Origin of the sequence: Pseudomonas sp. Irchel s3h17, assembly GCF_900187505.1 — a bacterium.
GTDB lineage: Bacteria > Pseudomonadota > Gammaproteobacteria > Pseudomonadales > Pseudomonadaceae > Aquipseudomonas.
Window position 1 is genome coordinate 203,693 of sequence record NZ_FYDL01000009.1, and the last position, 54,042, is coordinate 257,734.

The following is a 54,042-nucleotide window of genomic DNA, read 5'->3' on the forward strand; positions in this document are numbered from 1 at the left end:
CTCGGCCAGCGTTTGTGGGGCTGCTGCGCAGCCCAGCGGGAGCAAGCTCCCTCGCCACGGGTTCTGCGGTGTCCAGAGATGATCGAAGGCCCGCGGTATCCGCTGACCTCGCGCGGGCTGGAAGAAGGGATGCGGTTTCTCTCCAAATGAACCCCTCCAAGCGAGTACCCCGTCGGTGGCGAGGGAGCTTGCTCCCGCTGGGGTGAAAAGCGCCCCCAACAAGGCTGTTGCGGTCTTTCAGAAAGACCTCGGCCAGCGTTTGTGGGGCTGCTGCGCAGCCCAGCGGGAGCAAGCTCCCTCGCCACGGGTTCTGCGGTGTCCAGAGATGATCGAAGGCCCGCGGTATCCGCTGACCTCGCGCGGGCTGGAAGAAGGTGCGGTGTCTAGATGAACCGCTGCAAATACTCGACATGCTGCCGGTGCGCCGTTTCCTGCACCACCGGTGCCAAGCGCACCTGCTGCCCCGGCAAACACTGCGCCAGCCGCGCCAATGACAGCGGCGTCAATGCCCCCAGGCGTGGATACCCGCCAATGGTCTGCCGATCATTGAGCAGCACAATTGGCTGCCCATCCGGCGGGACCTGGACCGCCCCCAGCGGAATGCCTTCGGAAATCATCGGCAGGCCCTGATACTGCAACGCAGGTCCCAGCAAACGGATCCCCATGCGATCGGCACGACTGTCCAGGGTCCAGCCACTGTTGAAGGCATCGAACAGGCTCTGGCCACTGAACTGGCCATGTTGCGCACCGAGCACCAGGTCCAGCGGTTGTTGCTGGGTGAAGTCGGGACGCTGGTCACGCGGGACCTCGCGCAAGGTCTGCCCCTGCCCCGAGTAAGTCAGCTCTGCGCCCTTGGCCAGGGGATGGCCAAAACCATCCAGGCCACCCAGTTCCTCACGCACCACTGTTGCACAACTGCCCAGCACCGCCGGGGCGTTGAAACCGCCAGGCGCCGCCAGGTAAGCACGGGCACCGAGCAACGGTGAAGTGAACTGCAAGCGCTGGCCTTTGCGCAGGTGGAAACTGCGCCATGGCGCCAGCGACTGGCCCTCCAGCAGCGCCCCAAGGTCAGCCCCCGCCAGCGCCAGGCAGCAATCCTCCTGCGCTTCGAGTGTCAGCCCGCCGAGGGTGATTTCAATCACCGCGGCGTCCATGGCATTGCCGAGCAAGTTGTTGGCCCAGGACATCGACAGCCAGTCCGCTGCCCCGCCCTGGGTAACGCCCAGGTGCCGCACGCCGAAACGGCCAGCATCCTGCAACAGGCACAGCGGGGTGCTGGCCTCAACGGTCAAGCGGCTCATGCCGACACCTCCAGCGGCGTATCGTCGCCGCCCAGATTGACGAACTCGGTATGGCCGATCGCTTCGAAACGCACCCGATCTCCCGGTTGCATCAGGCTGTAGCCTTCACGCCCACGGTCGAACAGTTTGGCCGGGGTGCGACCGATCAGGTTCCAGCCTCCGGGGGACTCCACCGGATAGGCGGCGGTCTGCCGCTCGGCGATCCCCACACTGCCGGCCGCCACACGCTTGCGCGGCGTATTCAGACGCGGCGCGGCCAATGCCTCTTCCACCAGCCCCATAAAGGCAAAGCCTGGGGCAAACCCCAAGGCGAACACCTGATACTCACGCCCGCTGTGGCGGCGAATCACTTCCTCCACCGCCAGGCCGCTGCGTTGCGCCAGCAAGCTCAACTCAGGCCCGACGCTGGGGTCATACCAGACCGGCAGCACATGACACTGGCCACCCGCCTGCGTATCGGGCTTGAGTTCGATCAACGCTTGGGCGATGAGCTCGCGCGCCCGGGCCGGGCTCAACGCCAACAGATCGTAATGCACCATCAGCGTCGTGTAGGACGGCACCAGGTCGATCAAATGAGTACCGAAACCTTCGCGCAATCGCACACAGGCCGCGAGCATCCAGGGCATGTTGGTTTCGGCAATTTCATCGAACAAACGCACCATCAGACAATCGATCGCTACCACTTCAACCCGTGGCTTCATAGTGTGTCCTGCTGATCCAGGGCCTCGCGGATACACTGCACAGCCGCCACGGAACTGGCGTTGTCACCGTGCACGCACAAGGTATTGGCCTGCAACCGCAGGGCGCTACCGTCGCTGGCGACAAGGTTGCCACCGCGGGCGATGGTCAGTGCCTGCTCGATGATGACCGCAGGGTCGTGATGCACCGCGCCTGGCTGTTGCCGCGACACCAGGCGGCCGGCGCTGTCATAGGCCCGATCGGCGAACGCCTCGAACCACAGCGTCACGCCATACTCGTCACCGATCAACTGCGCCGCGCTGTTGTCGCGGGTCGCCATCAACATCAACGGCAGTTGCCGGTCATAGGCGGCGACCGCCTGAATCACCGCCCGCAACTGCGCGGGGTTGGCCATCATGTCGTTGTACATCGCACCGTGGGGTTTGACGTAGCTGACGCGAGCGCCCTGGGCACGGCAAATGCCGTCCAGTGCGCCGATCTGGTAATGCAGCAGGTCCTGCAGCTCTTGCGCGCTGTACGCCATCGAGCGCCGGCCGAACCCCACCAGGTCCTGATAGGCCGGATGGGCACCGATTTGTACGCCATGGCTCAATGCCAGGCTGACGGTCTTGCGCATGATGCTCGGGTCACCGGCGTGGAAACCGCAGGCAATGTTGGCGCAATCAATGAACGGCATCACCTCGGCATCCAGACCCATGGTCCAGCTGCCAAAGCTTTCGCCGATGTCGCAGTTCAATAACAGGCGGCTCACGGTGAGTGCTCCTGTGGAATTTTGTCATTTTAACCGAGGGGGCTGTCCAGCAGCCCCCGTCGATTGACCGTTACTGCGCCTCGAGTTGCTTGCCGCGGGTCTCCGGCAGGCTCAACGCCGCCAGGATCACCACGCCGTAAGACACCGCCGCGAACGCACCGATACCGACACTCAGTGGCACGGTCTGGCTGAGCAAGCCGATCAGTAGCGGAAACAGTGCCGCCAAGGCACGCCCTACGTTGTAGCAAAAGCCCTGGCCTGAACCACGAATCCGGGTGGGGAACAGCTCGGTCAGGAATGCGCCCATGCCGCTGAAAATCCCGGAAGCAAAGAACCCCAGCGGAAAGCCCAGCCAGAGCATGACACCGTTGCTGACCGGCAGCTGGGTGTAGAGCAGGACAATGGTGAACGAGCCCACGGCGAACAGAATGAAGTTCTTTTTGCGCCCGAGAATGTCGGTCAGGTAGGCGCTGATCACATAGCCGACGTAAGACCCGACAATCACCATCGCCAGATAGCCGCCTGTACCCAGCACGCTCAGTCCGCGTTCGTTTTTCAGGAAGGTCGGCAACCAGGAGGTAATCGCGTAGTACCCGCCCAGGGCACCGGTGGTCAGCATGGACGCACGCAAGGTGGTGCTGAGCATGCCGGGAGCAAAGATCTCGTAGAACTTCGACGGGTTGCTCGGCTCCTGCCTGGCCTTGGCTTCGCGGTAGATTTCCGGGTCCTTGACCAGGCGGCGAACGAAAATCACGAACACCGCCGGCACGATGCCGAGCAGGAACAGCGCGCGCCAGGCATCTTCCGGCGGCAGGATCGAAAACAGTATCGCGTAGAGAATCGCCGTCAGGCCCCAGCCCAGGGCCCAGCCTGACTGCACCATGCCCACCGCCTTGCCGCGATCCTTGGCACGGATCACTTCGCCGATCAGCACCGCGCCCGCTGTCCACTCACCTCCAAAGCCGAAGCCCATCAGGGTCCGGGCGATCAGCAGTTGTTCGTAGTTTTGCGCAAAGCCGCAGAGGAAGGTGAAGAAGGCAAACCACAGTACGGTCAGTTGCAGGGTACGTACGCGACCGATACGGTCCGACAGAATCCCCGCCACCCAGCCGCCAATGGCCGAGGCGATCAGCGTGCTGGTGTGGATCAGCCCGGCTTCGCCCGTGGTGATCCCCCACATGGCGATCAGCGTCGGGACCACGAAGCTGAGCATCTGGGTGTCCATGCCATCCAGGCCGTAACCGATCTTGCAGCTCCAGAACGTACGCCGCTCCTGCTGGTTGATATTGCGGTACCAGTCAAAGGGACCGGGGCGGCTCAAGGCCTTCTCCTGGGCGACAGAGGTCGTGTCGGGCGCACTCATGGCGAATCTCCAGCTGATTTTTATTGGTATTGTGATGAACGCCAACGACGCATATCGTGGGTCTGGCGCATTTTTCGACGACAGCCCCCTGCCCGTCCAACTAATAAAACCCCCGCCAAGGCATAAGAAAAAGTTGATCCCATGAACCTCAAATTCCTTGAAACTTTTGTCTGGGTCGCCCGGCTGAAAAGTTTTCGCCTGACCGCCGACAAACTCTTCACCACCCAGGCCTCGATTTCCAGCCGCATCGCGGTGCTGGAAAGCGAGCTGGGGGTGAAGCTGTTTCTGCGCGACTCACGGGGCGTGAAGCTGACGCCCGAAGGCTTGAAGGTGCTCGACTACGCCGAGCAGATGATGGACACCATGCAAGCGCTCAAGCAGTCCCTGGAAACCCGTTCCAGCAAGGCCGGACGGGTACGCATCGGCGTGATGGACACGGTGATTCATACCTGGCTCAGCCCGCTGGTGGCGCAGATCACCGACCACTACCCGCAACTGGAAATCGAACTGGTCGCCGATACGTCACTGAACCTCTGCGATCAGCTGCAAAAAGGCTTCCTGGACCTGATCCTGCAAACCGACCTGTTGCGCCAGGAAAGCGTGCGCAGCCTGGAGCTGGCCAGCCACCCGATGGGCTGGATTGTCGCCAGCCACTCGATCTACAACCGCGACTACACCAGCGTGGCGGAACTGGGCCACGAGCGCATCATCACCTACTCGAAAAACTCCCACCCCCATCAGGACGTGCTCAGCCTGATGCAAGCCAACGGCGTGCCCAGTCCACGGCTCAGTTGTGTGAATTCGGTGTCGGCGATTACCCGATTGCTGCGGGACGGCTTCGGTATCGGCGCGCTGCCGCCGGTGCTGGTGAGCGAGGAACTGGCCCGGAGCGAAATGACCTTGCTGGCCATCGAGCAGCGGCCGCCCAATCTGCAGGTGGTGGTGTCATGGCGGGTCGGCGCGGAATGGGTCGAGGACATCGTGACCTTGTGCCAGCACGTGGTGGAGCGCTTTGCGCAGGAAGTAGGCGAGCAGTACATGGTGTTGAGCAAGCCTTTGGACAGAGGCTGAGCGAATCGTCCTACATACAAGTAGGAATCGATATCATTTGCATTAATTTTTTAATTCGGTATTCTCAGCGCGCTTTCAGTCAACCACAGCCTCAAGGAACAGGGCCTGATGCGCGCCTATACGCAAAAACAACAGCAGTTGCTCTCTCGCTGGAGCGAAGCCCTCGGCACCGAGGCGTTCCAGTCCCACCGCATCACACTCGATCATTTGTGCAATGCCCTGGATCCTGCGGCCCAACGCAGCTTTCAACGCCTGATCCAGGCGCTGTTTCGCGAAGGCCTGATCAACCCTGATGTTTGCCGGTTCGACGACAATAACCGCTGCTGGCTGCCGCTTGGCGACGGTTCGCAACTCTGCTTCGATCACCTGTCCGGCACACGGATGAACAGCTGGGACGTGCGTGGCAACATCGTCCTGCACACCCCCGGCCGCCAACCGCACAAGATCCAGTTGCCCAGCGAACTGCTCGCCCTCCTCGGCACGCTGCTCACCCCATCCGCCTCCCCGCAGGTCCTGGAACGCCTGGCCCTGGAGCTGGATGACAGCTTCAGCAACGACACACTGTGCCTGGCGTTCCACCATGGCTGGACCGAACGCCTGAGGGAGCAGATCGACACCGGGTACGCCAACAATCTGCTGGCTTGGCTCCACGCCAGCCCTGGGCACCCGAACCCGACGTCGCTGCTCGAACAGTGGGGCACGCTCGGCCATCCATGGCACCCGAACTACAAGACCAAACTGGGCTTGAGCGCCGCTCAGGTCATCGCGTTCTCGCCCGAGTTCGAAGCGAGCTTTCCGATCGTGTTATGCGCCCTGCACCGCCAGTACGCCCACGTCGAGGCGCTGGCTGGCACCGCCGACTACTGGGACTGGTGGCAAGGCCACTTCCCCCTGGCCGCCGAACAATTGCAGCGCCACTTGCGACTACGGGGCCTGGACGTAGCCGACTACCTCCCGCTGCCGTCGCATCCCTGGCAAGCCCATGAGGAACTGCCGCACTCGTTCGCCAACGAGATCGCGGACAACCTGCTGATCGTCACGGACATCGTCGCCTTCACCGGCCACCCGACCATGTCCTTCCGCACGGTGGTACCCGAGGCCAGCCGCGTTGCGCCGATGGTCAAGCTGCCCGTGGCGTTGCGCCTGACCAGCGTGCAACGCACCGTGTCGCCACGCTCGGCCCGGATGGGGCCGCGCATCAGCCAGTTGATGCTGCAGATTCTCGACCAGGAGCCACGGATTCAGCGCCTGCTGAACATCGTGCCGGAGCGCATCGGCGTGCACTACGCTGCACAGCCGGTAGACGAGGAACGTTCCCGGCATGCCGGCGTACTGTACCGCGACAACCCTCTGACGCTTCTGCAAGCAGGCGAGTTGGCGGTACCGGTCGGCAGCCTGTTCGCCGTCAACGAATTCGAACAACCGCTGCTGCGCGATTGGGTCCAACTGGCTCAGGGCCGCGATGACAGCGAGGCCATGCTGGCGTTCTTCGATGATTACCTGTCGATTGCCGTGCCGGCGCTGCTGGGCATCTACCTGATGTATGGCGTGGCGTTCGAAGCCCACCAGCAAAACAGCTTCATGGTGATGGGGGCTGACGGTCAGTTGAATCGTCTGTTGTTGCGTGATTTCGGTGACATTCGCATCGATCGCAAGACCCTGCACGCCCAGGGCCTGGATATCCAGTTGCACGATCCGAAAATGACCCTGTACGACGATGCCGGTTTTGTCCGCGACAAGCTCCTGCACACCACGTTCATGTGCCACTTGGGTGAACTGACATTGCTCTGTGCCCGCCACTGGAATGTGTCGGAAAACATCCTTTGGGATCGCCTGGCAACGCAGGTTGCACAGTGTTTCGACAGCGTGCGCGAGCGCGTCGAACCGGCACGCTGGGAAAGCGAACGCCAGGCCCTGCTGGAGCAGGACTGGCCGGCAAAGTCGTTCATGCGCATGCGCTTGCTCGACAGTCATGCCGACATTGTCGGACGCCTCAGCAACCCACTGCGAGAAAGCGCCGATGCTCGCTGACGGGCGCGCATTGCGACTGCTGATCGTCATCCAGTTTGTCTCCATGGGCGCCATGGAAATGAGCGGCCCGTTCTGGCCCTTGCAGATCCAGCATCTGCTCGGGCCAGAGGGTGCCGGCTACACCGCGCTGCTATCGGCACTGGTGTATGCCGGCCCGATGCTCGCGGCCATGCTCCTGACGCCCGCGTGGGGTCGCCTGGGCGACCGCACCGGGCACAAGCCGATGATCATTCGTGCGTTGCTGGCGCTGGCGCTCTGCCAAGGGCTCGCAGCCATCACCGACGATCCCTGGCTGCTGGTGGCCATTCGCGTGATGCAAGGCGCGCTGGCCGGCTTCCTCGCAGCGGCTCAAGCCTATGCCCTGGCCTGCTGCGACAGTTCCCGGCGGGGCCATACCCTGGCACGCCTGCAATCGGCGACCGCCGTCGGCTCGTTGATCGGCCCGGTGCTGGGCGGCTGGCTGATGGACGTCTCGGGGTTCGCCTTGCTCTGTTACGGCGCAACGGCGATTTGCCTGTTGTGCGCGCTGGGCAGTTTTTTCCTGCCGGCGGACAAGGCACGGGCCTCGCAGAAAAAAACCGTTACGCCGGTGGCCCTGCCCAAAGGCTGGCTGAGTGCAATCCTGTTGGTGATCGTGTTGATCCAGGCCGCGAAGATGATCCCGCAGCCGTTCTACGCCCTGTACGTCGCCAACATCCTGCACGCCCCGGGCTGGCTGATCGGCGCCACCTACGCCGCGAGTGCCGCCACCCTGGCGATTTCCGCACCGCTGTGGGGGCGTTTGTTCGACCGCTGGCAACCGGCCTACACCTTGCGCGTCATCGAGGGTGTGGCCTGGTTGTGTGCCCTGACGCTGGCCGCCACGGCACTGGCCAACGAATGGCTGGGATTTCTCGCCAGCCGGCTGGTCTGGGGCATCTGGCAAGGCGCCCTGCTTCCAGTCGCCTATGCACTGATCGCCAATACCGTGTGCGCCAGCCAGCAGGGTTTTGCCCTCGGCCTGGGCAACAGCGCGGCCAAGGCCGGTGCCTTGCTCGGAACCGTGCTCGGCGGAATCGGCATGGGGGTGATCGGCCTGGCCCACAGCTTCTGGCTGGTGGCCCTGACCTACGCACTGGCCGCCCTCGGAATCCGTTGGGTGCGGGCATTCACCGTGACACCCGCTCCCACAACCTTATCTACCCACGCTCATCACAACTAGAAAAAGACGACCTCATGACCCGAACCAAACTCTCATTGCTGATTCCGCTGCTCGGTAGCTTCAGCGCCTACAGTTGGGCCGATGACACCGAACAGCAGTCCGGCGCCCTGAACATGCAAGCCACTGTCGTTTCCGCGACCCGCAGTGAAGCGAGCATTGCCTCGATCCCGGGCTCGGTCCAGGTCATCGACGAACAGCAAATCCGTGAGCAGAGCGGCGCGGGTCGCCGGGTCTCCGACATTCTTGGGCAATTGGTTCCCGGCCTTGCACCGTCCACCGGCGGGATGAGCAATTACGGCCAGACCTTGCGCGGGCGTAACGTGCTGGTATTGATCGACGGTGTATCGCAGAACTCCACGCGCGACAATGCCCGTCAGCTCAACAGCATCTCCCCGGCCAGCATCGAACGCATCGAAGTAGTCTCCGGTGCCAGCAGCGTCTACGGCGCCGGCGCTTCAGGCGGCACCATCAACATCATCACCAAGCGCAACCAGGGCCAGGACGCTGCCTACAGCAGCAAGCTGGGGATGACCACTGGCAACAACTTCAACCGCAAAGGTTTCGCCTACGAAGCCTTCCAGAGTGCGACCGGGCGCAAGGATGCCCTGGACTGGTATGTGTCCGCCAACCTGACTCAACGCAACGATCAGTTCGACGGCAACGGTGACCGCATCCCCCAGGACACCTCCCAGGGCAGCAACATGGACACCGAGACCTATGACCTGCAAGGTCGTTTCGGTTACGAGCTGGACGAGAACAAGAAAGTCAGCCTGTCACTGCAGGACTACAAGGACGAACAGGACACCGGCTACACCAAGGACCCGAAAAACAAGGAGGAAGCCGTCGCGATCAAAGGGCTGCACCTCGACGACCAGCCCTATACCCATAACCAGGCCGCCAATCTCAACTACACCGACAAGGACTTCTACGGTCAGGGCCTGCAACTGGAAAGCTACTGGCGCCGGGCTGACGCGCTGTTTTTCCCTGACGTGTCGAGGGGCTACGCCGGGGTCTCCGACAACAACAGCGTGCAGGATGTCCACGGCCTGCGCGCGGCCATCGATACGCCGCTACCGGCCATCGGCAGTGCCACGGGCAACCTGGTCTGGGGTACCGACTACAATAACGAGCGCTCCACCCAGCGGGGCGACCAGTACAGCGTCAAGGGCCTGGACTACACCAAGACCGGCACCACCTATGAACTGGGCCCGGATACCGAGACCACCACCAAGGCCATCTACGGGCAAATGTCCTGGGACATCGCTGACTGGACCTTGCGCGGCGGCATTCGCCGTGAATGGATCGAAAGCGAGGTCTCCGACAGCATCGCCTATGGAGAAATCGTGCAGACCGGCAATTATGCGACGCTGCCCGGCGAAACCCTCAAATACGACGCCACCCTGTACAACCTGGGGGCGGTCTATCACCTGAGTGACAACCAGGACGTGTTCGTCAACTATAGCCAGGGTTTTTCGCTGCCGGATATCCAGCGTTTCCTGCGTGACGTGGACAGCACCTTCGACATCAAGACCCTCGACGCCCAGGCCATCAAGGTCGACAGCTACGAGCTGGGCTGGCGTGGCGACTGGGACCAGTGGCAAGCCGACGTCACCGTGTATGAAAACACCTCGGACGTGACCCAGTTCTACGATGCCAATGAGCGCGTATTGCGCCTGATCGATCAGAAGGAACGGATTCGCGGCATCGAAAACAGCCTGACCTACCGCGCGACCGATCGCTGGTCGGTGGGTGGCACTTATGCCTGGACCAAGGGCGAGACCCAGCAGAACGGCAAATGGATCGACCTGCCAGCCACGCGCATCTCACCCGCCAAGACCACCCTGTTCGTCGGTTACACCGAGGACGATTACAACCTGCGCCTGCAAGGCATGCAGCTGGCCAGCTACGACGCGGCCCTCAAGGATGACAACGGACGCGACATCGATGGCTACACCCTGGTGGACCTGCTCGGTTCCGTGGAACTGCCGGTCGGCCGTCTGGAAGGTGGGGTATTCAACCTGACCGATCGCAACTACCAGAACCTGTACGCCCAGTCCAACGCCAAGGCCCCCTATGCCAACGCCGAAGGCCGTACGTTCAGCATGAGCTACTCGCTCGACTGGTAAACCTTCGCCTGCGCAGGAACCGCTTCCTGCGCAGGCGACTGGCTGTTCTTCGGCATTACAAGCCGCGTAAGTCCCGCTCTTCGATCGGCCGGCTCTGGCGCAGGCGCTTGCCGCCCAGCACCACCCAGTCGATCAGGCGGAACAGGCATTCCAGGCCGAACGACAAGAGCATCGCCCCACCCAACCCCCAGCCCATGGCTTCGGGGGTCAGCAGGATCTGGTAGCTGTAGCCGTTCCAGGTTTCCTTGCGAATCTCCGGGTCGGCGGCCAGGACCACCTGCAGGAAGCGGATGTACCACGGGCCCTGCATGGCCTGGAACTGTTTATCCAGCGCCAGTTGCCGGGTCAACAGGGTGTTCAGGCTGTCGGCATCGCTGCGAAATACCGGGTCTTCACTGGCGCGATAATGGGCCACCAATGCTTGCAGGTCACCCTTGAAAAACTGCTCGGCCGTGCCCTGGAAACCCCGCAGGCCGGTCTGCGCTTCGATCAGGTGCGCCTCGACCCGCTTGGCATAATCATTGATGAACCCCGGTACCTGCACCCCCACCAACAGGCCGACGGCAAACAACACCAGGCGCACATAACTGAGCAACATATCGGCTGTTCCTTATTCGGTCTTGCCCTGGCTGACGCATTCACCGCGTCGCCACAGGCTCCATTGGCCCGGTTCGTAGCGGGTCCAGGTTTCGTTTTCGGTCAAGGGTTCGGTGGCGATCACCGTCACCACGTCGTTGGGCGTGGTTTCGGCCTGGAAGTCGACGATCACGTCCACGTCCTTCAAGCGTGCCGGACCGAAGGGCGCGCGCCGGGTGATCTGGGCCAGCTTGGTCGAGCAATAGCAGAACAGCCAGTCGCCGTCGCTCAACAGGCAATTGAACACGCCTTGGCTGCGGTACTCGGCGCAGGCCGCCACCAGGCTCGCCAGCAACTGTTCGACCTCCACGGGCTCCGGGAAGGCTTCGCGCACTCGGTTGAGCAGGTCGCAGAACGCCGATTCGCTGTCGGTGTCGCCAATCGGCCGGTAGAAACTCGCCACTGGCTGGAAATCGGCGAGCTGGCCGTTATGCGCAAAACACCAGTTGCGCCCCCAGAGCTCGCGCACGAACGGGTGGGTGTTGGACAGGCAGACCTTGCCGACGTTGGCCTGGCGGATATGCCCGATCACCACTTCGCTCTTGATCGGATAGCGTTGCACCAACTGCGCCACTTCCGAGTCGCAACTGGCGGCCGGGTCCTGGAACACCCGCAGGCCGCGACCTTCATAGAACCCGATACCCCAACCGTCCCGGTGCGGGCCGGTCCGACCGCCGCGCTGCATCAGCCCGGTGAAGCTGAACACGATATCGGTCGGTACATTGGCGCTCATGCCCAATAATTCACACATGCCGGGACTCTCGCTTCAATGCCGGGGCCATCAAAGGCGGGGTTCGACTCGCGAACGCTGGGGGGAGCTCGGCACAGGGGGACGACCGTAACGATCATCGCCGGCACCGCCGAAAGGTTGGTCATCGTCGGGGTCAGCAGCCCGAGCGGCGGCGGCCTGTTCCTTGCGCGCATTGGCGGCACGCTCGATGGGGAAACGGATGAACACGAATATCAGGTAGATACCCAGGGCGATCATGCCGTACATGAACAGGTCGGAAATGGCCCGCCAGGCGTTGTTCCCCACCTTGAACAACAAGTCCAGGGCGGTGATGGCAATGGCCGGGGCGAACTTTTCCTTCACCGGGTCAATGATGGTCGGGCTGAACAACAGCACCACCATGACCAGGCGCAGCGGCTGGCGCAGCCAGCGCCACATCCAGCGGGTCATGCGCATCCACACCAACAGGCAGCCCAAAGCGGCAAAGGCGTAAAGGCCCCAAGCGATCAGATAGTCGTTCTCGGTCATGGTGTCCATGGCATGGCAGGCAAAGAGGCGCTTATGATAACGGCTTTTCGCGGATCAAGCTGCCCCGCTGTCCGTGAAGCCCCTTTTGCACACCGTCCGAGAGCCCCACATGCCCCGATCCGCCCACGTTTGCAGCGCCCCGATTGCCCGCAAGGCCGACGGTGATGATCCGTACGCCTGGCTGCAGGAACGGGACACCGCCCCCGTGCTGGACTACCTCAAGGCCGAAAACGACTACCAGGAAGCCCAACTGGCCGATCAGGCCGGGCTGCGCGAAACCCTGTTCAATGAAATCAAGGGCCGGATTCTCGAAACCGATCTGTCGCTGCCGTCCCCATGGGGGCCGTACCTGTACTACACCCGGACCATCGCCGGCGACGAGTATGCCCGCCACTACCGCTGCCCGCGCCCGGCCGACGATAGCCTGCAGGTCGATGAAAGCCGGGAGCAGTTGCTGCTCGACCCCAACGAGCTGGCCAATGGCGGCTTCTTCTCGCTGGGCGCCTTCAGCATCAGCCCGGACCACCAGCGCCTGGCTTATAGCCTGGACACCATCGGCGACGAGACCTACACCTTGTTCATCAAGGAGCTGTCCAACGGCAAGATCAGCGAACTGGCGTTCGAGGACTGCGATGGCAGCATGACCTGGGCCAACGACAGCCTGACACTGTTCTTCGCCGAACTGGACGAGACCCATCGCCCGCACAAACTGTTTCGCTATCGACTCGACGGCACGGCCGCCGAAGAAGTCTTCCATGAACCGGACGGGCGGTTTTTCCTGCACTGTTATCGCTCAAGCTCCGAGCGCCAGTTGCTGCTGTCCCTGGGCAGCAAGACCACCAGTGAAGTCTGGGCCCTGGATGCCATGCAGCCGCAGCAGGCTTTCACATGCCTGGCGCCACGGATCGAGGACCACGAGTACGACGTCGACCACGGCAAGCTCGACGACCAGTGGACCTGGCTGATTCGCAGCAATCGCGACGGCATCAACTTTGCCCTGTACCAGGCCATCGACACCGGCGTGGCGCCGACCCAGGATGACTGGCAAAACCTGATCCCCCATAGCGACACGGTGATGCTCGACGGCATGAGCCTGAACGCCACGGCCATGACCCTGAGCCTGCGTGAAGGGGGGCTGCCGATCATCGAGGTTCACCCTCAGGGCCTGCCGGCCTACCGGGTGCGGCTACCGGACGCCGCCTACAGCCTGCACGTGCAGAACAGCCTGGAGTTTGTCAGCGAGCGGATCCGCCTGCGCTACGAGGCGTTGAATCGCCCGGCGCAGGTGCGTCAGCTGGAACTGGCCAGCGGCGAGCAGAAAGTCCTCAAGGAAACACCCGTACTCGGCCCCTTCGATGCCGATGCCTACATCAGCCAGCGCCTGTGGGCGACCGCACCCGACGGCACCCAGGTACCCATCAGCCTGGTGGTCAAGCGCGACCGGCTCGGCCAGCCGACGCCCCTCTACCTCTACGGTTATGGCGCCTACGGCGAAAGCCTCGACCCCTGGTTCTCCCATGCGCGCCTGAGCCTGCTCGATCGCGGCATGGCCTTTGCCATTGCCCACGTGCGTGGCGGTGGTGAGCTGGGCGAAGCCTGGTACCGCGCCGGCAAGCAGGAGCACAAGCAGAATACCTTCAGCGACTTTATCGCCTGTGCCGAACACTTGATTGCCAATGGCTACACCACCTCGTCACAGCTGGCGATCAGCGGCGGCAGTGCCGGCGGGCTGTTGATCGGCGCGGTGCTCAACCAACGCCCGGAGCTGTTCGCGGCGGCCATTGCCGAAGTGCCCTTCGTCGATACCCTCAACACCATGCTCGACCCGGACCTGCCACTGACCGTCACCGAGTACGACGAGTGGGGCAACCCCCAGGAGCCACACGTGCATGAGCGGATCAAGGCCTATGCGCCCTACGAAAACGTCAGCGCTCAGGCCTACCCGGCCACGCTGGTGATCGCCGGCTACAACGACAGCCGCGTACAGTACTGGGAAGCCGCCAAGTGGGTGGCCAAATTGCGCGCCCGCAAAACCGACGACAACCTGCTCCTGCTCAAGACCGAACTGGGTGCCGGCCACGGCGGGATGAGCGGGCGCTATCAAGGATTACGTGATGTAGCCCTCGAATACGCATTTGTCTTCAAGGTACTGGGGATCGCCTGAGGAACTCCGCCCGCTGGCGCTGATCCGAGACATTTGCCCATGTGGAGCGGGCCGGGAAGGCCCGCGCCCACAAGCGATAGAGAATTATCTCCCGATCAAGACCCGCAACAGACACAAGAAAAGACATTGACGACATGCCAGAACCACGCTCACTGAACACCGAAATTCGCGACTGGCTGATGGACTGCGGCCTGTTCGATCAACTGCAACTGGCCGACTTCACGGCCGCTGCCGGCTACTTCAGCATCAGCACCATTGCCCAGGGCGAAGAAATCTTCCACGAGGGCGATGCCGGCAGCTTCATGTGCATCATTCACTCCGGCCAGGTGGCCGTGCAGAAGACCGGTCATGACGGCCAACAGGTCACCATCGCGACCCTGCGCAGCGGCCGGGCATTTGGCGAGATGGCCGTGCTCGACGGCGAGCGGCGCTCGGCCAGTTGCGTGGCGGCGAGTCATTGCCAGTTGCTCAACCTGGGCAAGGACTCCCTGGAAAAGATGCTCAACGACGCGCCGAAGATTGCCGCCAAGATCATCCGCGCCATTGCCGTGTCATTGTCCAGGCGCTTGCGCATGGCCGACGGCCAGCTGCTTTCCCAGCAGATTTAGACGCCTGGGGTTTTGGGTTTGGGCGCAACCTGCTCAAGCCCCGGCAGGGGTTGATCCTTGGGCGGGCCGGGGTTCTTGATCGGCGGCAAAAAGGGAGCTCCACCACTGCCGCCACCGGCCTTGGGCGCTGCGGTCGGGGTAATTTGCGGGTAGGGGGTGGGTGTTGCGGTTCCCGGTGAACCGGGCGCTGCCGAGGGTGTTATCGGGACGGCTTGCAACGCTTGCGCCTGTACCGCACTTATCGAGAGCGCGGCCAACACAATGACCGTTAGAATGGTGCGCTTCATCAATGGCTCCGTTGCCCTGGCTTGTGGCCTCAAGGCTACTCCCAAGCGCGCAGGATTGCCCTGATCAATGACAGTTTTTCCCTTCTCAATGAGAGTCCCATGAAACGTTTCGTTCTGCTCGACACCACCCCGATCCCCGAAAACGGCGGTGCCTTGTGCCTGTTCGAGTACGGCGAAGATTTCGTCATCAAGATCCAGGGCGGCGATGGCGGGCAGTTGATGAACACCCGCATGCACGGTTCCGAAGACGCCCTGGCCGAAATCCCCTGCCGCAAAGTGGCCGGACGGCCGAACTCGCGGGTGCTGATTGGCGGGCTGGGCATGGGCTTTACCCTGGCCTCGGCCCTCAAGCACCTGGGCAAGAGCGCCGAAGTGGTGGTCGCCGAACTGGTACCGGGCGTAGTGGAGTGGAATCGCGGGCCACTGGGAGAAAAGTCCGGGCGCCCGCTGCTCGACCCACGCACCGTGATCCGCATGGAGGACGTGGCCAAGGTGCTGCAAGCCGAGCCGCAGGGATTCGACGCGATCATGCTCGACGTCGACAACGGCCCCGAAGGCCTGACCCAGAAAGCCAACAGCTGGCTGTACTCGGCCGGTGGCCTGAGCGCCTGCGCCAAAGCCCTGCGCCCCAAAGGGGTACTGGCGGTCTGGTCGGCCAGCGCCGACCGGCAGTTTTCCGACAAATTGAAAAAGGCCGGTTTCAAGGCCGAAGAAGTGCAGGTGTTCGCCCACGGCAACAAGGGCACCCGTCACACCATCTGGATTGCCGAGAAGCTCAAGGGCTGAGCTAAACTTGGGTCATAACCGTCATTAGTCTTTTACAAAGGTGAACCCATGAGTTCGTCAACACCTCCGTCCAATACCGCCAAGCTGGACCGTATCCTCGCCGACGCCCAGCGCGACCGGGAAATGGGTTACCGCGACAAGGCCCTGAAGATGTACCCCCACGTCTGTGGACGCTGCGCCCGCGAATTCTCCGGCAAACGCCTGAGCGAGCTGACCGTGCACCACCGTGACCACAACCACGACAACAACCCGCAGGACGGCTCCAACTGGGAGCTGCTGTGCCTGTACTGCCACGACAACGAACACTCGCGCTACACCGACCAGCAATACTTCGGCGACGGCTCCCTGAGCACCCCGAAAATCGCCAAGGCGACCCACAACCCGTTTGCCGCGCTGGCCGGGCTGATGAAAAAAGACGACGAGTAACGTTGATTTGATCGCTCCCACGCTCCCGCGTGGGAATGCATCCCGTGACGCTCTGCGTCACATCCAAAGCGCAACGCGGAGTGTCCCTGGCAGCATTCCCACGCAGAGTGCGGGAACGATCATCTGACCGCCCTCCCCCAATCCCCGTATAATCGCGTTTTTTTCCCGAAGGCACCCCGCTCGTGGCAGACAAACGGTACAGCTGCATTGGTTTGTATAACCCTAAATCACCGGAAAACGTTGGCTCGGTGATGCGCGCCGCAGGCTGTTATGGCGTGGCCTCGGTGTTCTACACCGGTAAACGTTATGAGCGCGCCGCCGATTTCGTCACCGACACCAAGAAGGTCCACTACGACATTCCGCTGATCGGCATCGACGACCTGAAAAAGATCCTGCCCCTGGGCTGCGTCCCGGTCGCGGTCGAACTGGTCGAAGGTGCCCGCTCCCTGCCGGAATACACCCACCCGGATCGCGCACTGTACATCTTCGGCCCGGAAGATGGCTCTCTCGACAAAGAGATCCGCGAGTGGTGCGAAGACGTGGTCTACATCCCGACCACCGGCTGCATGAACCTGGCCGCCACCGTCAATGTGGTGCTCTACGACCGCCTGGCCAAGGGCAACAACACCCGCTCCGGTCCGAAATTTCGCTGACCGGTTGCACCGCCAACGGAACGAGTCGACTGCCTGCACAGTCAGTTCTCTATCCAGTGCCCCCTGAGGAGACAGATCATGAGCGAGTTCAAACGCGTGGAACCTATCGACTCCACCCCCTTCAAGGCGCCAGCCACGCAGAATGTCCAGGGCTGGGAGCGCATCGGCTCGCTGGCCGGTGGCGTGGTGATGGTGGGCAGGGGCCTGCGCCGTGGTGGGCTGTTCGGCCTGGTCCAGGTCGCACTCGGCGGCGTGGCGCTGGCACGGGGCATCACCGGCCACAGTTCGGCGAAAAGTTTCCTGGAACAAGGCCGTCGGGACCTGGACAAGGCGCGGGCGAAAATCGAGCGCACCGGTGAGGAGTTGAAATCCCTGAAGACCAATGCAGAAGCGGCCACCCACACCGCAACGGTCACCGGCAACGACTCATTGAAATCGCCTGAAGCCGGGGTTTGAGCAACACCGCATCCCCCTGCGGCGAGGGCGCTTGTTTCCGCTGGGTTGCGAAGCGGCCCTGAACCTCTTGCGAGCGCTACGCGCTCGAGCGGGAGCAAGCTCCCTCGCCACAGGTGTTGGGTTCAGGTTATCTGAGCAGTTCGGTATCGAGCACCTTCGACGGCTCGCCGATCACACTTTCGGCGAGCGCCACGAACGGGCAGGAGCAAGCTCCCTCGCCACAGGTGTTGGGTTCAGGCTATCTGAGCAGCTCGGTATCGAGCACCTTCGACGGCTCGCCGATCACACTTTCGGCGAGCGCCACGAACGGGCGGGAGCAAGCTCCCTCGCCATAGGTGTTTGGCTCAGGCTATCTGAGCAGTTCGGTATCGAGCACCTTCGACGGCTCGCCGATCACACTTTCGGCGAGCGCCACGAACGCCTGGGTACTCACCTGCTCCAGCTGCATGGCACCTCGGAGCATGTCGTCCAGCGAACGCTTGTTACGGGTTTTCAGGCGAATCTCGCGATCCAGTTCCTGCAGCAGCAACACCGCCCTGGCGACCTGCGCCGGACTGGCCTGCTCCCCGCGCAAAGTGCCGGCCTTCTGCCCCAGCGTGTGCATCGAGTTTTCCAGCACCTGGTACCGTTCATCGCTCATGCCGCCGGCACGGCGCAACAACTCGATGGCGTAGTACTCGGCAAACCCTTCGCTGATCCAGTCACTGCGGTCCTGGTCGTTGATCCGCCCGAATGTCTGGGTCAACTCGCGGATCAGCGGGCTGCTGCCACTTTCGCTGATCACCGGCAGGCGGCTGTGCAGGTAGATCGACTCATACCCGGCCATGCTGCCGCGCCACATCGGGTCCGAGGCGCCAACGATCAACAGCTTGCCGGGATGGCGAGGGTAGAGTGTCTGCACTTGCGGCCAGACAAAGGTCAGCATCGTCAGTACGTCCATCCGGCGCATGCCCTGCCCGCGCGGCGAAGCCACCGTCACCTCGGTCTCGCCCAGGCGCGTTCGGCGGCTGCCCAGGTTGCCGGCGAGCATCCAGCCGGTGGGCCGGTCAAACAGTCGTGAAACATTGTCGATGCGAAAGCGGTTCTTGCCGATGCGCGGCCAGGCAGTCTCGACGCTCTTCCAGCCGGTCGGCAATTCGAACGCCAGGCGCGCCACCAATTCGATGCCGTCGCGCTGATCCAGGCGCGCAGCCGGCACCAGCTCGTCACCGCGCATCAACGCCCAAGCCGGCGTCATGCGGGTCTCGAAGGCAGCATTCTTGCGTGTATGGCTGATGCGTACGCGGTAGGTCAGGCTGGCCTTGTCGGCCGCCGGGCGCCAGACGCCGCGCACAGCTTTGCCGGGCGTGAGCTGCCACTGGCCATCGGCCTTGAAGTCGCTGTAATGGCTGCCGTCACCCAAGTCGAAATCCAGGCTGCGCACGGCCGAGCCCTGGGCCAGCGTCAAGCGCACTTCGGCCTGATCGCTTTGCGGCAGCAAGCGCACGTGGTAATCCAGATCGACCTTCTCGACCGCCCACGCTGGCGACCCCAGCACCAACAGCGACAATGCCGTCGGCAATCGCACTCCTACCGCCATACACACTCCCTCGTGATTCATTCGAACAACGCGCCGGTCTCAACCTGCGCGAAAAATCAGATGATCTTCCCAATCTTCTTCCGCCACGCTGCCCTCGGCGAGCATGCGCCCGGACTGCGAGATTCGCTCATGGTGCACTGCGTCGCGATCACCACACACCAGGTGGTGCCAGAGCGGCAGGTCCTTGCCCTCGCTGACCAGACGGTAGCCGCAGGTCGGCGGCAACCACTTGAATTGATCGGCCTTGCCCGGCGTGAGCTGGATGCAGTCGGGCACCGAATCGCGACGATTCGGGTAGTCGGTGCACTGACAGGTTTTCAGGTCCAGCAGTTTGCAGGCGATACGCGTGTAGTAGACGCTGTTGTCGTCTTCATCTTCGAGTTTCTGCAGGCAGCACAGGCCACAGCCATCGCACAACGACTCCCATTCCTCCTGATCGAGTTGTTCGAGGGTTTTGCGTATCCAGAAAGGTTCGACTTTGGCGGCCATGGTTCAAGCATCTACATCAGGTGGAGAAAAGGCCGCCAGTCTAGTGCCCGCAGCCCCTTGGGCCAAGCGCTGGCGACTGCCGGTACGAGAGCACTTGTCAGTTTTCAGCCGGCGCAGTAGCTTGGCGGGTCGCTACGACCCATGCCCGGGTGCAATTAACGCGCTAGCGCGTTGCATCACGGTGAATCGCCAAGGGGCCGAAAACCTCACTGCCCCGCTCAACCGCGCGCACCGGTTCTACCCAACTGCCCATTCATAAACGTTGCCAGGAAAGTCTTTGATGAGCGCCAATCCCCGCGTTGCCGAATACGCCATTGCCCCACAGTTCACCGACCGCTGGTCACCGCGCGCCTTTACCGGCGAAACCATCCCTGAAGAAACCCTGTTGAGCTTCTTCGAAGCCGCGCGCTGGGCACCGTCGGCCTACAATTCGCAACCGTGGCGTTTTCTATACGCGCGCCGCGACACACCGAACTGGGAGCGTTACCTGGGTTTGCTGAACGAATTCAACCGCAGCTGGGCGCAACACGCCTCGGCCCTGGTGATCGTGATCTCGAAAACCACCTTCACCGCCCCGGGCGCCGAGGAAGAGACCCCAGCCCTGTGGCACACCTTCGACACGGGCTCGGCCTGGGGCCACCTGGCCCTGCAAGCCACCCTCAGTGGCTGGCACACCCACGGCATGGCCGGTTTCGACCAGGAGCTGACCCGCAAGGAGCTGAACATTCCGCAAGGCTACGCGCTGCACGCCGCCGTCGCGATCGGCAAGCTGGGTGACAAGGCCACCCTGGCCGAGTACCTGCAGGCCCGTGAAGTGCCAAGCCCGCGCGTGCCGCTGAGCGAGCTGGCGGCTGAAGGCTACTTCACCCTGTAAGTCGCGCCCGCCCCTTGTGGCGAGGGAGCTTGCTCCCGCTGGGTTGCGTAGCAACCCCAAGACTGGCCACCGCGTGTCATCAGACAAGTACAGGTGCCGGCTTGCGACCGCTTCGCCCGAGCGCGGACCGGCCGGCGGGAGCAAGCTCCCTCGCCACAGAGCAGTGCCGTGGAGCTAGTAACCCCGCGCGAAATCCACTTCCCCGCGCAGCGCTTCACCCGCCTGATACGCCCGCAGATTCTCGACGAACAACTGCACCATCATCGACGGCGACGTCGGCGCCGAACTGTGGCCGGTCAGCAAAAGCCCCCAGGCGGTCCAGAACGGATGACGCTGCGGCAGCGGCTCCTGACGGCAGACGTCGATCACCGCGCCCGCCAGATGCCCTTCTTTCAAGGCTTCCACCAGATCCGCATCGACCACCGCCACACCGCGCCCGACGTTGATGAACAAGCCAGTCGGCTTGAATTGCTTGAACAGCGCGGCGTCATAGAGGTCGTGGGTATTCGGGGTGTTGGGCAACAGGTTGACCACGTAGTCGACTTCACCCACCAGGCGCCCCAGGTCTTCCAGCCCCGCCACTTCGATGAACGGTGCCTGCTCGCGCGGGGCACTGGCGATACCGTACAGCTTGACGCCAAACGGCAACAGGAACTGCGCCACGCTCTGGCCGATGTCACCGGTCCCGACAATCAGCACCTTGCGCCCGGCCAGGCTCTGGCCCAGGCGGTCATCCCACTTGCGTTCCACCTGGCTGACCAGCCGCGCCAGCACTTCACGCTCGTGGCCGAGCATGTAGGTCAGTACGTATTCGGCCATGACCTGACCGAAAATGCCCACGGCACGGGTCAGCCGGTAGTGACGTGGCAAACCCTCCGCCAGCAGCGGCGTGATCCCGGCCCAGGTCGACTGCAGCCACTGCGGCTGGTGGCCCTGGCGCAACAGGGTCGCCAGCAGGTCCGGTTGACCGAGCCACACTGGGCAGTCGGCAGCGAGGCTGGCCAGTTCGGCAGAGTCGCCGCTGGTCAGTACCTGCAGCTCGGGAGCCGCCTCGCGCAGCAGTTGGGCATACACAGCGTGGTCGTGTTCAGCAATCAGAACGCGCATGGTTCAAACCTTCAAAAGCAGTGCACAGGGCCACCGAGGGAGTACAGCGCCCTCGGCGGCCCTTGCCAGAAAAATCAATTCCCTTGTTGCCAGAGGCCCTGGACAGAGCCTCTACAGCGGCCGGTCACATCGGATCGTTACGGCGCAGCAACTCTTCGGGCAAGTGCTCGATGTACTCGTCTTCGGCCGGTGGCATTTGCAGGTGGTAGCCCTGCGTGTCGAGGTTTTCCAAGACCAGCGTGATGTCTTCGCGCGAGAGCTTGCGCTCCGGGCTCAGTACCAGGTCAAAGGCGTGGATCGCCTTGCCGAAGGCCGCCATCAGCGCGTCCGGCACACGCTCCAGTGCATCGCTCTTGAGCACGTAGAGGTACATTTCGTTTTTCTTGGAGCTGCGGTAGATGGAACAAATACGTTTCAAGGCTGTTCTCCGGCAGTGGCCAGGCTATCGAGCAAGGCCTGGCCCATCAACTCGCGGCGCCAGCCACGCAGCGAGTCAGGCAATTGGTAAGGACCGTTCGGGAAACCGCTCTTGAGCAGCGTTTCCATGGTTTTCTTGCGCAGCATCAGTTCAGGGGCGATGTTCAACCGCTGCGCCTCTGCCTGACCGAGCGCACGCAGGCGCTTGACCAGTGCTGCGGCTTCGACCGGCAATGGCTCCGGCACGGCTGGCGGCCATTGCTCAGGCGGGACGCTGCCCGCCTGCTTGATCAGGTCCAGCAGAAACTCACCGTCCTGACGCACGGTGCGCGGGTGCATGTCTTCAATTTTAGCCAGTGCCGCGAGGTTGTCCGGCTGGGTACGGGCCAGCGGCCACAACGAATGCTCGCGCACGATACGGTTACGCGGCAGGTCGCGGGCACGGGCTTCACGCTCACGCCAGGCGCAGAGTTCGCGCAGGACCGCGAGTTGCGCGCGCGACAGTTTCCAGGCCAGCTTGGCCTCGCGGTACACCTCATACGGGTCGACTTCGCGGCGCAGGTTGGCCACCAGCTCCGCGCCATCTTCCAGTACCCAGGCGTACTTGTCGTCCGCCAGCCTGGCGCGCAAATGGACGAACACCTCGGCCAGATGCACGGCATCTTCGGCGGCATAGCTGATCTGGGTCTCCGAGAGCGGGCGTTGCAGCCAGTCCGAACGGGTTTCGCCCTTGGGCAGGTCGATGCCAAGCACCTCCGACACCAGGCGCGAGTAGCCCATGGAGAACCCCAGGTTCAGGTAGGCGGCGGCCAGCTGGGTATCGAACAGGGGCTCTGGCAGGCTGCCGGTCAAGCGCAGCAGGACTTCGAGGTCTTCGCTGCAGGCATGCACCACCTTGACCACGGCCGGGTTTTCCAGCAATGCGGCCAGAGGCTGCCAGTTGTCGATGGTCAAAGGGTCAATCAGGTAGGCACGCTCGCCATCACCGATCTGCAGCAGGCCGGCAATCGGATAAAAGGTGTCGACCCGCATGAATTCAGTGTCGAGGGCGACGAACGGCAACTGCTGCCATTGGGCGCAAAACTGACCGAGGCTATCGTTGTCGCGAATCCAGTGAATATCGATGGCCACACGGCTCTCCCTTGAAGAATGGCGCGCAGTATATATCGCCATCGGCAGTTTCCGCGCCTCCACTGATGCAAGAGCATGAGCGAAATCACTCACCGTGGCGCAAGCGCCGTTCGCCGGGTCAGTCCTGGCTGATTTTGCGCAGCACGTAAATCCGCGATGCGACAAAGCCTGCCAGCCAGTCCCGATGCATGACGATCTCGAAGCCGGCCGCCTTGAACTCGGCCTCAACCGTGCTTTTCCTGAGCCGGGGACGCGCCGGCACCAGCGAAAGCGTAGCCTGGGCCTGATCGCGTCCCGGCATGAAACAACTATCGAGGCGTACCGAAACAATCACCGTGTCGCGACTGACTCGCTGGCACTCCTGCAGGAGGGCCATGCGGTGTTCGGCGCGGTCCAGGTACTGGAACAGCGTCGAACAGACAATACAGTCCACGGCATTAGCGGACAGTCCGATATTGAACGCCGAACTCTGGAAGGTCCGGATACGCTCAAGCACGCTCGCCGGGTGGTGGGTACGGGCATGATTGAGCATGTCCTGCGACTGATCGGCCGCCAGGATCACCCGATTGGCATGCTCGCCCAGAACCGGCCAGAAGCGCCCGGCGCCACAGGCCAGATCGAGGATCAACCCCGGCTCCCCCGCCGCTTTCAGTGCGGTACGAAGCAGGTGCCCGGTGCGCCAGTGCGACAACCGCTGGCTCAACCCGGGCGGTTGCGGTGCTGCGCACGTACAGGCATGCGCCTGGCGGTAACGCCCGGCGATTTCACGCTCGAGGGAGGATGGGGGCTGCACTGACATGACGGGCGACTCTTGTTGGCTAGTGGTGCAACCCCGCCTGATGGCGGCTGTATGAAAAAAGCGGCAACCCACTCAATCCCTGGCCGATACGCCATCGATCACCGCGCCCCGGCAACCGGCGAACATATCCAGGCCGGCGTTGTAGACCCGGGTGTCGACTTCCAGCAGACCTAGCATCGAGTGGAACAGGTTGTCCTGGCTCAGGGGTTTGTCCCGGCTCAATTGCAGGCAATGGGTGTCGACCGAGAACGACTTCTGATAGCTGTCGGAGAACCAGGCAAGCATGGCGACATGCTTCTGTTGATCGGGGGCCAGCATGTACGGCGTACCGTGCAGGAACAGGTTGTACTCGCCCAGCGACTCGCCATGGTCCGACAGATAGAGCATCGCGGTATCGACCTTGTCCTGATTGCTGCGCAACAGGTCAATCAGGGTCGAGAGCACATAGTCGGTATAGACCAGCGTGTTGTCGTAACCATTAACGATACTTTCGCGGCTGCAATTGTTCAGGGCATTGCTTTCACACACAGGGGTGAAGTGTTCGTATTCCTTGGGATAGCGTTTGAAGTATTCAGGACCGTGGCTGCCCATCTGGTGCAGTACCAGCACGGTGTCCTTGTCCAGGGTGTCGATGAAATGCTGCAAGCCTTGGAGGAGGATTTCATCGCGACACTCATTGTTGGCGCACAACACCGGGGCCTTGAGATTACTGACATCGTCCACGGTGACCCGGTCGCAGGTCCCTTTGCAGCCTGACTGATTATCACGCCAGATCACGTCCAGCCCGGCATGCTTGAGCACGTCCAGCAAACCTTCTTCATTCTTCGCCTTGCTGGCGTCGTAGTCCTTGCGCCCCATGTTGGAAAACATGCAGGGCACCGAAACCGCTGTTTCCGTGCCGCACGAGTGCACATCGGTAAAGGCGATCAACCCGGCCTCATGAGCCAGTTTCGGCGTGGTATTGCGCTCATAGCCCAAGACACCGAAGTTCTCTGCGCGAGCACTTTCCCCGACCACCAGCACCGTCAAGGACTTGCGCGCATGGCGGCCCCAGGCCGGATCACGCTGGGCGTCTTCACCCAGTTTGGCGAAGGGCTGATGGGCGGACTTCACCTGCTCACGCAAGTACCCCATGGAGGCGCCAATGTAATTGCTCGGCACCAGCATCAAACGCAGTTCGTGGTGATTACGAAACAATGAAGACAGTCCCTGATAATTAACCAGTGCCACGCCGCCAATAACAGCAGCCGATGCCACACCCACTAAAACTTTACCCAATAACTCACGGTGCCAGCGACGATAACTAATCGGGGTTTGCCATAACAGCCAGGATGGCAACACACCTAACAGCAGGTTATACCCCAGCCACTTCAGCGACAGCAGGTCACGCACTTCCGTGGCATTGGTCTCGGCCAAGTTGCGCAACATGCCAGCGTCCATCAGCACACCGTACTGACTCATGAAATACGCCACACTGGCACTGACCATGAACATCAGCATCAACAGGGGTTTGAACACCGGCCGAAAGGCCAGCAGGGTCAGGACTATGTTGAACCCGCAGAGGATCATCACGCCAAATGCCACACGCATACCGATGCCCTGGGCATCGTTTGCAGTAATCTGGAACAGGTGTTGCCAGAGTACGGAGTTGAAGCCGGCCAAAAAAAACGCGCTGGCAATCAACGTCACCCATTCGGGGCGCACGGCTTTGACTTTAAACATGAGAGGTCTGTTGATTCCTGAAATAAGTGCCGCCAGGAAAGAACGAGCTATCCGTTCCTCACGACAGCACAAACTTTAAGCAGCCTCCTATCAATTTTTCGTGAAAAAGAAGCCAACAAATAGTTGGCTCATGGCTTTTTCCAAACAGTGACAGCTATTCAACCCCTCTCATGCCTGGTGCAAGTACCAGCGCCAGTCCTGCTCACCGACCTCGCCCATGAACTGACGGTACTCGGCGCGTTTCACCGCCAGGTAAACCCCAAGGAACTCACTGCCAAACGCGTCCCGCGCCCAGGCTGAACCCTCCAGCGCACGCAGGGTGGTCAGCCAGTCCGTGGGCAGCAACTCCTTGGCCTGGGCATAACCATTGCCTTCGACCGGTGCGCCAGGGTCGCGCTGCTCGCGAATGCCGCGATGGATGCCGGCCAGAATGGCGGCCGCGGCCAGATAGGGGTTGGCGTCCGCGCCACAGATGCGGTGTTCGATATGCCGGGAGAATGCCGGCCCACCCGGTACTCGCAGGCTCACGGTACGGTTGTCCACCCCCCAGGTAGCGGCCAGCGGTGCATAACTGTTGGTCTGGAAGCGCCGATAGGAGTTGGCATTGGGGCAGAACATCAGCAGGGTGTCGAGCAAGGTGCTGAGCATGCCACCCACCGCCTGCTTGAGCAGCGGTGTACCGTCCGGCGCGTCGCTGGCGAACAGGTTGTTGCCGTCCTTGTCGGCAATGCTGACGTGCATGTGCATGCCGGTACCGGCCAGGTCGTCAAAGGGCTTGGCCATGAAGCACGCAGCCATGCCGTGCTTGTGCGCCACGCCTTTGACCAGGCGCTTGTAGCGCACCGCCTCGTCCATGGCTTGCAAGGCATCGTCACGGTGCTCAAGGGTGATTTCCACCTGCCCCGGGGCGTACTCGGAAATCGCCGTGCGCGCCGGAATGCCCTGGAGCTTGCAGGCCGCATAGAGATCGGCGAGGAAGGGTTCGATCTGCTCCAGTTCGCGCAAACCGTAGACCTGGGTCGAGCGCGGCCGTCCACCGTCGACGTCCCGCGCCGGTTGCGGGCGACCGTGGCTATCACGCTGCTGGTCGAGCAGGTAGAACTCCAGCTCCGCCGCCATCACCGGGTAATAGCCGTCGGCCTTGAGCCCATCGATCACCTTGCTCAACAAATGCCGAGGGTCGGCCACGGTGGCCGGCATCCCCTCCTGCGGGTGCATGCTGACCTGCACCGCCGCGGTCGGAATCTGTCGCCATGGCATGCGCTGCAGGCTACCGCTGAGCGGATAGGCGCGGCAGTCGATGTCGCCGACTTCCCAGACCAGCCCGGAGTTTTCCACGTCCTCGCCATTGATGGTCAGCCCGAGAATAGTGCTCGGCAACGGCCGACCACTGTCGTAGACCGCCAACAACTCATCGCGGTGCAACAACTTGCCCCGTGGCACGCCGTTGTTGTCGAGGATGAACAACTCGAACATCTCGATATCCGGGTTGTGTTCAAGAAAGGTCCGGGCTTCTTGCAGGCTGGCAAAGGGGGTCGTGGCTGAACTCATGAGGGCTCTCGTATTTCCGCGTCAGGCAAGCGCAGGGACGCTGCCGAGTGTATCCATCGCCATAGGCGTGAATCTGTCTGAAAAATCAGCGGGGTATGCGCGAATCCGGTGGGCGCGCATGGCGACAGTGCCACAGCGCCCAAAAGGCCAGTTCAGAGGGAAGTGCAGGTAGATTCAGTGCGGTGGCGGACATCAGTCGACACGAATGCTGTCGGCCTGACGCAGGAGCGCCGGGCGAAGCCTCGGGGTGGGTGTCGACTGAGCAACCGTCCATGACATAAACCGCGGAACACAGAGGCTGAGCAGCGTCACACGGGGCGATAAGTCATTAAATCCAGACTTGAAGAACCTTGGTTGCAGTTCGGCTAAACATTCGCTGGGGCACGAGTGCAAGGCCAACGGTCGCAGGCCTGCGCCAGTTAAAAACCGGTACCCATGTGCTTGAACTGATGGGCTACCTCTGTGGATGAGCCCTACCGATCGGTGTACATCTGCAATGAATGCGCTCGACCGATATTTAATTTCTAGATCCACCCTGGGACTTTCTGATTTGCCGGCACCGACACCCCACCGCCTAATACCGGCCTTGCTCTTCAAGGTCTGGTCATGGAAAACGTCCGCACTCCCCCTCGTACTACCCCTCGCACCGCCCTCTGGCTAATGATCGCGGTGATTTTCGTCGCACTGAACCTGCGCCCGTCAATGGCCGCCGTCGGCCCGCTACTGTCAGGCATTCGCAGTGATATCCCGCTGAGTTTCAGCCTCGCCTCGCTCCTGACCATGCTGCCAGTGATGGCTATGGGGCTGGCGATGCTCTTCGGCATGAACATCAGTCAACGCTTCGGCGAACATCGCACCGTGGTGCTGTCACTGCTGATCATCGGCCTGGCCACCGCCTCGCGCCTGTTCCTCGACTCTGCAGCCGAACTGGTCCTCAGCGCAGTGCTCGCCGGTGTCGGCATTGCGCTGATCCAGGTGCTGATGCCGGCCCTGATCAAATCCCGCTTCAGCGATAACGTCTCGCTGTTCATGGGGCTTTACGTCACCTCGATCATGGGCGGTGCAGCGATCGCTGCGTCGTTTGCCCCCCTGGTGATGACCCGCACCGGCAGTTGGCGCATGGGCCTGGCGATCTGGGCGGCGTTGGCGCTGTTGGCATTACTGTTCTGGTGCGCACAACGCTCGGCAATCAGCACCCGGACCGTCAGCCTCCCGCGCCAGGCATCGTTCGTCGGCAATTCCCGCGCCTGGCTGCTGGCGATCTTCTTTGGTCTGGGTACGGCGTCCTACACCTGCGTACTGGCTTGGCTGGCGCCGTACTACGTCGAGAAAGGCTGGAGCGAACACAGTGCCGGCCTGTTGCTGGGATTCTTGACGGCGATGGAAGTACTGTCCGGCCTGTTGGCCCCTGCCCTGGCCAATCGCAGCCGCGATAAACGCCTGGTGCTGGTGGTGTTGCTGGGGTTGATCACAGCCGGTTTCTGCGGCCTGGTCCTCAGCCCGCAGCACCTGAGCCTGCTGTGGCCATGCCTGTTGGGGCTGGGCATCGGCGGCCTGTTCCCCATGAGCCTGATCGTGTCCCTCGATCACCTGGACAACCCGCAGCGTGCCGGTGGTCTGACCGCCTTCGTGCAAGGCATCGGCTACCTGATCGCCGGGGTCTCGCCCCTGCTTGCCGGGGTGATCCGCGACCAACTGGGCAGTTTCGAATGGGCCTGGTGGTCCCTGGCCGCCGTGATGGTGCTGATGATGCTGATGGTGCTGCGCTTTGATCCACGGCACTACGCCCACCACATGGATGGATCGGGAGCCGGCCAATGAACCCCACCAGTTTTGCCTCCGCCAACGTTGGCATGTTGCTCTGGGCGGTATTGATTGCCGTGTCGTTTTTCGCCGCGGCGCAAGTCAGCCACGCCATCGACCCGATCCTGCTGACCGCATTGCGCCTGCTGTTTTCGGCGCTGGCGTTTTTACCGATGCTGCTGCTCGGCAGCCGCACCACTGTCACTGGCAAGGGACTGCTCAGCCATGCCTGGCTCGGCTTGTTGCTGGCGGTCTACTTCGGCTCGTTGTTTGAAGCCTTGCGCTACACCTCGGCCGCCAACACCGGCACCCTGTTCACCTTGGTGCCATTGATGACCCTGGTGTTCGAAGCCTTCCTGAACCCGGGCAATCGCATCAGAAACCGCTTGCTGCCGATGCTGATTGCAGCGGCCGGTGCCTTGTTGCTGATCCTCAGGGGCGCTGGCCCCGGCGAGTGGCCCTCGCTGTACGCAGTATCGGTCTATGCCGTCGGCTGCCTGGCGATGGCGCTGTACTCTCCCCTCAGTCAGCGCTTGAAAGCCAACAGCCTGAAAGACTGCGGCCCGGTGGCCATGACATTCTGGAACATGCTCTTTGGTTCGCTGTTTCTGTTCGCGCTTTGCCTGCTCAGTGGCGGCTGGCGAACCGGGTCGTTGTTGTCGGCCGGCGATCTGCTGTGGCTGGTCTACCTGGCCTTGTTCGCCACGCTGGCGACCTTCTGGTTGCTGCACCGGGCAATCGGGGTGATTGCAGCGTCCACAGTGATTTCCTACATCTACCTCAGCACGCTATTGCTGACCGCGTTCCACTGGTTCTGGCTCGGGCAACCACCCCTGCTGCCGGAAATCCTCGGGGTCCTGCTGGTGGCCATCGGCATGTTGGCGCTGGTGCTGTCCAGTCGCCGTGCAGTCCCGGCTACCGTCGGACTGTGACGGACGTCGTGTTGTTTACAGTTTCTGTCCCACACCTATCAGTGAATCGTCCTACAAACCATTCTCCTGGGACCATCGTTCCGTTAGCATCGCTCGCACACGTTTGCGCAGGTCCTGCGCAACGAGCAGAACGAGACGGTACGGATGCTCAATAGTAACTCGCTTAGAAAGCTCGACATGCAGGACCTGATGGTGTTCATCGCCGTGTATGAACAGCGCAATGTCACCGGGGTGTCTGACTCACTCTGTGTCAGCCAGTCCACGGTGAGTTATTGCCTGAAGAAACTGCGCACCAGTTTCGAGGATGAATTGTTCATCAACACCCGCACCGGCATGCAGGCGACCTACAAGGCCAGCAGCATGTACCCCCATGTGCTGAAGATCCTCGAAAGCATCAACCTGTGCCATGCCGGGGTCCAGGCCTTCGACCCGACTCGTCAGGCCGTGACCTTCAACATCTGTGCGCCGGAGTATTTCGAGCAGTTGATCCTGCCGCGCCTGTTGAAGGCGTTCGATGACGCCGACCTGCCGGTCACCATCAACGTGCAGAAACTGGAGACCGACATCCCGGCCGAGGACCTGCGCGATGGCTCCATCGACCTGGTGGTGTGCTTCGGCCCCCACTTCCATCGCGCCCACGGCGACTTCAGGTCACAGGTGCTGCTCGAGGACGATCTGGTGTGCGTGCTCGACCAAGCGGCCGCCCCACTGGAGCCGCGCTTGAGCCTGAAAGCCTTCGCCGAACGCCGCCATGTGTTCCCCACCCCCTGGACGTCCGCCACCAACATGGTCGACGGCTGGCTCGCGCAACAGGCACACAAGCGCCAGATCGTCGCCCGCGCCAACAGCTACAGCGCGGCACTCCAGTTGATCCGCGGCACCGACCTGGTGCTGACCCTGCCGCGACGCATCCAGCAAGCGCTGGTCGACCGGTCGTTGTACAGCCCTTGCGAGGCCCCCAACGGCCTGCCCGGCTTCACCCTCGACATGCAGTGGAACCAGGCCAGCGAGCTGGACAGCGCCAACACCTGGCTACGCGAGCAAGTCATCCAGGCCTGTACCGGGCAAGACCTGTCCTGACAGCGCGTACCGGGTATCAATGACCGATGGCGGTCTTGGTATAGGCGTCGCGGTCGATGTCCAGAATCTCGACACACAGTTGCACATCGACTTCGGCCGGCCATGCACACAGTTCCTGCAGCACCGCCAACAGGCTCTCGGACAATTGCTTCTTGATCGCCGGCGAGCGGCCACTCAACATCGCCAGTTGCACATGGACAAAGCCGCGCTCGCCCAGCCCGGTACCGACCCGGAACCGACTCACCTGTACCGCACGGCTCTTGATGTCGAACTCGGCGGAAAACTGGCCGGAGGCGACCAACGCATGGTTCAAGCGCAGCAACGCCACGTCGGCATTGAGTTCAGGCAGGTTGGCGGTGTATTCCATGTGCAGGTGAGGCATTGTGAAGCTCCTTGGGGTCTTGCTGAAAGGTCCTACATATATCACGGCGCATCCCTGCCACTGCATACGACACAGGTCCTATGGCTCTGGTACGCCATGTTCGCTCATGAAGGTTTCGAGTCGGGAACGCAGCCAGCGTTCGGCAGGGTCGGTGTCGACGTGACTGAGCCAGACCATGGACAGGTCCAGGGTCGGCGTCTTGAACGGGAACGGTTCCTTGAACAACTGGCCCGACGCGGCCATCGCGGTCGCCGCGTAGTCCGGCAGGCTGGCGATCATGTCGGTGCCGGCGAGCAAGGCCGGTAACGAACTGTATTGCGGCACCGACAACACCACCTGGCGTGTACGACCGATCTCGGCCAGCCACTCATCGGCAAAGCCACTGACATTGGCCGTGTGTGAAACCAGTACGTGGGGGCGCGCGCAATATTCATCGAGGGTCAGTGGCGTATCGCTGGCATCGGCGCGCAACACGCAGGGCTGGATATGCCGCAGCAATTTACGCTTGGCGTTGGCCGGCAAGCCGCGCGTCTGGCTGATGCCGACGGTGATGTCGCCGCACGCCAGCAAATCGGGGATGCGCCAATAGTCGACATGCTGAACCACAAACACCACCTGCGGCGCCTCCTGGCGCAAGGCGCGCAACAGCGGTGGCAGCAAGCCGAATTCAACGTCATCGGACAGACCGATGCGAAAGGTCATGGTGCTGGTGGCAGGATCAAACTCGCGGGTCAGGCTCAGCGCCGAAGACAAGGCGTCCAGCGCCGGCGAAAGGTGCTGGATCAGCTCTTCGGCCCGTGCGGTGGGTTCCATGCGGTGACCGACCCGGATGAACAGCGGGTCGTTGAGCATCACGCGTAAACGGTTGAGCGCCGAACTGATGGTCGGCTGGCCGAGAAACAGTTTTTCCGCGGCCCGCGTCACGTTGCGTTCAAGCATCAGCGTTTCAAACACCACCATCAGGTTGATGTCGGCCTTGCGCAGTTCATTGCGATTCATCTACCGCCCCCGGTCTTCAAGACTGGCGACAGTTTATGAAGCGCCAGGGAGCGCCGTCTATCAACATCGCGGATTGATTGAGCCGGCGTGGCCACCGTCCTCAGTTGCGCGCCTGAAGCCGCTTGATGAAACCGGCGATGCGACCACAGGCATCGCTCAGCGCGGCATCGGACACGGTGAAGGAGATGCGCACAAAACCTGCGGTGCTCGCGCCGAACGCACTGGCATCGAGTACCGCCACCCCGGTTTCACGGAACAGTTGCCAGGCGAAATCGGTACTCGACAGGCCGCTGTCGCGCACATCGACCAACATGAACATGCCGGCCTCGGGCACCTTGCACTTGAGCAGCGGCACATCGCGCAGCCCTTCGACCACCAGGTCGCGGCGACGGCGATACAGTACCCGCCCCTCGCCGACCACCTGCTCATCCAGTTCCAGCGCCTTGAGCGCGGCCGCCTGGATAAAGCCCGGCAAGCCATAGAGCATGCACAGCATCAGGTTATCCAGATGGCCGATCAGCTCGAGCGGTGCGACCACCCAGCCCACCCGCCAACCGGTCATGGCATGGGATTTGGACAGGCTGTTGAGCACGATGGTGCGCTCGGCCATGCCTTCGAACGACGCCACGCTCAGGTGCGGACGGTCATAGGTCAATTGCCCGTAGACCTCGTCACTGATCACCCACAGGTTGTGGCGCTGGGCGACCAGCGCCACGGCTTCCAGTTCTTCACGCGTATAGACGTTGCCGGTCGGGTTGTTCGGCGTGGCCAGGGCAATGCCGCGCGTCTTGTCGGTCACCAGCGCTTCGAGCGCGACCAGGGTCAGGCGAAAATCTTTTTCCGCGGGCTGGGCAATCGGCACCAACCGCGCACCCGAGGCCTGAATGCTCGCGGCGTAGGTCAGGTACATCGGCGCTGGCACCAGCACCTCATCACCGTGCTCGAACAGGCACATCGCGGTGGCGTACAACCCGTTTTGCGCCCCGGCCACCAGGGCCACGTTGTCGGCCGACACCGGCTGTCCCAGCAGGGCCGATTGCTTGGCGGCAATCGCTGCACGCAATACCGGGCGCCCGATCACGTGGGTGTAATGGGTGTCCCCTTGCATCAGGGCCTCGACCGCCGCTGCGCAAATGTCATCGGCGGTGGCGAAGTCCGGGTCGCCGATGCTCAGCACGATCGCATCTTCACCCCGCTCCTGTGCCTCACACGCCGCGTAATGAATGTCCCAGGCCGTGACGGTTTCACCGCTGATGCGCTTGACCATCGATGAGTACTTCATCTGAAACTCCTTATCAGCCCGCAGGCCAACGTTTCCATACACCTTGAAATCAGGCCTGTCGTTGGGGCATTTTGCCGATGCAGGCAAAACCCTGTTCAATCACGATCACCAGAATGATGTAGATGACGGCCACCACCCGCAGTGGCTCATGGGCCCGCAATGTGTGGGTTCGCACCAGGTTCGCCGCGCCCGGCGGGACGGTGACGGCCAGGGCCGCATGCCATAGGCTCGCGCCGCTTCCACTTCGCCGCGTGGAATCGCACGCAGGCTACCGCGCAAGACTTCGCCCACCTAAGCCGAAACGCTCTGGGTCAGGGCGAACGCAACGTACCAGAAACCTCCACGCAAGCATGGCCAGGACAGGCGGCCGCGAATCAGCGGGAGTATCGCGAACAGACTGCCCACGCCGAAGTAAAGCACGTAGATCTGCACCGGCAAGGATGTGCCACGCAGGTGGTGTGCTGTTCAGTGGGTGGGGGGGGATGGTGTTTTGGCGTGATCGCATGTTTACCGCCCGCCTGTTGATCGAACGCTACTCAAAACGCTGTTACAACCGAGCAGATGAAAGTCCACTCAGGCCGGATTATCATTGCTGAAAAGTAAGCCATTGGCGTACATTAGCGATGATATTCATTGAGAGCCCGATCTTCACCCGTCGAGCCAAAGAGCTGATGGATGACGCCGCCTACATCACATTGCAGAAAATATTGGTGCTCAACCCGTCAGCCGGCGACGTAATCGAAGGTACAGGCGGGATTCGCAAAATTCGGGTCGCCGCCAAAGGTCATGGCAAACGAGGTGGAGCCCGCGTCATTTACTACCACTTCGTCTCGGCGTCGCAGATCGCACTATTGATGATCTACCCCAAAAATGAACAGCAAGACCTGACCGCCGACGAACGAAAAGCGTTGAAGGCGGTCATCGAATACTGGAGATAATCATGAGCAAATTTTTTGATGAGCTGATGGAAAGCGTGCAACAGATGGATGAAATCGTACGAGGGGAGCGTCGGCCTTCCCGCGAGTTCCATGTTGACGCACTGCAAGTCAAAGCAATACGCAAGGCAACCGGTCTGACCCAGGCCAGGTTCGCGGCGCTGATTGACGTACAACTCGGCACGCTGCGCAACTGGGAGCAAGGTCGCCGTGAGCCGACAGGGCCGGCTAAAGCACTGCTCAAGGCCATTCATAATGACCCTGTGCATGTCTTGAATGCGTTGGCGGGTTGAACGGTGCTGCACAGATAAACGGCCCTGTCCCGGATGTTGACCGTTAGCTGGACGTCATACGCCGACGCGCCGAACCTTCCTCTGGAAAGCCCCCGCAACTCCCATCTTCACAGCCAATAAACACCCAAAAAGTAAGTCTGTCCCCTTTTCACCCTTTTCACCGCCCCCTTTTCACAATCAACGCTACTTCCGCTGTTTCAGGCTCGGAGTCATTGCGACTGAAGCAGCCGCAGTGCTCACATTAACTACGACTGTGCTTGCATTCAGCGCCGTCTGCTTGCATTCCATTTCCGCGCGTTCACATTGTTTGCAACTGACGGGCCGTCCATAAAACGTTGGCTTTCTAGAAAGACTAATAGTTCTGCTAGTTCTCAACCGGCGCAAGTCGGTCAATACTGAATCTACACATTGGATCTGCGGAGTAGCTTCTTATGCCACCGTCACGTAAAGCCCTACTCTGCGAATATCGCTATGATCCTCTCGACCGACTGATTGGCCACACACAGCCAAACACCCCCGAGCACCAGCGTTTCTACTGCACAAGCCGCTTAGCTACCGAGGTTCAGGGTGCAGTGCGGCACTCCATCATGCAGCATGGCAATTTGCTGGTGGCGCAGCAGCGCCGTCAGGAAGATGAGTCTGGCGTCACGTTACTAGTCACTGATCAACAGCGTTCGGTACTGCACACTCTGACTCCTACCACGCGACAACCCATCACCTATTCCCCCTACGGTTGCTGCGGCACTGAAAGTGGATTGACCAGTCTGCTAGGCTTTAACGGCGAACGGCCTGACTCTGTGACCGGACATTATTTATTGGGGCTTGGTTATCGAGCATTTAATCCAGTATTGATGCGCTTTAATAGTCCTGACCGCTGGAGTCCTTTTGGAAAAGGCGGATTGAATTCGTATGTATACTGTTTGGCCGACCCTATCAACCTAATTGACCCGAATGGTCATAATCCATTCAAGAAAATACTTAGATCTTTTAAAAAACCCAAAAAACCCAACAAGGTAAGCGCAATACAAAAGACACACAACTTCGATAGTAGCTATCATGGAAGAAGGCACTCTTCACCTTCACTTACCCCTTTATCACCGTCAGATGAGCAACTATCAAATTGGGACTTAATTGGGTTTCACGGAACCAGTGACAAGTATAGCGACAGCCTAACGGCAGGGCTTGATCCAAAATACATGGGGAAGAGCACCAACATGCTACTCGGTGAAGGCTTTTACTTCGGAACCCGTGATATTGCCGAGATGTTTTCCTATTCAGTGGCAGATCCATATGGCCCGATGAGCTTCGGGCGCCCCAAGATCTTTGGTGTTTATACCGAAAACTTTAGCAAACTGAATGCAGGTGAGGATTATTTATTCTCAAGAAGCATCGACATTTCCACAAGCGATGGCGCGATGAATTATAGAGAAATAGTTGCAAAAGAACATATTTATAAAGCACTGGTGATAAGAAACGCTGCCCCTGAAAGAAAAATCACACGCCCTAGATCTTATGAGACACCTTTAACATCCAAGGCTGCTGTAAACGTCGAAAAAATACGTAGCAGGTTTTTCAAAAAAAATTTCAAGCACTGAGGTACCGCTTCCTTACCGAAAAAGAAAACTATACGAATTGGAAGGGCGATTTTCACCCTCCCCGGTGATGATCGTTTCAGCATCAACTCCCCCCTCGGTGCAGCCCCCCCCGCAACTAGCGAATGTATTCGCGCTGACTACCGGTGATGCCGTCGAGGGAAAATATGTCGGTGCGATATCCGATTTCTTCCATTGTCGGACGACGCAGGTCATTGCGCAGTTTGGGATACCCAGCCAACACTACTGAGAGGTATGCGATCCACCGAGTACACATTCAACCCAACCAGTTGAAGCCTAATGCTGTGTTCCCGATCTTTTTTCAGGAGCCCGCCACCATGATGCGCCCCGACACCAAAGTTGAAAAAGTCTACCTGCATCCCAAGCCTATCGACTTTCGGAAGTCCATCGACGACCTCTCCGCTTTGGTCGAACTGGATATCAACAAAAACGGGGAGGGATTTATTTTCAACGCCCGTATTTATCCAACTCGCACCGCTCTAACTCCCACATACTCGATAATGCCTTCTGAAGACTCGAAGTCGCAGCACTGGGTCACGGAAGGCAATCCCTACGCATCTCTCAGAATCCTCCTCCACTTCAATCCCTTGCACCACCTTCACCACGCGGCTTATAGTCCGCCCGTCGCCCATATGGCGACCGGGTTTGGCGACCCGTTGTGGTATGCAGAAGCGTTTGCTTGGTTGCAGGCGTTTTTGCATCTGTAGAGTTGTCGTTATGGCAGCTGTGCACGGGAGACCTTCGGGTCTGCCGGCTTCCACACCGGTTCGCCAACCTGTGCACAGTTGCCACCCTTTCGTTTGGCGACGACAGGCTGGTAAATCTCGTTCTTGTGGAGCTTTACTCATGCACGACTACATGGCGTTAACCAGCAACACCGACGACCTCCCCACCCTCTTCGTCAAAACCTCCCAACCGCTGCACGCACTGCTCGACACGGCCGGTTATCGAATCCGGGCCGTTACGCAGATTCTGGATAATCTCGCGATGCGCGGCGACATAACCACCAACTCGGTGATCCTCAGCGACTTCGCACAACTGATATGCATCCCGCTGCGCGACGGCTGTGACTTACTCGATGTGATTGCGCGACGCCTTGATGCAGAACCTCAGCCCCCAAACGAGCACAAGGCTTCGTGAGTGCGCTGAAATGAGCCGATGCGGGAATGTGTGACGAACTCACCCAACGACGAACAAAACGTCTTCCAGGCGCTTACCGGAATGCTAAAACATCCCCCGTAACCCGCACGCCCACCATCACATCCAACAAAAAAGCCAGAAACGAAAAAGCCCCCGTCACTTTTCAGCGACGGGGGCTTTTTCTATGTAATGGCGGAGAGATAGGGATTCGAACCCCTGCTGCTGACAGCGCATACCGCCATAGGCCGCTTAAATCAGGCCGCAGGATCCACCGTGCAAGCCCACAGCGGCTTAAAGCGGCCTCGATTTTGCCCTAAATATGCCCTAAAACTTTGCTATCCATGGATCCATCCGCCCCCAAACCTCAGGCATGAAAGGAATAACGCGGCCACAACGATTGTGACCCAAAGGCGCATTAGAACAGACCTCCCAACTCTGCGGGAGACCAGTTCATGATCACCAGTTCGCCACTCACCTCGGCTTTGCCCTGACGTTGATTGGTATTGCAATATCGAATGTCCAGCGCTTCGAAATGAAAGCCCTCAAAAACCCGGCGAATATCCGGGTGATCATTGATGCTGACCATGACCCTGCCTTTACAGCGCCGCATAAAGTCGGCCATTCGCTCATAGTTCTCAAAAGGAAATTCCACCCCATAGCCTGCTGTCTGCCAGTAAGGCGGATCCATATAGTGGAAAGTATGGGCACGGTCGTAGCGTTCGGCGCATTCAAGCCAGGGGAGATTCTCGACGTAGGTGCCGGATAGGCGCTGCCAGGCAGCCGAGAGATTTTCTTCGATCCGCAACAGGTTGATGGCGGGCCCGGTGGTAGCGGTACCGAATGTCTGTCCGGTGACCTTGCCGGCAAAGGCATGGTGCTGCAGATAGAAAAAACGGGCTGCACGCTGGATGTCAGTGAGGGTTTCAGGGCGGGTCATCTTCTGCCAATCGAACAACTGGCGCGAGCTCAGCGCCCATTTGAATTGACGAACGAACTCTTCAAGATGGTTCTGCACGACGCGGTACAACGTCACCAGGTCGCCGTTAATGTCGTTGAGAACTTCAACGGGAGCAGCCTGGGGGCGCATAAAGTACAACGCAGCCCCGCCGGCAAAGACTTCGACGTAGCATTCGTGTGGTGGAAAAAGCGGAATGAGGCGATCGGCAAGGCGGCGTTTGCCGCCCATCCAAGGGATGACTGGGCTAGACATTGATAGCAAGACCTTTACTGTATGGATAAACAGGTGCTAGGCTCGCCGCGCTTTGTGCACGGAGCAAGAGCCTTGGCTGGACTTGCAGGGACATTCTGCAGGGACGGCGACCGGTTTGGATGTTGACGCATCCAAACCGGCCGCTCTTTTAGTTAATATTTTTGCGAAGTTTTTGAGATGGGCTTGACGCTGCTTGTCGCCTCAACTCGTCAGATCAGTGCTTTTCAATTACTGTATGAATATCCAGTAAAAGAAAGGCGCGATCGTGGAACCGTATGAAATCGAGGACACCAGCGACTGGCTCGGCTGTCCTACCCGACTCGAAACCGTTAAGCACTATGCAAGCATGCTCGAGGAAGACATCCAGAATCTGAGGCGTCAACTTCAGGCGGCGAAGGAGAATATTGTCAGCCTGGTGGAAATGAACGACCGGCTCTCGACCGAACTCCAAAAGAAGCGGACGTGGATGGCGAACCTGGAAGCCGAGACCACCGAGCAGTTGGCCGAGATCCGAAGTCTGAAACTGATCCTCGACCAAAAAGAGAGGCTCATTCGTGAGTTGCAGGCGGGCACGCTGAAGCGGAGGAACTGACCATGTGCGGTAGACTTTCCCAATATAGTGGGATTCACGACTTTGTCGCTGCGTTGAGCATGCCCAACGCCTTGGTTAACTCCACCGGCGATCAGCCTTTCGGACGGTACAACGCGGCGCCTACTACTCAGTTGGCCATCTTTCACCAAGAAGGTGAGTATCTTCACGCCGACATGGTTCGATGGGGATGGCGTCCGCACTGGGCCAAGGACCGCGCTGCGCCAATCAATGCTAGGGTCGAGAAAGTCGCCCACGGCCCCTTCTTCCGAGCCATCTGGCCGCACCGGGCAATCATCGCCATCAACAACTGGTTTGAATGGGTGGACGAAGGCGGTCCGAAGAAGCAGCCCTACCTGATCCGTCGCCGGGATCAATCGCCGATCCTTTGCGCCGCGATCGGCCAATACCCGAACGCTGAGCATGAGCCGAGCGATCACGACGGTTTTGTCATCATCACCGCCGACAGCGCCGGTGGCATGGTGGATATTCACGATCGCCGGCCGGTTACGCTATCGCCGCAACTAGCCCGGGAATGGCTGGATCCGGCCACACCCTTGGAGCGAGCCGAGCAGATGGTAATGCACCAGGGCGAGCCGACCGAAGCCTTCGAGTGGTTCAAGGTAGACCGGGTAGTCGGCAATGTGCGCAACCAACAGAGCAACCTCATAAATCCGATTGAACCTGCAAACCCGACGATGTTTTAGTTCGTAGCGAGCGATCTCAGCCGCTCTTCAGTCGCGGTATCGAAGATGACGTAAAGCCGATCTATGGTCGCTTCACTCAATGCGCGGGCTGACTCCAAGCCAAGAACAAATCCCTCAGCGCGTGCGCCAGCTTTCGCCGCAACAATCATCGAGTCCGCCTTGGCGATCTGAGTGAGAAGCCTGTCCGCTTCGCGCTCAATCTTTGTACTTAGCTCTACCCCTTCCATGCCGCCACCATTCATATTGAGCGATCGATTACAGGATAGCGGCATATGTAGCACCAGCCTTGACAACTTTTATTTAAGCACCACAAAAAGCGCATTGGAACTGAATGACTGCCTTGCCTGTGCTGACGACTCCCGTCGCTGCCGGTGGCGCCGATTGAAGGTCACATCAACATAGACGGAAAGCAAAGATCGGTATTGCCATATGAAAGCATTCTGCCATACCCTCCTACTCCTATCTCCAAAACCAAAAGACGATATAGAGGCGTTATCAATGCTCCTTACTAAAAGTTGCCATAGCAAAGACCATATAATGAAACGCGGCTCAGTTAGACTCGGAACGCTGGATTACTATCGAAAAACAGAGATTGAAGAAATTAGAGATGAGGGAGAAGGTCAACTTACTTTTGATTTAATCATCGACTCCCCCATAGAACTTGAAACGCGTTGGTTCAATACTTTTCAACCTTTTGTCCGTGTAGGTTTTGGCGCCGAAACAGATCCGGTTCGCTTCCCCGGCAAAACGAGCGGAAGCATAGATAATCTATCTATAAAAAATAAAACCTCTACGCAAACTACTATGCTCATCGAACGTGCGAAAATCCACATCGAGAGAGAAGCTCCCAATAGCCTAATACTTTGCGTATCCCTAGCAAACAAGCTTGACGACTGTCGAGATATATTTCCAAAGTACGATGATCAGTGGCACATACGCCAAACGAGCGCCCAGGAGTTTGGCATGCAACTTGCCAAAGCTTTAGGCAATAAATTGAAAGAGCCAAAAAGGGGTGGACTTATAGATCCAACAGTCGCAGCCGAAGAACTGACAGTGCACTTCAGACATGAAGCCGTAACCTATACAAATCGAGAAGCGCACTTTAACAAAGAGACCACTATAAATATCAATTACCTAATTAGCCGGATGGACATGATGGCATTCATCAAGCCGATCAGCTTTAAGCGAGAAAAAGAATATCGCTTCATTCTCTTTGTCGTTCATAAGGTATCCAAGACAATTCTTCCTTTATTGGAAGATCACGTAATCCTCAACTTACCTGAAGAATGTCTTAGGATGACATTTTGATAAGACGATTACAAATTATATTAAATGGACTGAGATTACCGAATGAACACTCTCATTCAGCAACAGCTACTGGACGCAATAAGAACAGCTCAAGCTCCAATAGCCGCATTCATGCTAGGGATAACGGGTTTTTCCGACCCCAACAGCTCATTGGTACAACGTGCACACACAATAACGATCCGCGCGAAATCAAGCCAAAAATCACTCACCGATACGAATGAAGAAATTAATAGTCCAAACGCTTATCATCTATTAATAAATCCATCCCTAGAATACATCAAGGCGAACCCACGAAAAATTTTTGAATTTCTTAACATACCAATAAAGGCAGCAATCCTTCACGTAGGCGATGCATTCTCCAAAGTCAAATATCTGAATCGCGCTCCAGAACTTGAATTTCTAAGACATATTAGGAATGCAATCGCACATGGTAATCGATTCAACATTACATCAGAGCTGAAGTTACCAGCAACTTTCGCATCCTATATCATCACAAACTCCCTTAATGGCGAAAAATTATTTTCTGATATTGATGGGGAAGGCTACTGGTACGACGGCGACGCATTAGCTTTATTAGATTTCTTAGAAAGCCGCCTATTATCTGGTGACTACTTCAACAAGTGAACCCTTATCAAATTGTTATCATCTAGCGGCTAATTTCTCGCACATAAGCTTGGCAGGCTTTGAGAGCGATCAATCCTTCGTCACCGTCTTCTGTAATGTCGACAATTCGTTGAGCATGCGCTGGGTCAAGTCGGGCACGCGCTCCTCCATGATCCAGGCCGCCGGCATCGGTACTGGCTGGGACTGGAAAGCCACCGGCTGGATCCGTTGTGTCGAGGAGAACTGACAACCGCAAATCAGAAGTGGCAAGGCGATCGCGCAAGCGAGCCTGATTTTTTTTAGCATTGGTCAAAGCCTCGTGATGGGATTGGTCGCTGGCCGACAGGCGCTGCTCGAGCGCAAGGCGCTTATCCTGCTCGGCGCGCGCCTGAGCTGCCGCCGCGTTGCTGATGACAGTCAAGTCGCCCTGATGCAGTCCAGCCTGATCTGCTAACCGTTTGGCGTAACGCCATTCCTGCACCTGCCATACACCGACGGCAGTGATCGGCAGCAACGCGAGCGCACCGACAACTGCCAGCTTCAGCGCCGCCGTACTCATGGCACATCCTTGAAGAAGACATGCCGGCCGAGCTGCAGCGTCTGCTTGGCCTTCGCCGCCCAAACGGGCGCCGCTGGCATCGTGGTCGCGTAATAGTGCGTGGCACCACCAGTGGGATCCGGCACTTTCCCTCCGATCACCTGCTCAGCAGCAATCTGGGCCTGGGCAAACTCCCGGAACGGGATCTGCTTAGCGCCGGTCAGGTAGGCATGGTTCGGATCGTTTCGATTCCAGCAACTGAACTGGTACGGTTTCTGGCACACCCCGACATATCCCTCGCCCCACCAGGACTTGGCCCGGCCGTCGTTGACACGGTTGCGGATCGTCCAGGCAACGGCAATTTGGCCGGCAATACTTTCGCCGCGGGCCTCGCCCCATAGAGTGCGGGCAAGGATGTCACGATCCTTTTCGTTATCAGTCATCACTTTTCTCCAGGCAAACAGAAGCCCGCACTTGGCGGGCTTGTAGGTGTCGGCGATATCAGGCGATGCCGTAATCAGCCTTCATGGCAGCCATCAGCGCGGTAAGCTGCTCCTTCAGGAAGTCTGAGCGCAGCATGCTGGTGTTGAAGACATACATGTCGCCGACAAGTGTTGTACGTAGACCGTTCGCGCCTGCGTGATAGCCAATCTCCAAGTAATCAGCCGGACCGGGAAACAGCGACACGTCTTTCTGCATGGCGGAAAGACTGCCAATACCGTTAACCCCAAGTGAGGTGGTCTTGGTGTCATTATTGTAGTCGGAGACGACGATTTGCCACGCGTCCACAGTCACCGGGGCGCTGACGTTTGGGACGGTGGCATTCGGGCCATAGGCCGAGACGTAAGCCTGAGAGCCCGCCGGCACGCCGGTGTGCCGCAAAGGGCAATTGGTGTACACGTCGCCGCCCGTGAAGCCGGAGATGATATTCACAGTCCCCGAGGCCAGGTACTGGATGGCTACAGCGGAGACCACGCAGTAAGAGGAATGCAAGCTCCCGCCGGGCAACGCGAGCCCAGCCGCCGCACCGTTGGACTTCAAACCTACGGCTGGCCGCCCAGCGAATACACTTCGGGTGAAGCTGTTGGCAGCACCCTTCTCTACCAAGGCGCCCCCGGTGCGCAGGCAATACCCGGCGACGCCGCCGGCGGGCGTGTTCTTAATGGAGCGGGCGCTGAGAAAATTTGAAAGGTTGGCAATTTTCGCGGCGACGATATCCGAGCTGGATACTTCAATACGTTCAGCACCAGTGCCACCGGCGATTTTCACTCCAGGCAACACAATCATTCGTCCAGTCATTTTTAGATCTCCACTGTCATGCGCTGATGCACAGCCCAGTTGTAAAAGGGACGGTCGTAGCCATCCTTGATGATTTCGCTATCACGCAGGCAAGATCGAGCTCCGGTGAAGGGACCGCCCGCGCTGCCTGAAACACCAACGTCGGCGATGCCGACATAGGCGCCGGTACCGGTAGGCTCATCAGTCAGGTTGATCGCAATGCGGTTGCGGCCGAGCAGCTTTACGCTGGCGATCGACCCGACGCCGTTAGAATCGACGTAGCGCAGCCCCCGATTGCCGGGATCGACCACGGCCACGGTGTCGATCGCCAGGGCGCCGTGTGGCGTGTGAAAGTCCAGCGTGACGACCTTCCCGGCTCGCACCGCGCGAGTGCAGTGCGTTGGCAACCAGGAACGCCCATTAATGACTTCCTCACCGGCCATGCCGTGCATACAGCCCAGGCGCATGGAGGAATCGGCCCCCAGATGTATGCCGTCCACCACGGTCGGGAGCCAGTATTTAGGGCCGACGCAGATGAACTTGTCAGGGAAGTCGAGCGCTGCACGTATCTGCGCGAATGGAACGGCGCTTTCGGTACGGTTGTAGGCTGTCCAGTTACTGATCTGCGAGAGCAGCAGCGGAATCGGTCCAGCCTGGCCAGTGATGGCCTTAATGTCGGCCTCGTAATCGGCCTGCAGTTGGACCAGGGCGTTGTAATAATCCTGCTCCGGTGTGGCGACATTCGCTTCACCCTGAATCCAGTCAATGTAGGGGACGGCGTATTCCAGGTTACGAGCTACGCACTCAGCCTTGGCTGCCACAATGGCGGTAATGCTGTTTTGGTAGTACAGCGTTCCCTTGGAGAGCTGGCTGATCGTGTAGCCGTTTCGACCGTGCACGCTGACCAGCAAACAAGCATCCGATGGGATAGTGCCCCGCCGCCCCAGCTGCGCCGCGTGCTGCACTGCCGGGGTTTCGGTATAGACGCCGACCAGCGGGATGAAAGGGGCAACATCACTGGCGTTCAGCGTGCCGTCCTGGTTGGACAGGCGCACGCCATTAGCCAGGGTGAACAACCGGTTAGCGATGGGCGGAATGGTGGTGGTCAGAGGGGAGAAAGCCCCCATGACCAGCGACTGACCTGCGCCAATGATGTGCAGAACCTTTTTCACGAACTCGGCAGTTGAGCCAGGCACTGGGATGACTTTCGATAGCTTCGATACCGGGCCGGATCGGGTCAAAAAGGAGATGCCCATGCTGGATGCTTTGGGGCTGAAGTTGGAACCCGACGATGTAACCTGGTAAGGCACGCCATCAACGAGGCAGAACACATCGCCGTTATCCAAGTACACCGACACCCCGCTAGGCGCATCGCCATGCTTGTACACCGTGCCGTCCCACTCGATTCCGAAGACAACCCAGTTATTGGCATCTACGTGGACCCACGCCCACTTACTGAGCAGCGCAAGACCGGGCAAGGCGTCGAGCAGTGCTACAGCTACGCCGTCTTCTCGCACGCCAAGAATCGGGTTTCCGTCCTCGTCGCAGACGCCATCCACAAGTGAAGATTTGAGCATTACCGGATCGGCTAGGGCGAATCCCGCCACACCAGCATCCTTAGCACCATCCGCTACGATCTTGGCCTGCTTGACGGCTTCGGCCGACGGATAGGGTTTGACCGGTACAGCCACACCACCAACATTTCGATAGAGCATCACGTATTCAGCTTCGTCGCTGGAAAGAACACTGAAATTTGTACCGTCCACCGTATTGGCAAGCCCCGCTTCGACAGCGTGATAGGGCATCGCCCCGCCGAGCTGGGTCGCGAGGTTCGCCATCACCATGGCATTCGTGGGCCGCATCACTCCGCCCCCTACATCCATCATTTTGCTTTCAGGGCTCAGTAGTAGCTCGTCAGCCGTGTCGACCGTTATCGTCAGCCGGGCGAGATCCGATGGTCCGCTCATATTTGCTCCAGGCGAAAAAAAGCCCACACGACGGTGGGCTATAGAATTGAAAAGTAATCAGCAATCGATTTGCTATGTCGCGCCGGGCCAAGATTTGGTGTACCAGCGCTGCAGCAGGCTGCGCAGTCGAGAGTTCATGAGGCGGATATCTATCCCAGCCAGCAAGTCGGCGAGCTCAGCCTCATTCAGGATCGGCAACTCGAACAGTTCGAGCGTGGCCGTGTAGCGCCATAAGTCATCAGCAACGAACTCCGGCCCCTCATAGATATCAGTGAACCGGGCCCGGGTCGGCGTCAGCCCGAGTGGAGTTTTGATCGGGCAGAGAAACCAGTCCGCCCAGCCAATACCCCATTTGCACCAGCCCTCGAAAAGCTTCGCTTCATCGGCGGTGAATAACCAACTGACAGGCAAAATCGTTGGAACGCTGAGAAACCTGCGACGCTGCATCGCTCTGCCGCTCGCCATTTGCGTGCGTACTATTGGGCTCACCGGCTTGAAGCCGTATCCCTCCCCCACGGGAAGCGGAAGATCATCCGGAAGTGAAAGCATGTCCGCAGTCCTTAAGTGGGGGCGAAGTTATTGTCGTCTGCGTAGACACGCACGTCGTAGTTCACGGCCTCAACATCTGCCGAGTAGTCGCCTGGCTGAATCGAAGTGATCAATACCGGGTAACACCAGCGAGTAGCCTCGCCGAAGAGCAGGTGCGGTGGCTCGATCTCCCAGGACAAATCAGGGCTGAAATCCAACGCAGGGATAGTCAGTCGGAAGTCATCGACTCGTTTGGCTGCCCACGGCCCGCTCACGGTACCGTCCGGACGACGAAGCCCGACCACGTGCGATGTACCTTCTTTCCATGTCAGCGGCTCGGAACTCTCCAGTAGCACCAGTCCGTTGCCGGTCGTGAGCCCCACCAATACAGCACTTTGCCCATACCCCGGAATGTCGTCGGCGACGGCGCAATAGCTGAGGTAGCCGCTGTTCAACGCCGAATACTCCGTTCCCCAGCTGTAACTTTTGTTCTGGTAAACCTGAGCACGCCGCCGACGGCGGCCGATACGCCAGGCTTTGTCGCGACTGGTCACCCCCTTTACCGTGATGGTCTGCACTGTTTGTTTCGCATCCCCCGGCAAGCTGCAGTCAACAATTTCTTCAGCTCGGGTAACGCCATCGATGTACTTGACCTCAACCCCGTCGTAATCGTCCGGTGCCGGCAACGTGAAATTGCGCCGCAACGGACCGGTCATGCTCTGCGGCGTGTACATCTGCTCGAACACCGCACGCGGCTCATCCCTGACCGGAGTTACGCGGCCGCGCTCCACGGTGAACTCGGCAAATCCGGCAAGCAGTGCATCGTTCAGACATTCCTTGACCGTGCTGTCGTCCTCGACCTTGTAATCAAAGTAATCGTTACGCGGTGACCAGATTGCTCCGTATCGCGCAAACTCCTCGAGATCGAGATCGCTATCGGTGCCACCGGCGGACTTCATCACGTAGTTCACCCAGGGTACGATGTCACGGGTGGCGACCGGGGCGCTCCACTGCCCGTCGATAAGCACCGGCAGCTTGCGTGTGCCGACCACAGACACCTGGCTTTGTGACTGCGCAGACAGCTTGTCACCACCGCGCACATACAGCGCCATCACTGAACAGCCCTCGTACCGAGTCGGCGCCTTGTCGATCCGGCCGCGCAGGCCATACCACTGGACCCGATTGAACTTGAAATTTTCCGGTGACTCCTCCCCGATTCGACGAATACGAACCTCAGGACGGATGTAGGTCGCTGCCAGAATGCTGCGGGTGTATCCCTGTTGATCAGGACTCATCGCGTTGAACGTGTAGGACACGCTGGTCCAGGCGCCAGCGGTGGCGATGTCACGGTATTGGACTTCGACCTTCGCCCAGTGCGAGCGGATGTTGCCGTTCTTTTCGGTGTATCGGACCAGGCCCTGAGGAAAGAAGAAGTCGATCTCGAACCGCCGAACAACCTCGCCTTTGGGGCAGACGGCAAACGGGCCGGCCCAATCTCCCTCAGTCGTTGAGCCATCCAGGGTAACCCGTGCAGTGTTGCTTTCGATGTCGTCAAAGCCGATCCAGGAGGCTTCCTCAGCGCCGGTGTCGGTCAGCCGTATCACGGTGATCGATGAGGGTCCGTGGACATCAACCACGGCGTCAGCCGCCACGGCACCGATCCGGTACCGCAGATCGCGATAACCGATGCACGACCAAAGGGTGCCAGTCTGAAGGCCGATAGCCGGAGCTCCACCGTCGTATGCCAGCGTCATCTTGGCTGAGATCGCGTCCGCCGCTGCCACGGTTTGCACTCCGGTGACAAACACTGGAGCCGAGCCAAAGATCGGCTGCGTACTGCCGCCCAGGCTTAACGCCACACCGCTGTAGGGTGAGGCTGATTCAGCAACGCGCAGAAAGTTGCTTGATGCACTGGCCACCAGCCCAGTGCTGGTCAGTTGTGCATTCACCGCGTTGACCAATCCCGCAAGGTTCGTAGTCGCCGTGCTCAGGGCAACTGTGTAGGTACTCGATCCACGGGTCACCGTGAAGGTCAGCGGCGTGACGTCGAAGTCAAAACGAGTCGGTGCCACATTCCCGGTGACCCTCGACGCGCTGCCAGTCACCGCCGGGACACCCGGGACGTACGGTGAATAACTCGCCACGACATACTCACCGGCATTGGCCCCGGTGACCTCAATCTTCATCCCAACGAAGGCATTGATCATTGGCACATAGTCGCCGCTTATCACCGTCGCGCTACCGTCAGCCGGCGCAGTGAATACGTAGGGGTACATGACCTCAACGCGCGCGATCAAACCGGCGCTCCAGCCAATCGGGAACCAACCGGCAGATTCCGGTACCGACACCACATACTCGCTGAACTGCACGGTAGGTGCAGCTAATTGCTGCTCAATGTTTGTCGTGGTGGTTAGGGTCAGTCCGGCGCTGCCAGTGGAAGTCGAACCGACCTCCTCCGAGCTGTGCCACCACAACCGTGCAGGCTCAGCCGCCACCGATTCACTCGGACCATAGATGGTGTAACTGGCCGTGTTACCCAGCGAGGCGATCGGCGTACCACCGATACGCACTTGCCCGGGCAAAATCTCGAACTCCCCCACCCCGATGCACAACAGCATCTCGACCCATTGCACTTTGGGGTCGGTACCGAAATAGCGGCGCGTCGGCGTCAGGTAGTCCGGAAAAATCTCGTTCTCGCCAGCGCACTCGCGGATCACATCGCCCAGCTTCACCTGGTTACCCGTGGTTTTCGCCAGTTCGAGCCCCTTACCACGGGCGTTATTGGTCGAACTCGGTGAAACCAGTGGCTTCTGCGTGAGCATAATCACGCCCGCCGCGACGATCGCCGCCACTATGGCCCAGGCCGCAACTTCCAATCCAGTGCCTTTGGGTTCGGGATAAATCCGGACCAGGTCGCTGGGGGCGAATTCAACCTTCGACCAGTTTGTCGGCTCAACAAACAGACCGTTGACTTCAATGCTGATGGGCGGCGACTCGCGGACCTGGTAGCTGGGTACGTTGCTGATCAGCCAGCTCTCGATGGTCATGACCCGGTCGGTCACGTGCCGCTCCAGAGGCTCGCCCTCCAGCTTGCTCGGGTACAGTTCGATCACGGTGATAACTCACTGTCAGATATTGGTCTTGGAATTTGCGCAGCGGCTTGATCGTGGCGCCGGCTGGCTTCATTTCCATTCCATGAAGCCGACCATCCACCTCGACGATCACCGCGACGTGAATGCAGATCAGCCCGCGCCACACGCATGCAATTGCCCCGGCTTCTGGTGCGCACCGCTCCATGCCGGCAGCACCTTCGTTCACCGCCTTGGTTAACACCTTGGGCATGGTGTTGCGCACATAGCCCCAACTGGGGAGCAACGGCAGCCCATACACCTCATGCCGAACGAGTCGGGCCAGCCCCCAGCAGTCCAGCCGCGCAGGGCCGCGCCCGCCATCCTCATAGGAAGCGTTCAGGTATTTCTCGAACATTTAGATGTACCTAAGGCAAGGCGCGAAGGCCAAGGTGTATTTGCGACGGGGCCAGGCGAGATTGATCAGGTCGAAGTAACCGGCCTGCAGCTGCACCGTGGAACCTTCCATGGACCCACCAAGCACCGTCATGCGATAGGGGGCCTCGGCCGGCGCCGTCAGGTCGGTCGAAATAAAGATGCGAAACACCATCCCGATTTTCGCTCTGGCCTCCAGCGCCCGATCGATCAACTGCTGCGCCACGCCGGTGACGTTGTCGATCGCAAACGTCAGCGCCTGGCTGCCACTGTTGTCGCGTTTCGGTAACGCGACATCAATCCCTGCGGCGACGAACGTCCGGGTCAGGCCCGCCTCGGTCTTCGCCGTGATGTCGTCGAAGCCCTGACAGATGTAGAGCGGCGCCGCCCACGGCGTGCAGAACAATTCAAGCGTCGGAATGATCGCGGCCTTGCCGCCCGACGCGTACAGCGCTTCCAGTGCACTCATCGGCCAACCCTCCTGCTGGCATAGGTTGATTCATAGGTCTTGGCGATCTTGCCCTGTCCGGTCCGGAATCCGGCCGAGACATGGTCATCAACCGCCGCGATGATCACTTTGAGCTGGTCGCCATCCATACGCGTGCTCACCTTGTCATTGCCGTAATTGAGGACCTGGACATTGAGTTGCGGCGACGGGCCCGCCGATGCCGAGCCCGAGTCAGCACCCGGGCCGGGCTGAGCTGACGTAGTACCGACGAATCCGGCGCGGCCGTTACTCATGGCTTCGAGCGTGCCAACGCCAATGCGCGCAGTGGCCTCGGCATCAAATACGTACTCCCCGCGGTGAACAGGCCCGGCGATCTCATCCCGGCGCCCATTGCCGGTGTAACCACCGTCCATACCAGGCCAGCGCGCAGCTCGAACACCGTGAAGCGCTTGTACTCTTCAGCCTCCGCGCGCGCCGCAGCCTCCCCGTCCCCGTCGCCCTGCTCTTTCGCAGCCTTGGCTCTATCCATCAGGCCTTTGTGAATCGAACCGTCAGGGTCTTTTTCATTCGGCCAGGAAAGAGAGTGCCGAGTCAGCTCAATGCCTTCCGGCACTTTGAACATGACCCGGAAGCGCGCAGGGTTACCGACAATGGTCGGATACACCAACGCCATGGCATCCAGATCGACACCCAGCAGCTCATACAACACGTGCCGCGTCCACTGAACGTCGTCGACGTCCAGCGAACAGACACGGCTCGGCCCAAGAACGACTCCGAGGTTATGGTTGGGGTTCTGCTGCCAGAATGCTTCGGCGGCGGAAGCATCCGTGATGTAGCCGCCCGGCTTATTCCACCCCAGACCCTTAGGGGCTTTTTCTCCTGGCTCAATTGAGACCAGGGCGAGATCGAAGGTATTGATGTAACGCTTTGCCCAGTTGGCGATGGCTATTCCTTTGGCCGTTTCAGTCATCGCCGAGCCTCCCGCAACCCCTGACAGTGGACACAGGTTTCGCAACCCGCGATCGTCTGCTGTCGAAGCAACGGGATAGGGTCATCACAATCCTCGCAGAACTGCGCGCTGACGCGACTCGAAGGAACGCGGCGACTACGGTGAAGGGCAACGTCGAGCAGGTATTGCGCCTGGTCGTTGGCGCGATCGATTTCATCAGCCATGGACACGGTCCTCCATCGACTGACGAGCACCCGCCATGATGCCGAGGACTTCGCGGATCACGTCCATGCCCTGTTTTTCAAGAAGGAGGACTTCGTGAAGCTTCCACACTTTGTCGGCAGCACCATCGTGCATTGCTGCCACGAATTCACCGGTTTCGCCGAGCAACTTACCAACAGCCTTCAATGCATCACGGGTTGCTGGTACTGGGACCGGGCGATACCAGACAGCGCCGGCCGGGCGCATCAGCGCATCTAGCAAGCGCGAATCGCCAGTAAGCCTAATCAACTCTTCAAGCTCATCAGGGTTCAACCAGCGGCGCTCTTCGTCGAGCTTGAGTTTCTTCTGGAGGGTGTCGTTGTCCAACACCATGGCAAAAGCAAGGGCGGTGATTCCGCCCTTGTAGTCACGACCAGCGCGATAGATCGCCTGGCGCAGAGGAAGGACCGGACCAGCGTCCGGCAAAAGATCTGTGCGACTCATAACCGTAAATCCCCCGTTTACGGTGTAGCCATAGTCCAGGGCAACCCCTATCCTACGACCACGACCGATGTACATGTGCTGTGTGTCGTCGTAGCTGAGCTGGGGGATCTTTGGTGAGAGGCCCCAGCTCGGCACCTTTTCTTATGCTGCGTGAAGCGACTGAACATCTTCTGGTAAACAGAACACATCCGGCCTTAACCGAATGCGGTCTATGCCAGTTAACAGTTCAACGCGAAGTACAAGCTCCGCTGGTACCTCGCCTTTCTTGAGCCAGTACGACACAAGCTGCTGAGACACTGGCTTTCCAGGCGCCGAGATGAGTCGAGCGAAAGCCGACTGCCCTCCAGCCTTCTCAATAGCTTCAGCAAAGGCATTTCGCATGGATTCAGAATTGCTCATAGCAGCCTCTTTACGTCGTGACATACGGAATTTACGTGTTTTTTTGTTAGATCTCAACGTGTTTTTACGTTTGAAAAGCTACAAATTTATTTGTAGCCTCGCGTAATGATCGATCTCAATACATACCCAAGCCCTGTAGCCAAGATGTTCAAGGCCCGACGCCTTGAGCTCGGCATGACCCAGGACGAACTGGCAACCAAAGTCAGCCGCCTGCTGCCAGATGGCGAGCGCCTTTCTCAGCAGTCATATGCGGCTTTTGAGCGCGGAAAATCACAGACGTCCAAGTACTCGATACAAATTGCACGGGTTCTTGGCATAGAGCTGGATCGACTTACAAGTCGAGATGCCCCCCTTCACCAACCTTTGGAGTTCTCTGAAAAGGCGCTTGAAAGCCGCGCACTGCTTCTTGGCCCGATTGATGTCTGGGATGACGACACGCCGTTAGATGACGATGAGGTAGAAGTGCCATTGCTTAAGGAAGTAGAGCTTTCGGCAGGATCTGGAAGAGTTTCAATTCAGGCACACAGCAAAGCCAAATTGCGATTTGGAAGCATCACACTTCGAAAAATGGGCGTCCAACCCGAAAATGCTGTGTGTGTTTCCATCTACGGAAACAGCATGGAGCCTGTACTCCCTCACGGAAGCACCGCGGGAGTCGACAGAGGTAAAACGTCTATAAAAGATGGAGACATATACGCTCTCGACCATAACGGCCATTTGCGAGTGAAGCTTTTATACCGTCTCCCCTCTGGCGGGATACGGCTTAGAAGCTTCAACAGGGATGAGCACCCGGACGAGGAATATACCCCAGAGCAGATTCAGCTCCAGGACATCAATGTCCTAGGTCGCGTCTTCTGGTATTCAGTTCTTCGATAGCGACCCTTACAAAAAAAACCCGCCGCGAGCGGGTTTTTTGTTGGCTACAAAAAAACAAAACAAAAAATACTGTTGTTAAATACGTGTTTTCTTGTAATCTTGGTTTGCACCTCTCACCAAGGGTTACAGCCATGCAAACAACACAGCACAGCAACACACGCTGCACCGTTTATTTACACCCAGCAGCAGCAACCAACCGCGCAGCGGTAATCGCCATTCAGCAGGCTACTGGCCTGCTCGTCGTCACTAGCGTGCGTAGCAACGCCGCAGCACAGCTCATCGCTATCGCCGTCACTTCCCCATGGGGAGGGGACGCAGCATGAAGCAACTATTGATCGGCCTCGCCGGCCGCGCACGCACAGGCAAAACCACTGCTGCCAATCACCTGGCCAACGTACACGGCTTTCAGACCTATGCGTTCGCAGACCCACTGCGCGAAGGCCTGATGAACATCTTCAACCTAAGTCCTTGCGACTTCGATGATGATCG

Annotated in this window: 59 protein-coding genes and 2 pseudogenes (1 of these 61 running past the window's edge); 25 read left to right on the forward strand and 36 right to left on the reverse strand. The window is 59.7% G+C overall.

Translation table 11 applies throughout. The annotated features are described in order from the left end of the window. Positions 1-383: 383 nt before the first annotated feature. The 4 genes from CKW25_RS15090 to CKW25_RS15105 form a co-directional block, all read right to left on the reverse strand. Positions 384-1,301 (reverse strand): biotin-dependent carboxyltransferase family protein, encoded by a 918-nt coding sequence (locus CKW25_RS15090; RefSeq protein ID WP_095080248.1) that lies wholly within the window; start codon positions 1,299-1,301, stop codon positions 384-386. Continuing rightward, positions 1,298-2,002 (reverse strand): 5-oxoprolinase subunit PxpB, encoded by a 705-nt coding sequence (gene pxpB, locus CKW25_RS15095; RefSeq protein ID WP_095080249.1) that lies wholly within the window; start codon positions 2,000-2,002, stop codon positions 1,298-1,300. Before pxpB ends, CKW25_RS15090 begins: the two co-directional genes overlap by 4 nt. Then, complete coding sequence (locus CKW25_RS15100; RefSeq protein WP_095080250.1) at positions 1,999-2,751, reverse strand: 5-oxoprolinase subunit PxpA; 753 nt, start codon at positions 2,749-2,751, stop codon at positions 1,999-2,001. The genes pxpB and CKW25_RS15100 overlap by 4 nt, the downstream gene beginning before the upstream one ends. Positions 2,752-2,821: 70 nt before the next feature. Next, complete coding sequence (locus CKW25_RS15105) at positions 2,822-4,114, reverse strand: MFS transporter (RefSeq protein ID WP_095080251.1); 1,293 nt, start codon at positions 4,112-4,114, stop codon at positions 2,822-2,824. 141 nt (positions 4,115-4,255) lie between these two features. Here CKW25_RS15105 and CKW25_RS15110 point away from each other — a divergent pair, with 141 nt between their 5' ends. The 4 genes from CKW25_RS15110 to CKW25_RS15125 all read left to right on the forward strand — a co-directional run bounded on the left by CKW25_RS15110 (position 4,256) and on the right by CKW25_RS15125 (position 10,543). Next, positions 4,256-5,185 (forward strand): LysR family transcriptional regulator, encoded by a 930-nt coding sequence (locus tag CKW25_RS15110; RefSeq protein WP_095080252.1) that lies wholly within the window; start codon positions 4,256-4,258, stop codon positions 5,183-5,185. Positions 5,186-5,293: 108 nt separating this feature from the next. After that, positions 5,294-7,216 (forward strand): IucA/IucC family siderophore biosynthesis protein, encoded by a 1,923-nt coding sequence (locus tag CKW25_RS15115; protein ID WP_095080253.1) that lies wholly within the window; start codon positions 5,294-5,296, stop codon positions 7,214-7,216. Further along, positions 7,206-8,417, forward strand: coding sequence for an MFS transporter (locus tag CKW25_RS15120; protein ID WP_095080254.1), 1,212 nt, complete (start codon positions 7,206-7,208; stop codon positions 8,415-8,417). The genes CKW25_RS15115 and CKW25_RS15120 overlap by 11 nt, the downstream gene beginning before the upstream one ends. 14 nt (positions 8,418-8,431) lie before the next feature. Next, on the forward strand, positions 8,432-10,543 hold the full coding sequence (locus CKW25_RS15125; RefSeq protein WP_095080255.1) for a TonB-dependent receptor: 2,112 nt from the start codon (positions 8,432-8,434) through the stop codon (positions 10,541-10,543). Positions 10,544-10,598: 55 nt separating this feature from the next. Here the strand turns inward: CKW25_RS15125 and CKW25_RS15130 are convergent, their stop codons facing one another. The 3 genes from CKW25_RS15130 to CKW25_RS15140 are packed head-to-tail and all read right to left on the reverse strand — an operon-like array spanning position 10,599 to position 12,446. Next, positions 10,599-11,141 (reverse strand): DUF2937 family protein, encoded by a 543-nt coding sequence (locus tag CKW25_RS15130; RefSeq protein WP_095080256.1) that lies wholly within the window; start codon positions 11,139-11,141, stop codon positions 10,599-10,601. Between the two features lie 12 nt (positions 11,142-11,153). After that, positions 11,154-11,930, reverse strand: coding sequence for a class II glutamine amidotransferase (locus CKW25_RS15135; RefSeq protein WP_095080257.1), 777 nt, complete (start codon positions 11,928-11,930; stop codon positions 11,154-11,156). Positions 11,931-11,960: 30 nt separating this feature from the next. After that, positions 11,961-12,446, reverse strand: coding sequence for an MFS transporter (locus CKW25_RS15140; protein ID WP_095080258.1), 486 nt, complete (start codon positions 12,444-12,446; stop codon positions 11,961-11,963). Positions 12,447-12,546: 100 nt separating this feature from the next. Between CKW25_RS15140 and CKW25_RS15145 the strand changes: the two genes are divergently transcribed. Beyond that, entirely contained in the window at positions 12,547-14,601 is a 2,055-nt protein-coding gene (locus CKW25_RS15145) for a S9 family peptidase (protein WP_095080259.1), read from the forward strand. Between the two features lie 134 nt (positions 14,602-14,735). After that, positions 14,736-15,209 carry a cyclic nucleotide-binding domain-containing protein gene (locus tag CKW25_RS15150; RefSeq protein WP_095080260.1) on the forward strand — a complete coding sequence of 158 codons (474 nt, stop codon included), beginning with the start codon at positions 14,736-14,738 and terminating at the stop codon, positions 15,207-15,209. Here the strand turns inward: CKW25_RS15150 and CKW25_RS15155 are convergent. Beyond that, on the reverse strand, positions 15,206-15,496 hold the full coding sequence (locus CKW25_RS15155) for a hypothetical protein (protein WP_095080261.1): 291 nt from the start codon (positions 15,494-15,496) through the stop codon (positions 15,206-15,208). The genes CKW25_RS15150 and CKW25_RS15155 overlap by 4 nt on opposite strands. A 99-nt stretch (positions 15,497-15,595) precedes the next feature. Between CKW25_RS15155 and CKW25_RS15160 the strand changes: the two genes are divergently transcribed. The 4 genes from CKW25_RS15160 to CKW25_RS15175 all read left to right on the forward strand — a co-directional run bounded on the left by CKW25_RS15160 (position 15,596) and on the right by CKW25_RS15175 (position 17,817). Continuing rightward, the gene (locus CKW25_RS15160; RefSeq protein ID WP_095080262.1) at positions 15,596-16,282 is read left to right on the forward strand and encodes a spermidine synthase; all 687 of its coding nucleotides are present in this window, start codon (positions 15,596-15,598) and stop codon (positions 16,280-16,282) included. 48 nt (positions 16,283-16,330) lie between these two features. Continuing rightward, the gene (locus CKW25_RS15165; protein WP_095080263.1) at positions 16,331-16,708 is read left to right on the forward strand and encodes a YajD family HNH nuclease; all 378 of its coding nucleotides are present in this window, start codon (positions 16,331-16,333) and stop codon (positions 16,706-16,708) included. A 182-nt stretch (positions 16,709-16,890) separates the two neighbouring features. Beyond that, complete coding sequence (locus CKW25_RS15170) at positions 16,891-17,361, forward strand: RNA methyltransferase (protein WP_095080264.1); 471 nt, start codon at positions 16,891-16,893, stop codon at positions 17,359-17,361. Between the two features lie 78 nt (positions 17,362-17,439). Further along, positions 17,440-17,817 carry a DUF2892 domain-containing protein gene (locus CKW25_RS15175; RefSeq protein ID WP_095080265.1) on the forward strand — a complete coding sequence of 126 codons (378 nt, stop codon included), beginning with the start codon at positions 17,440-17,442 and terminating at the stop codon, positions 17,815-17,817. Between the two features lie 349 nt (positions 17,818-18,166). On the opposite strand, the gene CKW25_RS15180 is transcribed toward CKW25_RS15175, so the two are convergent. Further along, positions 18,167-19,396, reverse strand: coding sequence for a hypothetical protein (locus tag CKW25_RS15180; RefSeq protein WP_095080266.1), 1,230 nt, complete (start codon positions 19,394-19,396; stop codon positions 18,167-18,169). Positions 19,397-19,435: 39 nt separating this feature from the next. Then, on the reverse strand, positions 19,436-19,885 hold the full coding sequence (locus tag CKW25_RS15185) for a YcgN family cysteine cluster protein (protein ID WP_095080267.1): 450 nt from the start codon (positions 19,883-19,885) through the stop codon (positions 19,436-19,438). 280 nt (positions 19,886-20,165) lie between these two features. Here CKW25_RS15185 and CKW25_RS15190 point away from each other — a divergent pair, with 280 nt between their 5' ends. Next, on the forward strand, positions 20,166-20,759 hold the full coding sequence (locus tag CKW25_RS15190; protein ID WP_095080268.1) for a nitroreductase family protein: 594 nt from the start codon (positions 20,166-20,168) through the stop codon (positions 20,757-20,759). A gap of 174 nt (positions 20,760-20,933) precedes the next feature. On the opposite strand, the gene CKW25_RS15195 is transcribed toward CKW25_RS15190, so the two are convergent. From CKW25_RS15195 to CKW25_RS15220, 6 genes are all read right to left on the reverse strand, one after another. Further along, positions 20,934-21,866 carry a D-2-hydroxyacid dehydrogenase gene (locus CKW25_RS15195; RefSeq protein WP_095080269.1) on the reverse strand — a complete coding sequence of 311 codons (933 nt, stop codon included), beginning with the start codon at positions 21,864-21,866 and terminating at the stop codon, positions 20,934-20,936. A 124-nt stretch (positions 21,867-21,990) separates the two neighbouring features. Then, the gene (locus CKW25_RS15200; protein WP_095080270.1) at positions 21,991-22,284 is read right to left on the reverse strand and encodes a YcgL domain-containing protein; all 294 of its coding nucleotides are present in this window, start codon (positions 22,282-22,284) and stop codon (positions 21,991-21,993) included. Then, a complete protein-coding gene (gene rnd / locus CKW25_RS15205; RefSeq protein WP_095080272.1) occupies positions 22,281-23,414 on the reverse strand; it encodes a ribonuclease D in 1,134 nt (377 codons plus the stop codon). Before rnd ends, CKW25_RS15200 begins: the two co-directional genes overlap by 4 nt. 118 nt (positions 23,415-23,532) lie before the next feature. Continuing rightward, entirely contained in the window at positions 23,533-24,213 is a 681-nt protein-coding gene (locus CKW25_RS15210; RefSeq protein ID WP_095080273.1) for a class I SAM-dependent methyltransferase, read from the reverse strand. Between the two features lie 72 nt (positions 24,214-24,285). After that, on the reverse strand, positions 24,286-25,935 hold the full coding sequence (locus CKW25_RS15215) for a phosphoethanolamine transferase (RefSeq protein WP_095080274.1): 1,650 nt from the start codon (positions 25,933-25,935) through the stop codon (positions 24,286-24,288). 168 nt (positions 25,936-26,103) lie between these two features. Further along, positions 26,104-27,486 (reverse strand): glutamine synthetase family protein, encoded by a 1,383-nt coding sequence (locus CKW25_RS15220; RefSeq protein ID WP_095080275.1) that lies wholly within the window; start codon positions 27,484-27,486, stop codon positions 26,104-26,106. Between the two features lie 606 nt (positions 27,487-28,092). Between CKW25_RS15220 and CKW25_RS15230 the strand changes: the two genes are divergently transcribed. From CKW25_RS15230 to CKW25_RS15240, 3 genes are all read left to right on the forward strand, one after another. Further along, positions 28,093-29,307: a cyanate transporter gene (locus CKW25_RS15230; protein ID WP_095080278.1), complete on the forward strand. Its 1,215-nt coding sequence runs from the start codon at positions 28,093-28,095 to the stop codon at positions 29,305-29,307. Next, on the forward strand, positions 29,304-30,221 hold the full coding sequence (locus tag CKW25_RS15235; RefSeq protein WP_095080279.1) for a DMT family transporter: 918 nt from the start codon (positions 29,304-29,306) through the stop codon (positions 30,219-30,221). The genes CKW25_RS15230 and CKW25_RS15235 overlap by 4 nt, the downstream gene beginning before the upstream one ends. A 144-nt stretch (positions 30,222-30,365) precedes the next feature. Next, on the forward strand, positions 30,366-31,301 hold the full coding sequence (locus CKW25_RS15240; RefSeq protein WP_095080280.1) for a LysR family transcriptional regulator: 936 nt from the start codon (positions 30,366-30,368) through the stop codon (positions 31,299-31,301). A gap of 16 nt (positions 31,302-31,317) precedes the next feature. Here CKW25_RS15240 and CKW25_RS15245 read toward each other — a convergent pair whose 3' ends face one another. The 4 genes from CKW25_RS15245 to CKW25_RS27080 form a co-directional block, all read right to left on the reverse strand. Next, positions 31,318-31,683 (reverse strand): 5-carboxymethyl-2-hydroxymuconate Delta-isomerase, encoded by a 366-nt coding sequence (locus CKW25_RS15245; protein ID WP_095080281.1) that lies wholly within the window; start codon positions 31,681-31,683, stop codon positions 31,318-31,320. Positions 31,684-31,761: 78 nt separating this feature from the next. Continuing rightward, complete coding sequence (locus CKW25_RS15250; RefSeq protein ID WP_095080282.1) at positions 31,762-32,682, reverse strand: LysR family transcriptional regulator; 921 nt, start codon at positions 32,680-32,682, stop codon at positions 31,762-31,764. A gap of 100 nt (positions 32,683-32,782) precedes the next feature. Continuing rightward, on the reverse strand, positions 32,783-33,964 hold the full coding sequence (locus CKW25_RS15255) for a pyridoxal phosphate-dependent aminotransferase (RefSeq protein WP_095080285.1): 1,182 nt from the start codon (positions 33,962-33,964) through the stop codon (positions 32,783-32,785). A 49-nt stretch (positions 33,965-34,013) separates the two neighbouring features. Then, positions 34,014-34,139 (reverse strand): hypothetical protein, encoded by a 126-nt coding sequence (locus CKW25_RS27080; RefSeq protein ID WP_256577978.1) that lies wholly within the window; start codon positions 34,137-34,139, stop codon positions 34,014-34,016. A 448-nt stretch (positions 34,140-34,587) separates the two neighbouring features. Here CKW25_RS27080 and CKW25_RS15265 point away from each other — a divergent pair, with 448 nt between their 5' ends. From CKW25_RS15265 to CKW25_RS15275, 3 genes are all read left to right on the forward strand, one after another. Continuing rightward, positions 34,588-34,902: a type II toxin-antitoxin system RelE/ParE family toxin gene (locus CKW25_RS15265; protein ID WP_095080286.1), complete on the forward strand. Its 315-nt coding sequence runs from the start codon at positions 34,588-34,590 to the stop codon at positions 34,900-34,902. A gap of 2 nt (positions 34,903-34,904) precedes the next feature. Then, a complete protein-coding gene (gene nadS / locus CKW25_RS15270) occupies positions 34,905-35,192 on the forward strand; it encodes a NadS family protein (protein ID WP_095080288.1) in 288 nt (95 codons plus the stop codon). Positions 35,193-35,623: 431 nt separating this feature from the next. After that, complete coding sequence (locus CKW25_RS15275; RefSeq protein ID WP_095080289.1) at positions 35,624-36,787, forward strand: RHS repeat-associated core domain-containing protein; 1,164 nt, start codon at positions 35,624-35,626, stop codon at positions 36,785-36,787. 63 nt (positions 36,788-36,850) lie between these two features. Here the strand turns inward: CKW25_RS15275 and CKW25_RS27085 are convergent. Beyond that, a pseudogene (locus CKW25_RS27085) lies at positions 36,851-37,037 on the reverse strand (AAA family ATPase); the annotation flags it as partial. A gap of 85 nt (positions 37,038-37,122) precedes the next feature. On the opposite strand from CKW25_RS27085, the gene CKW25_RS27090 reads away from it, so the two are divergent. Continuing rightward, positions 37,123-37,512: a hypothetical protein gene (locus tag CKW25_RS27090; protein WP_256577979.1), complete on the forward strand. Its 390-nt coding sequence runs from the start codon at positions 37,123-37,125 to the stop codon at positions 37,510-37,512. 139 nt (positions 37,513-37,651) lie between these two features. Continuing rightward, a complete protein-coding gene (locus CKW25_RS15290; RefSeq protein WP_095080290.1) occupies positions 37,652-37,945 on the forward strand; it encodes a short-chain dehydrogenase in 294 nt (97 codons plus the stop codon). 415 nt (positions 37,946-38,360) lie between these two features. Here CKW25_RS15290 and CKW25_RS15295 read toward each other — a convergent pair whose 3' ends face one another. Continuing rightward, positions 38,361-39,155, reverse strand: coding sequence for a DNA adenine methylase (locus CKW25_RS15295; protein WP_095080291.1), 795 nt, complete (start codon positions 39,153-39,155; stop codon positions 38,361-38,363). Positions 39,156-39,420: 265 nt separating this feature from the next. Here CKW25_RS15295 and CKW25_RS15300 point away from each other — a divergent pair, with 265 nt between their 5' ends. Both CKW25_RS15300 and CKW25_RS15305 read left to right on the forward strand, forming a co-directional pair. After that, a complete protein-coding gene (locus tag CKW25_RS15300; protein ID WP_095080292.1) occupies positions 39,421-39,747 on the forward strand; it encodes a hypothetical protein in 327 nt (108 codons plus the stop codon). A 2-nt stretch (positions 39,748-39,749) separates the two neighbouring features. Then, entirely contained in the window at positions 39,750-40,451 is a 702-nt protein-coding gene (locus tag CKW25_RS15305; protein ID WP_095080293.1) for an SOS response-associated peptidase family protein, read from the forward strand. Here CKW25_RS15305 and CKW25_RS15310 read toward each other — a convergent pair. Then, a complete protein-coding gene (locus tag CKW25_RS15310) occupies positions 40,448-40,678 on the reverse strand; it encodes a hypothetical protein (protein WP_095080294.1) in 231 nt (76 codons plus the stop codon). The genes CKW25_RS15305 and CKW25_RS15310 overlap by 4 nt on opposite strands. Positions 40,679-40,988: 310 nt before the next feature. Here CKW25_RS15310 and CKW25_RS15315 point away from each other — a divergent pair, with 310 nt between their 5' ends. Both CKW25_RS15315 and CKW25_RS26285 read left to right on the forward strand, forming a co-directional pair. Continuing rightward, on the forward strand, positions 40,989-41,759 hold the full coding sequence (locus CKW25_RS15315) for a hypothetical protein (protein WP_143497333.1): 771 nt from the start codon (positions 40,989-40,991) through the stop codon (positions 41,757-41,759). A 42-nt stretch (positions 41,760-41,801) separates the two neighbouring features. Continuing rightward, positions 41,802-42,383, forward strand: a complete 582-nt coding sequence (locus CKW25_RS26285; protein ID WP_143497335.1) for a hypothetical protein — start codon at positions 41,802-41,804, stop codon at positions 42,381-42,383. A 22-nt stretch (positions 42,384-42,405) separates the two neighbouring features. On the opposite strand, the gene CKW25_RS15320 is transcribed toward CKW25_RS26285, so the two are convergent. The 13 genes and pseudogenes from CKW25_RS15320 to CKW25_RS15380 all read right to left on the reverse strand — a co-directional run bounded on the left by CKW25_RS15320 (position 42,406) and on the right by CKW25_RS15380 (position 52,677). Continuing rightward, entirely contained in the window at positions 42,406-42,921 is a 516-nt protein-coding gene (locus tag CKW25_RS15320) for a lysis system i-spanin subunit Rz (protein ID WP_095080296.1), read from the reverse strand. Beyond that, positions 42,918-43,343, reverse strand: coding sequence for a cell wall hydrolase (locus tag CKW25_RS15325; RefSeq protein ID WP_095080297.1), 426 nt, complete (start codon positions 43,341-43,343; stop codon positions 42,918-42,920). The genes CKW25_RS15320 and CKW25_RS15325 overlap by 4 nt, the downstream gene beginning before the upstream one ends. A 58-nt stretch (positions 43,344-43,401) precedes the next feature. Continuing rightward, positions 43,402-44,187: a hypothetical protein gene (locus tag CKW25_RS15330; protein WP_143497342.1), complete on the reverse strand. Its 786-nt coding sequence runs from the start codon at positions 44,185-44,187 to the stop codon at positions 43,402-43,404. Positions 44,188-44,201: 14 nt separating this feature from the next. Beyond that, positions 44,202-46,145 (reverse strand): hypothetical protein, encoded by a 1,944-nt coding sequence (locus CKW25_RS15335; RefSeq protein ID WP_095080299.1) that lies wholly within the window; start codon positions 46,143-46,145, stop codon positions 44,202-44,204. 72 nt (positions 46,146-46,217) lie between these two features. After that, complete coding sequence (locus CKW25_RS15340) at positions 46,218-46,694, reverse strand: hypothetical protein (RefSeq protein ID WP_095080301.1); 477 nt, start codon at positions 46,692-46,694, stop codon at positions 46,218-46,220. Positions 46,695-46,705: 11 nt separating this feature from the next. After that, entirely contained in the window at positions 46,706-49,735 is a 3,030-nt protein-coding gene (locus CKW25_RS15345; protein WP_256577980.1) for a host specificity factor TipJ family phage tail protein, read from the reverse strand. After that, a complete protein-coding gene (locus CKW25_RS27095) occupies positions 49,647-50,159 on the reverse strand; it encodes a hypothetical protein (protein ID WP_256577981.1) in 513 nt (170 codons plus the stop codon). The genes CKW25_RS15345 and CKW25_RS27095 overlap by 89 nt, the downstream gene beginning before the upstream one ends. After that, positions 50,160-50,645 (reverse strand): DUF1833 family protein, encoded by a 486-nt coding sequence (locus tag CKW25_RS15355; protein WP_095080306.1) that lies wholly within the window; start codon positions 50,643-50,645, stop codon positions 50,160-50,162. It lies immediately after the preceding gene. Further along, complete coding sequence (locus CKW25_RS15360) at positions 50,642-50,917, reverse strand: hypothetical protein (RefSeq protein WP_095080308.1); 276 nt, start codon at positions 50,915-50,917, stop codon at positions 50,642-50,644. The genes CKW25_RS15355 and CKW25_RS15360 overlap by 4 nt, the downstream gene beginning before the upstream one ends. Positions 50,918-50,991: 74 nt before the next feature. Then, a pseudogene (locus CKW25_RS15365) lies at positions 50,992-51,594 on the reverse strand (bifunctional DNA primase/polymerase); the annotation flags it as partial. Continuing rightward, positions 51,591-51,797, reverse strand: coding sequence for a TraR/DksA C4-type zinc finger protein (locus tag CKW25_RS15370; RefSeq protein WP_095080310.1), 207 nt, complete (start codon positions 51,795-51,797; stop codon positions 51,591-51,593). The gene CKW25_RS15370 and the pseudogene CKW25_RS15365, both read right to left, overlap by 4 nt. Next, positions 51,790-52,278, reverse strand: coding sequence for a phage regulatory CII family protein (locus tag CKW25_RS15375; protein ID WP_095080407.1), 489 nt, complete (start codon positions 52,276-52,278; stop codon positions 51,790-51,792). The genes CKW25_RS15370 and CKW25_RS15375 overlap by 8 nt, the downstream gene beginning before the upstream one ends. A gap of 141 nt (positions 52,279-52,419) precedes the next feature. Next, positions 52,420-52,677, reverse strand: coding sequence for a YdaS family helix-turn-helix protein (locus tag CKW25_RS15380; RefSeq protein ID WP_095080312.1), 258 nt, complete (start codon positions 52,675-52,677; stop codon positions 52,420-52,422). A 105-nt stretch (positions 52,678-52,782) separates the two neighbouring features. On the opposite strand from CKW25_RS15380, the gene CKW25_RS15385 reads away from it, so the two are divergent. Together CKW25_RS15385 and CKW25_RS15395 are read left to right on the forward strand one after the other, a co-directional pair. Beyond that, positions 52,783-53,553, forward strand: a complete 771-nt coding sequence (locus CKW25_RS15385; protein WP_256577982.1) for a S24 family peptidase — start codon at positions 52,783-52,785, stop codon at positions 53,551-53,553. A 319-nt stretch (positions 53,554-53,872) separates the two neighbouring features. Then, a protein-coding gene (locus tag CKW25_RS15395; RefSeq protein ID WP_095080317.1) for a deoxynucleotide monophosphate kinase crosses the window boundary here: on the forward strand, positions 53,873-54,042 show its start. The gene runs 403 nt beyond the window's last position; the window shows 170 of its 573 coding nt (coding positions 1-170); its start codon is at positions 53,873-53,875; its stop codon lies beyond the right edge, outside the window.

Excerpts from the sequence above, each read along its gene's own strand:
- CKW25_RS26285 (WP_143497335.1), top strand. The coding sequence starts at position 41,802 with ATGAACACTCTCATTCAGCAACAGCTACTGGACGCAATAAGAACAGCT.
- CKW25_RS15305 (WP_095080293.1), top strand. The coding sequence starts at position 39,750 with ATGTGCGGTAGACTTTCCCAATATAGTGGGATTCACGACTTTGTCGCT.
- CKW25_RS15175 (WP_095080265.1), top strand. The coding sequence starts at position 17,440 with ATGAGCGAGTTCAAACGCGTGGAACCTATCGACTCCACCCCCTTCAAG.
- CKW25_RS15245 (WP_095080281.1), bottom strand. The coding sequence starts at position 31,683 with ATGCCTCACCTGCACATGGAATACACCGCCAACCTGCCTGAACTCAAT.
- CKW25_RS15165 (WP_095080263.1), top strand. The coding sequence starts at position 16,331 with ATGAGTTCGTCAACACCTCCGTCCAATACCGCCAAGCTGGACCGTATC.
- CKW25_RS15120 (WP_095080254.1), top strand. The coding sequence starts at position 7,206 with ATGCTCGCTGACGGGCGCGCATTGCGACTGCTGATCGTCATCCAGTTT.
- CKW25_RS15330 (WP_143497342.1), bottom strand. The coding sequence starts at position 44,187 with ATGATTGTGTTGCCTGGAGTGAAAATCGCCGGTGGCACTGGTGCTGAA.
- CKW25_RS27095 (WP_256577981.1), bottom strand. The coding sequence starts at position 50,159 with ATGTTCGAGAAATACCTGAACGCTTCCTATGAGGATGGCGGGCGCGGC.
- CKW25_RS15275 (WP_095080289.1), top strand. The coding sequence starts at position 35,624 with ATGCCACCGTCACGTAAAGCCCTACTCTGCGAATATCGCTATGATCCT.
- CKW25_RS15180 (WP_095080266.1), bottom strand. The coding sequence starts at position 19,396 with ATGGCGGTAGGAGTGCGATTGCCGACGGCATTGTCGCTGTTGGTGCTG.
- CKW25_RS15210 (WP_095080273.1), bottom strand. The coding sequence starts at position 24,213 with ATGTCAGTGCAGCCCCCATCCTCCCTCGAGCGTGAAATCGCCGGGCGT.
- CKW25_RS15355 (WP_095080306.1), bottom strand. The coding sequence starts at position 50,645 with ATGAGTGCACTGGAAGCGCTGTACGCGTCGGGCGGCAAGGCCGCGATC.
- CKW25_RS15140 (WP_095080258.1), bottom strand. The coding sequence starts at position 12,446 with ATGGACACCATGACCGAGAACGACTATCTGATCGCTTGGGGCCTTTAC.
- CKW25_RS15375 (WP_095080407.1), bottom strand. The coding sequence starts at position 52,278 with ATGAGTCGCACAGATCTTTTGCCGGACGCTGGTCCGGTCCTTCCTCTG.
- CKW25_RS15105 (WP_095080251.1), bottom strand. The coding sequence starts at position 4,114 with ATGAGTGCGCCCGACACGACCTCTGTCGCCCAGGAGAAGGCCTTGAGC.
- CKW25_RS15340 (WP_095080301.1), bottom strand. The coding sequence starts at position 46,694 with ATGCTTTCACTTCCGGATGATCTTCCGCTTCCCGTGGGGGAGGGATAC.
- CKW25_RS15185 (WP_095080267.1), bottom strand. The coding sequence starts at position 19,885 with ATGGCCGCCAAAGTCGAACCTTTCTGGATACGCAAAACCCTCGAACAA.
- CKW25_RS15290 (WP_095080290.1), top strand. The coding sequence starts at position 37,652 with ATGCACGACTACATGGCGTTAACCAGCAACACCGACGACCTCCCCACC.
- CKW25_RS15265 (WP_095080286.1), top strand. The coding sequence starts at position 34,588 with ATGATATTCATTGAGAGCCCGATCTTCACCCGTCGAGCCAAAGAGCTG.
- CKW25_RS15360 (WP_095080308.1), bottom strand. The coding sequence starts at position 50,917 with ATGAGTAACGGCCGCGCCGGATTCGTCGGTACTACGTCAGCTCAGCCC.
- CKW25_RS15235 (WP_095080279.1), top strand. The coding sequence starts at position 29,304 with ATGAACCCCACCAGTTTTGCCTCCGCCAACGTTGGCATGTTGCTCTGG.
- CKW25_RS15195 (WP_095080269.1), bottom strand. The coding sequence starts at position 21,866 with ATGCGCGTTCTGATTGCTGAACACGACCACGCTGTGTATGCCCAACTG.
- CKW25_RS15295 (WP_095080291.1), bottom strand. The coding sequence starts at position 39,155 with ATGTCTAGCCCAGTCATCCCTTGGATGGGCGGCAAACGCCGCCTTGCC.
- nadS (WP_095080288.1), top strand. The coding sequence starts at position 34,905 with ATGAGCAAATTTTTTGATGAGCTGATGGAAAGCGTGCAACAGATGGAT.
- pxpB (WP_095080249.1), bottom strand. The coding sequence starts at position 2,002 with ATGAAGCCACGGGTTGAAGTGGTAGCGATCGATTGTCTGATGGTGCGT.
- CKW25_RS15145 (WP_095080259.1), top strand. The coding sequence starts at position 12,547 with ATGCCCCGATCCGCCCACGTTTGCAGCGCCCCGATTGCCCGCAAGGCC.
- CKW25_RS15380 (WP_095080312.1), bottom strand. The coding sequence starts at position 52,677 with ATGAGCAATTCTGAATCCATGCGAAATGCCTTTGCTGAAGCTATTGAG.
- CKW25_RS15325 (WP_095080297.1), bottom strand. The coding sequence starts at position 43,343 with ATGACTGATAACGAAAAGGATCGTGACATCCTTGCCCGCACTCTATGG.
- CKW25_RS15250 (WP_095080282.1), bottom strand. The coding sequence starts at position 32,682 with ATGAATCGCAATGAACTGCGCAAGGCCGACATCAACCTGATGGTGGTG.
- CKW25_RS15110 (WP_095080252.1), top strand. The coding sequence starts at position 4,256 with ATGAACCTCAAATTCCTTGAAACTTTTGTCTGGGTCGCCCGGCTGAAA.
- CKW25_RS27090 (WP_256577979.1), top strand. The coding sequence starts at position 37,123 with ATGATGCGCCCCGACACCAAAGTTGAAAAAGTCTACCTGCATCCCAAG.
- CKW25_RS15220 (WP_095080275.1), bottom strand. The coding sequence starts at position 27,486 with ATGAGTTCAGCCACGACCCCCTTTGCCAGCCTGCAAGAAGCCCGGACC.
- CKW25_RS15215 (WP_095080274.1), bottom strand. The coding sequence starts at position 25,935 with ATGTTTAAAGTCAAAGCCGTGCGCCCCGAATGGGTGACGTTGATTGCC.
- CKW25_RS15255 (WP_095080285.1), bottom strand. The coding sequence starts at position 33,964 with ATGAAGTACTCATCGATGGTCAAGCGCATCAGCGGTGAAACCGTCACG.
- CKW25_RS15135 (WP_095080257.1), bottom strand. The coding sequence starts at position 11,930 with ATGTGTGAATTATTGGGCATGAGCGCCAATGTACCGACCGATATCGTG.
- CKW25_RS15150 (WP_095080260.1), top strand. The coding sequence starts at position 14,736 with ATGCCAGAACCACGCTCACTGAACACCGAAATTCGCGACTGGCTGATG.
- CKW25_RS15115 (WP_095080253.1), top strand. The coding sequence starts at position 5,294 with ATGCGCGCCTATACGCAAAAACAACAGCAGTTGCTCTCTCGCTGGAGC.
- CKW25_RS15335 (WP_095080299.1), bottom strand. The coding sequence starts at position 46,145 with ATGAGCGGACCATCGGATCTCGCCCGGCTGACGATAACGGTCGACACG.
- CKW25_RS15155 (WP_095080261.1), bottom strand. The coding sequence starts at position 15,496 with ATGAAGCGCACCATTCTAACGGTCATTGTGTTGGCCGCGCTCTCGATA.
- CKW25_RS15370 (WP_095080310.1), bottom strand. The coding sequence starts at position 51,797 with ATGGCTGATGAAATCGATCGCGCCAACGACCAGGCGCAATACCTGCTC.
- CKW25_RS15315 (WP_143497333.1), top strand. The coding sequence starts at position 40,989 with ATGAAACGCGGCTCAGTTAGACTCGGAACGCTGGATTACTATCGAAAA.
- CKW25_RS15230 (WP_095080278.1), top strand. The coding sequence starts at position 28,093 with ATGGAAAACGTCCGCACTCCCCCTCGTACTACCCCTCGCACCGCCCTC.
- CKW25_RS15240 (WP_095080280.1), top strand. The coding sequence starts at position 30,366 with ATGCTCAATAGTAACTCGCTTAGAAAGCTCGACATGCAGGACCTGATG.
- CKW25_RS15125 (WP_095080255.1), top strand. The coding sequence starts at position 8,432 with ATGACCCGAACCAAACTCTCATTGCTGATTCCGCTGCTCGGTAGCTTC.
- CKW25_RS15310 (WP_095080294.1), bottom strand. The coding sequence starts at position 40,678 with ATGGAAGGGGTAGAGCTAAGTACAAAGATTGAGCGCGAAGCGGACAGG.
- CKW25_RS15385 (WP_256577982.1), top strand. The coding sequence starts at position 52,783 with ATGATCGATCTCAATACATACCCAAGCCCTGTAGCCAAGATGTTCAAG.
- CKW25_RS15190 (WP_095080268.1), top strand. The coding sequence starts at position 20,166 with ATGAGCGCCAATCCCCGCGTTGCCGAATACGCCATTGCCCCACAGTTC.
- CKW25_RS15090 (WP_095080248.1), bottom strand. The coding sequence starts at position 1,301 with ATGAGCCGCTTGACCGTTGAGGCCAGCACCCCGCTGTGCCTGTTGCAG.
- CKW25_RS15320 (WP_095080296.1), bottom strand. The coding sequence starts at position 42,921 with ATGAGTACGGCGGCGCTGAAGCTGGCAGTTGTCGGTGCGCTCGCGTTG.
- CKW25_RS15130 (WP_095080256.1), bottom strand. The coding sequence starts at position 11,141 with ATGTTGCTCAGTTATGTGCGCCTGGTGTTGTTTGCCGTCGGCCTGTTG.
- CKW25_RS15160 (WP_095080262.1), top strand. The coding sequence starts at position 15,596 with ATGAAACGTTTCGTTCTGCTCGACACCACCCCGATCCCCGAAAACGGC.